Raw genomic sequence first — 57,671 nt, 5'->3', positions numbered from 1 at the left:
GATCGAATTGCTGAGCGAAGCGCTGATTGATAGTCTCGACGGAACGCAGCAGTTCATCAGCCACCGCCTTGAGCTGGTCACTGGCCTGCCCGAAGCGCCGTTCCAGCTCCTGGGCGATGTTCTCGAAGCGCTGCCCGATGCGCGTGGCCAGACGGTCAAAACTGGCGAGCACATCGCCGGCCATCTGGTCGATGCGCAGGGCCACGTCGGCCAGATTCTCGCCCGGCGTGAGGGCCAGGCGTTGACTGTGCAGCACCAGGGCCGCTTCGCTGACCGCATGGGTCAGCCGGCCCTCAAAGAGGATTGCACTCCATTCCCGCCGCCGCTCGCCGCGCCGCTCTAACAGCAGGACAGAGAGAGTCAGCAGAAAGACCAGGAGCAGGAGCGAGGCGTCGATGAAGCCGACGCTGCTCAGGCTCCACAGCGGAGCCAGGCGCCCGTCAAAACCTTGCTGCCAGAGATAGAGAAAGGGCTGACCAGCGTCGGGCGGGCAGAGGCTCCGCTGCTGCAGACAGGGCCGCAGCAGATCATGATAGGCGTTGCTGGCCTGGGCGATGCCGTACCAGGTGACCATGATCGGTACGAAGACGAGGACGTTGCGCAACCCCTCCAGCACCCGCAGCAGGGGCCGATCAGGTCGCTGCTGCTGGCGATAGGCCGCTGCGATCAGGCCAGGAGCGATATAGGAGTGCAGATCGACGCCGCTCCAGGCCGAGGGCGAAGCCTGCCCCGTCAGCGCCGCCTGCACAGCGGCCAGACGATCAGCGCCGGCCTCGTCGAACGTTCTGATTTCATCTTCCAGATCCCTTAACTCGACCTGAATTTTCTGTAGATCAGGCATAAATGACCTCTATAATCAAGAAGAAAACGTCAGCATAGCCAGATGGTTGAGATGATGACTCGCCGCTAAAGGCACCGATCCTCAGACGCGGCCTGCCCGCTTCGTTTCAGGAGCGTCGACGTAGGCCACGTCGCCGGGCAAAGAGACCGGTTCTTTTGAGCAAAGGGAGGCCAAAGGAGCGCCGCTTAGGCAGACCCTCGGGTTTCAGCGGACCAAGAATAGACAGGACAGTTTCATCTTTTACCTTTTTCTCCTTCAGACTCTTCGAAAGTTTCAACGCGCTCAACAGCTCTTTATAAAGCGCGGCATAGGGCGCGGGATCGAGCGTCCGCTTGAGATGACGGAGAGCCTTGTCAAGATTGGGCACTGTCCGACGCTGCTCCAGAGCGGTGGCGACATACAGCCAGCTCCGGGCCAAAGAGATCAGGAGCGGGGGAAGCGCCACCTTGGGAATGGCCAGCGTCTCCAGGAGCCTCTTCGTCTCCGGCTTCCGCAGGTCTGCAGGTTCGAGGTTCAGCAGATAGAGGCTGGCCAGGTTAGCCAGCTGCCAGCACTGGGTATAGTCGGGATGCAAGAGATAGAGATGACCATAGCGCTCCAGCAGCACAGCACTTTCTGGAGGCGTCAGCTCGCTATAGGCCAGCAGCGCTTGCAGATCGAGAGGATCCAGCTGACGTTCCAACCAGGTGGCCAGCAACTGCAGCTTCTCCTCGCGCGTCAGCACCTTACAGACGGCCTGATGATAGAAGAACAGGCCCAGGCGCGTGCGCAAGAAAAAGGGGTCGCCTTTGCTGGCGCAGCTCCGTATCAGATCGGTCACGGCCCTGACCTCCGTCGCCGGCCAGATCAGCAGCAAGCGTTCGCGCAGAGCATTGGAAGCATAAGAGAAAAGCAGTGACAGCAGCTCCTCTCTAGATACCTCGGACGAGAAAGAGAGCAGAAGAAAGAGGCGCAGACAGAGTGCCTCCAGCGATGGCAGGCGCGTCTGTAGATAGAGGGCGGCCTGCAGCAGGAGCTGCTCGGCATAGTAGCGGAGGCGCTCCTGGCGATAGTCACGGGCGGCGCGTCCCAGTTCCAGCTCACTCAACTCTTTTAACAGGGCCGAGTCTCGGAGCAGCTCCTGCATCTCGCTCTCGGTGGGCAGAGGACTGAGCTGGCAGCAGAGAGTCAGCAAGTGAAAAGCTGGCGCCACCTGGTCCCTCAGCAGCACTGCCGCCAGATTGAGCACCTCATCGCGCTCGCCTGCGCTGAGAGCCTGGCTTAAGAGTCGCAGCAGCTGACTCCAGTCGCCTTCGCCAAGCGGCAACGGCTTGCCGCCGCTGGCTGCCACCGGGTCCGTCAGCACACGCCGGAAGAGGCGCAAGCACTGGCCCCGCCAGGCGCCCGGTAAGTCCAGCCACAGCAGGGAGCGGCAAGCGTCCCAGTTGCGGTAACCCGTCAGCAGCTCGCCGACCACCTCGCGATAGCGCTCCGCCTCGCTCCTGGAGAGCAAGCGGGCCGCACAGGCCAGCACTCCGCTACAGCGGCCCGGCCTCTCCCGCAGGGCGCTACGGGCCAGCGGATCATCCAGCACGCTTCTGACCACCTCCCCTAGCAGACCGCGCTCCATTCTCAGGGCCTCGAGCGCCAGCAGCAGGCGCACACGCGCCGCCGCCGAGAGCCTGGTACTTCGCCAGAGATCGTGCGCCTCATTCTCGAAGCGCACCAGGGCCTGATCAAGCCGGGCCTCCTGCCGGCGCCGCTCTGCCAGTGCGCGCAAATCAGCCAGCATCTGATCAAGCAGCGCCTCGCCCTGGTGATCATCGCAGAGGTACTGCAACACCTGGCGGCGCACCATCAGCTGAGACCAGTCCTGGGGGTGATAGCGAGCGATCTCGACGATCCTGTCAGACGTCAGTAAGCTCTGATTGCTTCTCCAACGCCGATACTCCTGTAAGAAACTGTGGACATTGGTGACGCCCCCTTCCAGATCGCGATGGAGCTGCTCAACCGGGCGCAGATCGCCCCCACGGAAGGCGGCGCAGGCCAGCTCGACAAAATCCCGGGCCCCTGGCAGCTCGCGCAGAGCAGGTGAAGCAGGCAGGCCGGTAAAGAGATTGAAGGTCCAGGCTTCGCGATAGAGGCGCTCGCTCAAGCAGGTAGCCGCCTGCTCTGGCCGCCCCGGGCAGGTGGTCACCAGGGCAAACGCCTGCCGGATGACGCGCGAATCGCTCAGGTCGCTGCTCTGCTCATAGGTGCTGAAGGTCAGTCGCTGGCCCAGAGCGGGCGGCAGGAGCTGGATCAAGGCCCATACCAGCCAGGCGGCCTGGTCGGGAGTGGCGATCAGATAGATGGGAGGGACGCCAGCCTCAGCCTGGCCCTCGCCAGCCAGGGCCTCTCTACCGCCGCGCCTGAGCTGGGAGGCAGCTTTCGCCGCCTCGCGCTGGGCCTGGGCGCTATCGCAGCGCTCTTGCTGGTCGAAGAAGGCCAGCAGCAGCCAGGGCAAGAACTCCAGGGCCACGCTGCGCTCACTCTCGCTCAGCAGGATAAAGTCGGGTCCGCGCGGCGCGACGCCGGGTCCGTAAGCCAGTCGCCAGCGCGCCCGCAGACGCTCCTCCAACTCGCTACGCGGGATCGCCGGGAGCGTGATCTCCTGTCTGGGGTCATCGCTGGTTTGCCAGAGCAGGTCATCGTGATAACGCCAGAGGCAAATGGCGCGGTCGGCGCTGAAGGTGGGCTCCAGGCCAGCCAGCAGATGGACAAAATAGTTGCCGGGGCGCCCGGCGCCGTCGCGTCCCGCATAGACTTTGTGGAGCAGCAGGCGCTCATTGCCGCTCTGAATGAGCGCCAGCGCCCGCGGTGCCTCCTCGATCTTGAGGCTGGTCAGGTTCGTATCGGCAGGCAACTGATATCTGAGATAGGGTCGCAGCTGCTCCAGGCGTCCCCCGCTGCTCAACCCGGGCGAGCAGGCCCGCACGCGATAGCCGGCGGCGAGGGCACTCTCCAGGCCCCGATCAGACCAGGTATACCAGAGCTGCTCAATCTGTTGCAAACTCGCTGCTTGCTGGTTCATCGTCCGCTCCTCCGTGCTTGATGGGACGGCGCTGTCTTGTCCGCTTGCCTTGCCCCGCCTTGCCTTGCGGTCCGCCGCGCCGACCACTCCCACTCGCCCGCCCCCCTGCGCTCACGGCCAGTTGAGACGCTGCCCGGGCTGAGCGCCCTGCCAGGGAGTGGCTGGAGTCACGGGGTAAGCCGGGGTCAGGGGAAAGGCTGGAGTCTGGACCGTCGCGCTGCCGTGAAGGGCGGGGCCGAGGCCGCTTGCGCTCCTGGCACGGGCCGGCAGCAGGCCCAGCTCGTGCAGTACCCAGAGGAAAGGATCAAGACAACGCCAGGGACTGACCGTTGGAATGCTTCCTTGCTCGTCCGGGGTATAGCCAAGGGCCGAGACCGCAGTATAGCAGACAGGAGCAAAGAGCTGCCCCTGATAAAACTCGACTGTCGCCAGGAAGCGCCCTAGATCATATTCATAGAGCAATTGCCGCACTTCCTGATCGACGCTGGCCAGATCATTCAGGTCAAGACCGCCGCTGTAGTCCGGTGCACGCTTGAGAAAGCCATATTGCTGGCCAACAGGCCGCAGCTTCTTGAGCAGGTCCGCTTTGGAGAGAGTGATCGCCAGGGGGCGCGGCCTCCGCGCCCGAGCCTGGACCAGCGGCTGAACGATCTTCGAAAAGCTATCGAGTGGATGCCCCAAGGCCAGGTTGTGGCCGTAGCGAAAATGGGGATCGTTCGGCAGACTGGCGCGCATCTGAGGAATAGCCACTGGATCGAGCATAAAGATGATAGCGTCGGCATTGAGCACGTAGGGCGCATACTGGACCTGCCTGGCCTGAATGACATAATCCTCTCCCGAGGTATCATAGATGACCAGATTAAAGCGCACAGGAGGGAGATCCGGCTCCAGGCGCAGGCCAATCTCATAAATGATGGGCTGATGAGTGGTATCGATGGCGCGCGGCGTGCCCCGTGGCACCATCCGGTCGATAAAGAGCGGCTTGCCGTAGTCGCGCTCGTAGCGTTCGCGGGCCTCGGGCGTCAGACAGGGCAGCTTGGCCGGCAGGTCACGGGGGAGAAAGGCCCCCTGCTCCAGCAAACGCAGGAGTACGGCGATGTAGACGCTCTTGCCCGAGCTGACATCGCCAATGATGGCAATGGTCACCTGGCGCGTGCGCTCGATATTGTAGGGCAGGGGATATTGACAGTGGGGACAGATACGTACCGCTTGCTTCCTGGTAAATTGCTCGCTCATCAGCGAGGTGGGAAAGAGAATAGAGAAGAAGCGCCGCAGGCCGCGAGGCGACTCCCGGAGCGGGACGAGGGTGGCCAGCGACTGCGACTGGAGTTCCGCGAGGCTGACAATGGCGCAGGCCCCGGGATAGATGCGCTCGCAGCACGAGGGGCAGAGAACGCTGCGCCCGTGATAGAGCAGCGTGCTCAACTTGCTTCCGAGAAAGCCTGTTGCCTCTCGCAGAATCTGCCTCAAGCTCATATGGCACTGCTCCGTCTCATAAGAATGGGCTTGATGCGCGCTCACGCCACGCTGCAGCCAGGGCCGGCCCAGGACCGGCTCAGGCCAGATCGTCAGTGCCAGCACCTTGCTTTGCGCGCTCGGTCAGCTGAGAGCCACCTCGCTTCCGAGCGCCAGGGAAGCACCGAGGGCGCGCCCCAGCCACCAGGGCCTGTCTGCTGCCTGCCAATCGGATAGGTGCCCATCCTGCTCCACGAACCTGCCGTTGGCGCCCTGCCCCCAGTCTTCGGGAAGAAGAGCACAGACGACCACATGGAGCAGAGTGCAGGAGCCGACTGTCAGGTTGAGCGAGGCTGTACCCTGGCCGGCTGGCTCGGGATGGCTCACGATCCGATAGTGACCTATTTGCTCTAATTGGCCCGGGTAGAGCGGCTGCGGTAGGGGCGGCAGCGCCTGCGTGTGCCAGCAGACCAGGACATGGCGCAGCAAGGGATCGGTGGTCCAGCGCCAGGAGACGATCAGACGATTGCCATCGATGGCCGGACGCAGGGCCAGCAGTACGCCTGGTAGCTGCAGCATCTCCGCCAGGCGCCGGGCCGCGACCCGCAGCTGCAGGCCATAGCGTTCCAGCGCCTGCGGCTGTGGGATAGTCCTGGCGATCAGCAGCATGCGCCGGTAATCGCAAGCGCGCCAGGCCCGCTGCAGCTCCTTCAAGAGCAAGACCCTCTCCAGACGCTGGCGTTGGACACTATTCAGCAGGGAAGGGAACGCCTCCAGCAGCTCCGGCGTATAGACCGCAGCCAACTGCTCATCTGGGGCGTCCTGCTTCAGGAGATAAAGCAGCTCCAGAGCCTGGCGCGCCTGCGTCAGAGACCGTTGGTGAGCCGCTGTCAGGCGCTCAAGGAGAGCCGACGGCAGCTCGTTATAGGCTGCCAGCAGCCGCCGCGGTCCCTCTTCGCCAGGCTCCTCCGGAGTCATTATCAGCGCCTGCTCAAAGAGTCGCCAGCGTTTTTCACGCTCCCAGAGCGCTGTGAGACGCTCCTGCTCCTCGGCGCTAAACAGGAAAAAGGTGCTTTGCCTGGCGGTCTGCAGATGTTCATAGAAGGCGACCAGGCGGCGATCATCCTCGTAGGCAGCCACGAACTCCTGAGCCAGCTCCAACAGCGTCCGTTCGTCGGCGCTGAGCTGCATCTCGGCGAGCAGTGGATGCGCGGCGGCGGCGATCAGCCGCGGCTGGCGCGAATGCAGGGCGGACAGGAAGCGCTGATAGACCCGCCAGCGTTCGCGCGCCAGCTCCAGCCGCTCCCGCTCTTCAGCCGTGAGCAAGAGGCCCGTACTGGTCGCAGCCTCCTCCTCTAGCTGCTCGCCCAGCATGACGAGCGTGGCATCGTCGTCGGCATCGAGGGCTGCGCAGAAGCGGCGCGCCAGCTCCAGCCGCTCCCGCTCTGCGGGCGTCAGGGCCGTGCTCTCTTCCAGCAGTGGATCGTCGGCCTCAGCCACCGCCCGCAGACGGCGACTGCGCAGGGCCATACGCAGGCGGGCCAGGGCGGCCAGGCGCCGCTCGGCCAGCTCCGCCCGCTGTTGCTGCTCGGCGCTCATCCGCAGCTCCGCGGCCAGGGGTGAGAGGGCAATGGCCTCGTAGGCCTCAAGCAGAGCCTCGTCAGCGGCGCCGGGATCGGTCGCCAGCGTCCAGAAACGCGTCGCCAGCGAGCCTAGCCGCTCTTCTTCTGGTGGCAGCGAGAGACCGGCCTGCTGCAGCTGAGTGTAGGCCCGGACGACCGCCGCGATCTCCTTCGACCGGCGTGCCTCCTTCCAGGCTTGCCGTGCCTGCTGACGCTGACGGGCAGCCTGCAGTCGGGCCTGCTCCTCGGAGGAGAGCATTGTCAGCCCATAGTGCTGACTGAGTGCGGCAGCAGCCTCAAGCAGGGTCTCGTCGTCCTGCGCAGCCAGGGCCTGCAGAAAACGCTCTCCCTCTGCGAGCAGGCAGCGCTCGCCAGGCGTGAGGGCGCGGGAGTCATCGAGGACAGTATCATAGCTGGCCAGAATGGCTCTCAGCGAGGCACGGCTGCTGAGCGCTTCGCGAAAGCGCTGCCGCGCGGCCAGACGCCGGCGGGCCAGCTCCACGCGCGGTAGCTCAGGCTGAGCCGGCCTATACTGCTCCAGGAGCGGCAGCCAGGCGCGGGCAATCGCCTCATCGTCGTCGCTCGCGATGGCCTCTTGCAGTCGCTTGAGCGCCTCCCTACGCTCGTAGTCGGGATCGAGCAGGGCCAAGGGGAAGTGCACCTGAGCGACCGGCTGCTCACAGGCCGCCCGCAGCTCCTGGGCAAGCCGGCGCACGAACGGGTCGCGCGCGCTCAGCAGCTCCTGAAAGAGGCGCGAGTTCCGCGGATCGGCGAAGTCCTCAGCGATAAAGAGCAGAGACTCGGGTGGATTGCCGCGCTCATCGAGGCGGGCGTAGCGTCGCCAGAGGGTAGGATCGCAGGCCAGGGCGCTCAGGGCCGTGGTTATTACCAGGGCCGAGAAGGCGTCGGTCTCCTCATTGAAAGGGCGCTGGCGCATCTGAGGATGCTGGTAGTCCTCTTGTCCGGCCAGCACCGGTGGATAGCCAGCGAGCGGCGGAATATAGACACCGTCGTAGTCGACCAGCACCAGGCGCCCATCTTCGCGCACCAGCACATTGCTGCCGGCCAGGTCGCCATGCGCCATACGTGCCTCACGCATGGTCAGAACTAGCTTCTGCCAGCGCTGGCTCAGCTCCCTGAGCGCCCCACGGTTACCCTGGTTACAATAGAGATGGACCGCCTCGCAGAGGGTACGCCCCTCCACCCACTCCATCGCGATTAGCGGGCAGACCTCGCCGCGACCCTGCTCCTTCACCACAATCCCCTCACGATAGTAGGTGAAAGGCACCGTCACGGCCTGCAGTGCCGGCTGCGCGGCGAAATAAGTGGCGATCTGGCGATAGCGCTCTTCGGTATCGGGTTTCATGTCTACATGAAAGCAGCGCAGCGCACGCGCCTGCCCGCTGCGCGTGCGAAACTTGTAGACAACAGCAAAGCCCCCCTCCAGGCCCCAGGGACGTCGGATCAGGCCCCGGCGGGTCTTGATTTCAACCATCTCGACCTGTCCCTCGCGCAGCTCAGGGTCCGGCACCAGCAGGCGGCTGCGCGGAAACTGCATCGCCTCATCGAAGGCCAGACGTCCCGGCATAGGCGCTATTCCGTCCTTTCTCCCCGGACGGGCCTCTCACCCGGCTGAGCCTCTTCACTCTCCCCGATCTCAACCGCGACCCCAGGCACGCCCAGGGCCGCCAGCGTCCGCCGCAGCGAGGCAGCGCACGGCTCGGCAGCCAGGAGCGGGGCATAGCGCTGCCAGAGCAGAGCCGCCTGCTCAGCCGCATCGGCACGATTGAGCAGGGGACGTAGCTGCCAGAGCAGCTCATCGAGCGCCTCGGCTACACAGCGCGCCAGCTCGATCTCGCCAGGGAAGATGACCAGATCCTGCTCCTGGAAAGCAGTTCCGTCACCGTAGAGCACGGCCATCCGGCGACGGTCTCCCGCGCGGCGCGCCTCCTCAAAGGCGCGGCGACGTTCCTGCTGCAGTGCTGCCTGATACGACTGCGTTGTTCCCAGTAGAATAGCGCGCTCGCTCAGCGTACGGCGGCAGGTCAGGACCACCGCAGTGCAATCGTCATCGGCCAGCCCTCGCAACGCACGGCCCTCCTCGACGAAGGCCTCCCACGAAGACGGCACCTGCCGGGCCACCAGCTCAAAGCACTGATTGGGGGTCAGACTGCCATCGCCGCCGGCCAGAATCCAGCGCGCCAGTGCATCAGTGGCCAGCATGACGCAATCGTTCGGCCTGAGCCTCAGCCACTGCTCCTGCAGGCGATGGAAAGAGCGTCGGAAGAGGGCCGCCTGCGAAGGCAGGCAGAGCGGTGGCCTGGCAAACTCAGCCGGAGAACGCAGCGGGAAGGATTCCACCACCTCGCCGCCCGCCGGGCGCCAGAGCAGGCAACTATCGCCGATCGCCAGCAGTTTGACTAGCGCATACTCCGGCTCCGACTCGACGACCCGCAGCGCCGCCAGTGTTGCCTGGCTGCCCTCACGCCGCCATTTCTGGCGCACCGCCGGCGGCAGCCGCTCGGGTGCAGGCAGCCCCTCCGTATAGCGCGCGCGGGCCAGACCAAGCCACCAGTCCAGTTCGAAGGGATCGGCGCTCAGCAACGGGCAGGACACAAAGAGTTCCACCAGCGCCATAGCCCACTGGCGTGCAAAGAGCGTCGTTCCGGCGCCATCGGCCACAGCGAAGAGTCCACGCCCGGCATCGAGAGCGCAGGCATCCTCCAGCGTATTGAGGTCGTGCTCCGACTTCCAGTATTCCAGAATTGAGATCTCGGCAAACATTGGCTGATCGCCTCCTCAGCCCCCCGCCGGCATGGCGCAGAGAGCGCATCCTGGTCAGTTTGCCAGCTCGTCACCCAGAGCCTGGCCCCTCTTCAGCGATTCGGATCAAGGAGCTGGGTCGCCGGAATACTGGCGAAATTGAACATCAGACGCACCGAGACAGCATCGCCGTTGAAGATCAGGCCGCGCGCCCCCGGGCTGAGATCGCGATGCAGCATCGCTGAGAGCTGCGCCAGGCTGGTCTCAGGCACCGGGCTGGTGATGCGAAAGAGCAATTGCGCATAGGGATCGTTGGGCAGCTCGCTCTCCGTGGCCGGATACTCTACCGGCGCACTGTTGAGATTTGTCAGGTGGACCGTAAACAGCAGGGCCTGACCGTCAGCAGTGGCTACACGACATAAATCCTGGGCGATGGCAGTCGGATCTCCATCGGTGGACATGCCATCGGTCACATTGATCACTACCGGCGGATAGCTCTGGGGATTGGCCGCGGCCCAGCGCTGGGCCAGTTCGGCTGCGCGCCGCAGGGCCGCGCACATCGGCGTTCCCTGCCCGGCGACCGGCTTCACCCAGATCGGGAAGGAGACCTCGACCTCGTAGACGGTCCCCGTTTCATCTAGCTCGCGCTTCTTGCGCCGCTCTACCGCCAGGGGCTGATCTTGTAGCTCACCCAGGGTCACAAACTCCTTACGCCCCAGCCCACCTTTGAGGGCCGACGTCACGCTGGTTCCGCTGTACCCAAGGATGGCCACCTCCGCGCGCGGACGCACCTCGGGCATGCCGTTCTTGTCGATGACCGTGTTGGCCGTGATCAGCTCGTTGAGGAAACCGTTGACGACCGTCGCCAACATCTCGCATTTGCGTCGCCCACCGCCGGCCTGTTGCAGACCAAACGGCTCGTCCATCGACCCCGATTGGTCCAGCAGCAGGATAAGGCAGCCTGGCTGACGACTATTCCACGGCTGGCTATAGGGCATAACTCTCCTGCTCCTCTCTCACCGCAGATAGCTGACGCTTGATCTCCTACCGGGAGAACGCCATCTAAGCGATAAATTTGCGTATCTTTACCTAGATCAAGATGCGGAGCAACGCGAGCACTGGCCGAGCGCAGACTGGGCCGTGCTCCTCCATCCCTCACCAGCGCAGGCGTTGCACTCCATAGCGATGGATGCTATAGAGCGCGGCGCCGCAGGCAGCCAGGGCTGGCAGCAGCGCCACCAGGGAGAGGAGCGGCAGCCTGGGCCCGAGTCGCGCAATCAGCCATATACAGAGCTGCCCACAACTCACAGCATAATAGAGAGCCACAGGTAACGCCAGCAATTGCATCGCCAGGGGCTTACGACGACTAATCGACAGGTAAAAGAGAGCGATCATTAGAGGGATCGAGAGCAGAATCAGAGGCCACAGTTGCGGCAGCGTGACCAGGAAAAGCAGTCCGGCCAGGACGATGAGCAGACAATGGGTAAAGCGGAATAGTCTGAAATCAGGTAGAAGAAGAAAAGAACGGTGACCGCTGAAGAAATGCGCAGGCTTGACCGCCGGCGGCACCAGTGAGAAGGCGGGTTCCTTGAGGAAGCCAGGGGAGAACGCGGGGAGCGTGCCCGAGACAGCGCCGGCGCCCGGGAGGGAGAACTGGCTTCTGAGGAAGATCGCTGGCGATGGTGAGACAGGCATTGAGGCCGGTGTTGAGGTCGGCATGGGAGCAGGCGTCGAAAGAGGTGTGGGGGGCGGCGGAGAGAGAGGCGGAGGGGGAGCGACAGGCGTAGGCATAGGCGCGGGGATAGGCGCGGGGATAGGCGCGGGCCTGGCACTGAACTGCGACGGGCGGCTCTGGGCGACAGCCTGCTCCAGGGCCTCGGCGAACGCCTTGACCGATGGATAGCGCAGATCGGGTTCCTTGGCCAGAGCCTTAAAGATCACGGCCTCAACCGCCGGGGGAATATCGCCAAAGCGAGCTGTCAGCGACGGCGGTGGCTGCGTCCGCTGGAGCCGCATCAGTTCCTGCTGGCGAGCCAGCAGGTCCGGGGCACTGCTGCTGAAGGGTGGAGCGCCAGCCAGCCATTCGTAGCAGGTCACAGCCAGCGCATACTGATCGCTGGCGCGGCGGCGCTGACCATCAAATCGCTCGGGCGCCATGTATTCGGGCGAGCCCCACACCTCTTCCTCGGCGAGCAAGGCCTGAGCAGCCGCTTGCGGATCAGCGGCTCGCAGCGTCTTATGTCCGATGATGGCAATACCGAAATCGCTCAGCCAGATCTGGCCGCGCTCCCCGACGAGCATGTTCGCTGGCTTGACGTCAAGGTGCAGAACAGCATTCGCCCGTCCATCAGGCTCGCGGAAGTCGTGAGCATACTGCAGAGCTGCGGCCACCTGCTGGACGTAGGTCACCACCTGCTCCAGCGGGAGGCGCTGGCCACGGGGAATGAGTTGACGCAGGCTGCCACCGGGGGCCAGCGGCATCACCAGGTAGGGGAGGGCTAGCTGTTGGCCGCGCAGCTCCACCTCATAGATGCCATAGTCGAGGAGTCTGATAATGTTGGGATGATTGAGACGCGAAACGATGCGCACCTCGCGCTCGAAGTCCGAGCGGCTCTCTGGCGAATCCAGCGAGCGCCGGCTGATCTTGAGCGCGACCTCCTGGCCTGCTCCCCACTGGCCACGATAGACGCAGGCAAAACCACCACTCCCAAGGACCTCGACCAGCTGGTAGTGGCCGACGCGCTGGCCGAGCAGATCTGAACACTTAATCTCGATGCTCATAGGCCCCCCCTTGCTCAGGAGCGCTTACCAGGCTTGTCCAGGGCCGCTTTTCAGCAACACATAGCAACGGAAACAGAATGAAAGCGCAGTTATATTTAACAAATTGATTCCTGTGGAGAGGATAGCACATCAAAATCTTCCTGGCAAGAGAGGCCGCTTCTCAGGATAGCACCCCGGTGAGCAGCGGCAATCAGTGGGAGGCAAAACGGATCAAGGCCAGGGTCAGGAGGCTGAAGTGAAGTCAGCCTCCCGGGAGCCATCTCCAGGCAGACAATTAACTGGAGCAAGTCAGGTGCAGCGTGCGGCGCCGTGGTCCATCCAGCTCAACCAGCACGACGCGCTGCCAGGTACCCAGCAGCAGGCGGCTCCGGGCGTAGGGCACCACGAGCGATGGCCCGATCAGGGTCGCCAGAATATGGTCGGGCGCATGGGCCGGATCGTGCGGGTGCCGGTAGCGGATCGGCGGCAGCAGGCGGCGCAAGGCATCTAGAAAATCGAGGTCGGTGCCCGGGTCAAGGTCCATCGCCGCCACCGCGCAGGTCGTATGCGGCACAAAGATGGTGCACAGGCCATTCTCTTGCTGCACGTTACGCAGATGTTGCTCAATTGTATCGGTGATATCGATGACTTGATCCTTGTCACGGGTTTCGACGGCCAGAATCTTCATTTCAGCCATAGCTTGATCCTCCAGTGTTCAGCAATAGCGTCTCTCCATCTTGCCAGGCCCGACCAGAGCCGCCCGCGCCGGGGCGGGAGTCTGCTCTATCCGGGGCTGGCAGATCTCAGCGCGCGACCTCTACCGGCAGGCACCCAAGTTGCTAGCTGGGCTTGCGTCCACAGATGGTCAGGGCGTAGCAGAGGCCAACATGGTCTTCGCTCAGCATTTCCAACAGCATCCGTTCATAGAGGGCATCAAACTCGGCTTCGCTCAGAGAGGCGAAGCGTAACAAGAATGGCTTCGTCAGAGCGAAAGCCACCTCTGCATCTTTCACGCTGATAGCATACATCTCGCTGCCATAGGAGCCATCGACAACATACGGCGCCTTGCGGATGGCCACAAAGCCGGCCTCCGACAGCAGCTTGCCGAGCATATAGGGCACGCCGCTGGTATGGCCATCGACCGAAAAGGTACGCTTCAGGCGAGCCAGGGCCGTGTAGAGATGGCCCATCATCTCCTGAAAGGCCGGGCTATTCGTCACCGTCAATTCAGGCTCTGAGAGGCGCAGCAGTCCACCAGGGCGCAGCAGGCGCCAGCACTCAGCAATCAGTGAGCGCCAGCTCTCCTGATCCATAAAGGCGAAGATCCAGCGGGCATTGATCAGATCAAACGAGGCGTCGTGAAAGGCCAGAGGCTGGCGGGCATCCATCACTTCGAAAGAGACGTTCGTCAGGCCGCGCACGCGTGCCTGAGCAAAGGCGTAGCGGATCATCGTCTCGCTGATATCGAAGCCGACGATCTCCATCGAGGGATAGGCAGCCGCCAGCGCCAGCGCCCAGCCACCGGGGCCGCAGCCGATATCAAGAACCCGGCGCACGCTGCTGAGTTCCTCGGCTGTCAACTCGGGCAGCAAGCCCCCCATAGCCTGCGTCAGCAGCTGGTCCTGCATCATCAGGCGTGAGGTTTCGGCAGCATCCTCAGCATCGATCGTATACTGACTCTGGGCAGTAGGCTCAGGAGAGGGGGCAGGATGATCAGAGGTAGCCATTGCGTTTCTGTTCCGTCCTTTCTCTGAACTTCCAGCGAACGGTAGGCCAGGCGCATCCAGGGCGGGCAGGCAAGCCGGGAAGCAGTCGCCAGAGGAGCTACTCAGCGCTGTCGATTGCGCTCACGCTACTGGTCTGTGTCGGCATAGCAGGCAAAGACCTACACATCAGCGATGATCAAGCTCTCGTGGGCACGGCAGACGGCAGTTCTTCCTTCTTGCGTGCGGCCAACCCACAGGGACACGCTCCAGGATAGACCATCAGGGATGGCACGTCAAGCAGGAAGATGCAGCGTAGTAGCCTGGCTCAGTTGAGCAGCGTCCAGGGGTGCCAGCTGCCATCAAACCACAGGTGCTGCAGAGCATTTGTGTCAGTGCGCGCGAATACATCGATATAGGCAGGTCCCCAGGAGATGGCGGTCGGCGACGAGACCAGATGTCCACCAAATGATTCCCAGGAGTGCCAGCTGCCGTCGTAGGCCAGGTGCAGGAGTGAGCCGGCGGGCGAGCAGGCGAAGACATCCAGACGGTGACTCCCCCAGGAGGCCGCGGTAGGATCGTAGATGAAGCTGCCGCCGAGGGACTCCCACGGGCCCCAGCTGTTGTCAAAGGCGCGGTGCCAGAGGGCATTATCGCCGCCGCGGGCGAAGACATCCAGGCGGCCCGGGCCCCAGGAGACGGCTGCCGGGGCCGAGGTGATCACGCCGCCCAGCGACTCCCAGTCATGCCAGAGGCCGTCGTACCACTTGTGCCAGAGGGCGTTATCAACGCCGCGGGCGAAGACATCCAGGCGTCCGGCCCCCCAGGAGGCCACTGCAGGATTCGAGGTGAGCGAGCCGCCCAGGCTCTCCCAGTTGTGCCAGGAGCCATCAAACCAGCAATGCAGCAGGCTATTGTCGACGCCGCGCACAAAGAGATCGAAGCGCTCAGGACCCCAGGCTACCGCCACGGGATCGAAGGCCAGCGAGCCGTTGAGTCGCTCCCAGCTCTGCCAGTGCCCGTCGAAATGGCGATGCCAGAGCGTATTGTCGACAGCGCGGATAAAGAGATCGAGCTGGCGCACGCCCCAGGAGGCCAGGGCAGGACGGCTGTTAATGCCCATGATGAGGGCCTGAGCGGTCGCCTGGGCCTGTGGCGTTGGGCTGGCCGGACGCTCCGCAGGCGAGGGTGAGGGCCTGGCCCGGGCGGTGGCCGTGGGACGCGGGTGAGAGGCTGGGGCCGGAGGCTGACCCAGGCCACGCAGCGAAGCCAGCTGCTCCTCCAGAGTGGTTACGGCGAGATCGCAGGTAGCGGCGCTGAGCAGGGCCAGGGCCCCGATTCTGACCAGGGCCTGGCGGCGTGAGAGCGGCTGCGCGGGGGTGAGTGGTCTCCCCAGGGGCAGGGCCTCCAGGGCCGGACGCAGCCAGCGGAGCCAGCGTCGTGGTAGCTGAGAGGGGGGCGCGGGGGTCACCGGCATCGCCGGGAGCGCGAGCGGCGCTGAGCGCGGCCTGCTGGCGTTGGCTCCGGCGGTGTCAGCTTCGGTGCCAGCATAGGACGGCGCTGCTGGGGCCGCTTCCGCAGAGTCGACAGAGAGCGCTTCGGCGGATGACTCTGCGCTCTCCGGGCGTTCGGCGCGCGCCACCAGAGCGGCGGGCTGAGCTGGCTGGCGTCCTGTTTCAGTCGCTGGGGCCAGGCGCGCGGGTAAGAGGAGCGGCCTGCCTGGACGCCAGGCCTCCGCCTCTGGTGCGGCGGGAGCGGCAACCGCCAGCCGGGCCGCGGGGACCTCAACGGTCGGCTCATCGGCGGCCTGAGCGAAGGCAGCTTCCAGGGCACGGGCAAAGTCGGCGACGCTGGCAAAGCGCTCGCGCGGGTCTTTGGCCAGGGCCTTAAGGACCACCATCTCGATGGCTGGCGAGATGGTGGGCTGTTTCTCACGCAACGACGGCGGGGAGGCCTGCAGATGCTGCAGGGCGACCAGCATCTCCCCGCCAACAAAGGGTGGACTGCCGCAGAGCCACTCGTAGACGACCACGCCCAGGGCATACTGATCGCTAGCCGGCGTCGGTGCTCCGTCGATCTGCTCCGGCGCCATATAGGTTGTCGTGCCGGCGGCGTTGGGCGGCGCGTAGGGCGTACGCGTCACGCCAGCCCCCGGGGCGCGCATGGCAATGCCAAAGTCGCTCAGCAGCAGAACGAAATTATCGCCGAGCAGCATATTCTCAGGCTTGACATCGCGATGGATAATCTGGCGCTCGTGCGCATACTGCAGAGCCGCTGCCATCTGGCGCACATAGGAGAGCACTCGCCCCGGTGTCAGAACACTGCCGGCAGGATGACGCTGGCGCAGTGAGCCGTAGGGGGCGTAGTTCATCACCAGATAGGGTGTCTCGTCCTGAATGCCAAATTCCAATACGCGGATGATGTTCGGATGCGAGAGACGCGCAATCGTGCGCGCCTCAGCCAGAAATTGATTGAGGGCATCCTGCGTCAGGCGCGTCTGTAGCACCTTGATCGCTGCTGGCGTTTTGAGATAGATGTGCTCGCCCAGGTAGACGCGGGCAAAGCCGCCGCTGCCAAGCACCTTGAGCAGACGGTAGTTACCGAGTCGTTGCCCTGCATAGTCTATCATCGGCCCGTCTCGACCCTGTCCTATGGTTGCATTGCATGCTTTGTGTGCTATGCTGTGCTTCGCTGTGTCTCACCGTGGTGCGCTTCGCTGGCGCAACCGCCTTCCCGCCCTCCTCGGGCTTATTATAGCGTACGCTCCCTTTTTTCGGGACAAAAGTCCCATTGAACGGGAGAAAATAGTACTGATGGCGTTGCTTTCTTCGCTTGTCTGACTGTCAGCTTGATTGCCTGTTGCCGGCACCTGCAGCCACCCGGTATACTGAAGCGTGCCAGCCAGTTGGCTACTGATCCGAGGCCCTGGCCAGGGATCGGCGGCCACTCGACTGGTAGCCTGCAGCTAGCTTGTGAGGTAAGAAGGGAGCAACGAGCACGGCCCTATGTTGAATGACCCCGTTTTGCTCAACGATTGGCATGTGGTAGCCTACGCGCCGGCTTTACCTGAGCGCCAGCCGGTGGCGGCGCGCTTACTCGATGAGGACCTGGTGCTGTGGAAGGTTGACGGGCGTGTCCACGTCTGGCGCGATCTCTGTGTGCATCGCGGCGCGCGCCTCTCGCTGGGGCGTGTCGAAGACGGCTGCTTGATTTGTCCGTATCACGGCTGGACCTACGATGAGGAGGGGCATTGCGTGCGCTTCCCGGCCCATCCTGAGCAGAAGCCGCCAGCGACGGCCCATGCGCGCGTCTACCGGAGTTGCCTGCGCTACGATTGGGTCTGGGTGACGCTGGGCGAGCCTCAGCATGAGGTGCCAGCTTTTCCCGAGTGGGATGATGCCAGTTTCCGCAAGGTGCATACCGGCCCATACTCTGTTGAGACCAGTGGACCGCGCGCGATCGAGAATTTTCTCGATGTGGCGCATTTTCCTTACGTTCATGCGGGCCTCCTGGGCGATCCGTCCCATGCGGCCATCAATGATTATACAGTGGAGACGGGCGAGGATGGTATTACGGCCCGCGATATTACGGTCTGGCAGCCGAATCCCGATGGCAGCGGCCAGGGCGCTGAGGTGACCTATACGTACCGCGTGCTGCGCCCGCTGACGGCGTATTTTGTGAAGACGTCGCAGGGGCCGCGCTTCGCGATGTTCTTTACGGTGACGCCGGTGAGCGAGCGCCGCTGTATCGCCTGGCAGTATGTGGCCCTAAACTACGGGGAGCAGAGCGAGGAGGAGATCCGCCGCTTCGAGGATATGGTAATGCAGCAGGATATCCGGGTGATTGAGTCGCAGCGCCCCGAGCTGCTGCCGCTGGATCTGCAGGCGGAGCTGCACCTGCGCTCGGATCGCACGGCCATCGCTTACCGCCGCTGGCTGCGCCGCCTGGGCGTGACCTTCGGGACAGCCTAGGCCGGTGTCTCTCGTCCTTTTTACTTGTGTAACAGGAAGAAGCCGGTAGATACTGTTACTACCAGTCTTGTTATTCGTTCCCTACAATAAGAAGAAGGCACACAAAGAAGGGCAACCCATGAGCACGGCCTCTCACCCGCCCGAGATCACGCACCTGGCTTCGTATCGCCGCTGCGTGGAGCGCATTCGCAGCGCCTGGCCGGCTTTTCTGGAGCGCCAGCGCCAGCGCCTGGCCGAGCAGGAGCGCTATGGCAAGGCATCGGAGAAGGTGGCCGAGAATATCTTAGAGGATCTCTTTACGCTGGTGCTCGATTGGGAGCTGACCGATCTCAATCATCAGGTACAATATGCGGATCTGGTGCTGACGCGCCACGGCATTAAGTATCTGCTGGTGGAGGTGAAGCGTCCGGGAGCGCTGGCCTGGAACCGCTATGCGGTCGAGCGGGCCCTGGAGCAGGCGCAACGCTACGCGGAGGAGCAACACGTGAAGTGCATCGCTATCAGCGATGGGGTGATGCTCTATGCGGCGCATCCGCGTCATGGCGGATTGGAGGATCGGGCCTTTGTCTCGCTGACGGCTGTGGAGCCGCCGCTTGACCTGTGGTGGCTGAGTATCCACGGGATCTATCGCCCGCGTCCGGCGGCCCTCTCTCCAGCGGGCACGACGGAGCCGCTACGGCTGTTGCCGGAGACGGCGCCGGCCCTGACACTGGAGGCCGAAGCGACGGAGCTGCTCCATCCGAAATATCGGCTGCCGGCAGCCTGCTTTGCCTATGTGGGGAGTCCGAGCCGCCCTGAGACCTGGAAGCTGCCCTATCGTCTGGCCGACGGTTCTGTTGACGAGCGCCGTTTACCGAAGGCCATCCAGGCGATTCTGAGCAATTACCGCGGGACGAAGGTGAGCGGGATTCCCGAGAGCGATATTCCGGCGGTGCTCTTGCGCCTGGCGGAGGCGGCCACCAGTCTGGGACGCATGCCTCATCAGCGCGGCGATGCGGCGGAGATCTATCGCCAGCTTGCTGATGCGCTGGAGCAGTTGGGCTATGTTCCTGGCGAGCAGGGACAGAGCCAGGGGTTGTTGATGGCTGAGCGGTCTTCTCCGTTGCCGGCTCGCCAGTCCTCTCGGGAGCGGCGGGCGGGTCGCCGTCTTCTTTCAAAGGATCAGGAGCGTTCTTCCTGAGCGAGGGCGCGCCCTGGCTGAGCGCGCTCTTGCTCTCCTCAGCTACTTTCTACTCGCAGCTCGTCCTTTTGCAATGCGAGGGGAGAAGGGCCAGAGCGGTGCCGGGCGTGGCCTTATGGCCGGGCCGACAGCCATCCGCTCTGGCCGCTTTTTTTTCGTCGTCGGCCCCGGCCTTACTCTTCCCCTCCTCTCTTCTTCAGACCTGCCTTGCTTGCTCAATAGCCGCCGGGCAGCTAGTCTAGTCTCGCTGCCACCAGTGTACTCGTTAACGCTTGCAGGAAAGCGGCCTCTACCGGTACAATGATAGAAAACATGGCCTGTGAGGCTGCACAGCGCCGACGGTCTCCATGAACAGCAGAATGAACAGAACAGAGCTGGACTTATGACCAATCCCAAGCCATCGTTAGATCACAACAACGACAGGGCCGTCCGCGCGACCAGAGCAGCTCAGCCACAGGCGCCCGTTTGTTGTGCTGGCCGGGCCTGATCTGGGCCCGCACTGGCCAGCCCAGCCATCACGGCGACGCAACGCAATGCAGCAGCAGGAGAGAGGAGGTCCGCGAACCTGTGAGCAGTCCTCTCATCAGTGAAGTCCGCAGCCATGCCCGTCGCAGACGCGCTCGGGGCAGCCGCTTCAGACAGGGCCGATCGACCCGCTATGTGCGCTATGTCCGCTATCTCGGCTCGCTGGGCCGCGCCAGCCGGCGAGCCGTCCAGGTGACACGCCAACGCGCCCCCGCCTGGCGGCACTCCGCTTTCTCACGCTATGTCCTCGCCTGGCTTGCCGCCTATCTCTATGGCTCGCTGCCGCTTGTCTACTGGCTCGGACGGCGCAGCGGCGTCAACCTGCGCAAAAGCGGCTCGGGCAATGTCGGCGTCTCCAATCTGCTCAGCAGCGGCAAGCGGGGACGGCGCTGGGCAGTGCCCGCAGCGCTCTTCGACGCCTCCAAAGGGTACCTGCCGATTAGCATCTGCCGCCGCCTGGGCTATCCACGCGAGGTAGCTGAACTGGCCGGCGTCTGCGGCGTCATGGGCCAGTGCTGGCCGCTCTTCTTGCGCTTCAACGGCGGACGCGGCCTGAGCGCCTTTTTCGGGGCCGCGCTGCAGATCAACCGCCGCGCCGGCGTCCTGGCCCTCTCAACTCTGGCCAGCGGTGTCCTCTGGCGCCTCGGCTCGCTGCTCTCCCACCATCGTGCCCCCATGCAGGCCGCCCGCTGGTCCTGGGCCGGCTCTGGCTACGCCACGGCCCGCAGCAAGGTGGTACCTCTTAGCGGCCTGGCCGCTATCCTGCTCTTCACGCTCGTCTGCCTGCGCGAGCATGAGCGCACACAGCGCCAGCAACTCATTCCTCCCCTGCTGGCCGCTCTGCTCCTGCTGCGCCGCCTGACCGCTCCCTTGCCCGACGATGCCGAGCACGGCCCGACACGCCAGCCCTCGGCCCTGCTCTACCGCCTGCTCTACGACCGCAATACGCCCGATTAAATTAAAGGTCGAACAGAGAGCGCCAGCAGACAGGCCCAGTCAGCCTGGAGCAGGCCAGGCACGCCGGCCAGATCGGAGAAGATGAGCGATCGGATCAGCAGGCCGCCACAAAGCCTGAAGGAGCTGAGAAGAGGCGAGCAGAAACAATGATAGGGGTCATCACCGATAGCACGGTGGGACTGCCTGCGGGTTTGGCCGCGTCCCTCGGCATCACCATCGTGCCGCTGGTCATTCTCTTCGACCAGGAAGCTGTTCTAGACGGTATCGATCTCGACAGCGCCGCCCTCTTCCGCCGTCTAGAAGCGGCGCCGGTCTTTCCTCATACCTCTCAGCCCTCGCCCGCCGCTTTTGCCCAGGCCTACAGCCGCCTGGTCGCCGCGGGGGCCGAGGGCATTCTGGTCATTGTGCTCTCCGCGCGTCTCAGCGGCACCTACCAGAGCGCCCAGCTGGCCCGCGAGCTGCTACCCAGCGAGCTACGCCGGGTGCCAATCGAGATCATCGACTCGCAGAGCGCCGCCATCGGCATGCTGCCTGCCGTGCTGCAGGCCGCTGAGGAGGCCCGCCAGGGGCGTACGCTGGCCGAGATCCGCGCCCATGCTCAGGAAGTCCTCGCTCGCACTCACTTCCTGGGTGTACTGGAGACGCTGGAGTTCGTACGCCGCAATGGACGCCTTAATGGTGTCCTGGCCACCCTGGGCGATCTGCTTGACCTGAAGCCGATCCTGGTCCTGGAGCGAGGCAACATCGTCGCCGCGGGCCTGGCTCGCAGCCGGCGACGCGCCTGCCGTCAGATCGCCCAGCTGATCAGAACGATGCGTCCCATCGAGCGCATCATCCTGGGCGAGTCCAGTCCCGGGGCCGCCGACGACCTGCGCCACGAGCTGCAGACCATCTATCCAGGCGAGCTGCCCATTTACTCACTGGGGGCCGCTCTGGCCCTCAATACCGGCCCGGGGACCGCCGCCGTGGCCGTCGTCAGCCGCTCGCCGCTAACGCTGGGCTGGAGCGCAGAGGATGAGCCGCCAGCCTGACGCCGATGGCAGCTCATCCTCTGCCTCAGCAGCGTTCTTTGATCAGGCAGCCCCATACCTGTTCGATCTGGGTATGGCCTGCCTGGTCCAGATGAAGCAAGAGCACCGGCTTGTTGAGGACGTTGCCGTCGCTGCCAAAGGCAATGACCCCCGTGATGCCCTGCCAGGCCTGCTGGCCCTTCATCTGCAGCAGAGCCTGCTGGAGGTGCGCCCCTGTCAAAGGCTGACGCTGCTGGAAGAGGCGATAGCAGGCTTCCGCCAGGACGGAGACAGCATCATAGGCCAGCATGCTATCGGCATCAGGCCGGGTGTAGCCGTATGGACTGCGGCCTGCTGGCGTCGGTCCGAAGCTGGCTGCGTAGGTCTCCAGGAATGTCTCCATTTGCGGTAGGGGCTGCCCCTGCCATTCATCAGGGAAGGCGAAGGCTGTAAAGTAGAGACGTCCGCTGTGAAAGGAGGGCCGCGCCTCCTGGGCGTAGTTCCCATAAATGTAGAGGGCATCGCCTCCCAGTACCAGCGGACACATCGTTGTCGCCAGTGCGGTCACAGGCTGGCAGGGCGGCAAAGCAGCCAGCAGCACGCTGACATCGGCAGAATAGCCTGCGAAGTAGATCAGGTCCGGCTGAGTACGCAGCGCGTCCTGCAGGAGCTGGGGCAGGTTGTCAGGCTGGCCAACGTGATATTCTTCGGTAACCGTGATGTGATGGCTGGCATCTTCGAAGGCCAGACGAAAGGAGGAGGCCAGGCTCTGACTGTACTTGTCGCGCGGGTCTTCGAAGAGAGCAACTCGCCGGGCCTCCAGTGTCTGTCGAGCGTAGAGAGCGGCATCCTCACCCTGAAGGGCATCCGGTGGAGCGATGCGCGCGAAGTAGGGCAGGTTGCGCAGATCATTGCCGGAGGCGGTCGGCGAGAGCATCGGCAGGTGGGCCTGATCAACCAGGGTCACACTCTCGCTGACATCCTGGCTTAGCTCCCAGCCAACGATCCCCACAATGGGCGCACTGGCAGAGGAGACCGCTGCAGCCTGAATGATCTGACAGGTGACCTGAACTACTCCGCCACTGCCGGCATTGGCCAGCAGCAGGCGCAGGCGCAGCGTGTGGCTATCGTTAAAAACGCGCTGAGCTACATAGGCTCCTTGCAGGATATCGCGCGCCCCACCAAGATAGTGCGGCGTGAAGCGCGTTGCCACCACCAGGGTGATGCTGGGCAGGCCACTCTGCTCAACGGCGACGTTTTCCGCATAGATGTGCGCTTCGGCATCGTTAGTTACCTGCTCGACAGCGTTTTGCCAGAGCGACTGCGCCTCAGACAAGTTGCCAGCACTATATTGCTGCGCCGCCTCCTGCTTGCGCGCCAGGTCGGGCTGGCTGGTATCCAAGACCACGGAGCCATCGCTGATGCCGACCAGTTCTCCAGTGGGAGTCTTCATCACACCCAGATAGGCCGAGGAGGCGAGGTTGTTGCGCGGCAGACTGCAGCTCGTCGCCGCGGGGACATGCGGCCAGACGCGCGGTACGATATTCCAGCCGAGAAAGACCAGCAAGAGCACGCACGTGAGCATCACCCAGAAGCGCGTCTTCGCCACCAGCGTGGCCAGATCCTCCCCAAGGGCCTTCAGCAGGCGAATGAAACCCATGCGCGCCTCATGAAACTGCAGGACAACTCCTACGACGCCGATCAAAAGCCCGATGAAAGCAGTCAGCTGAGCGGAGCCGCTCGCTTTGTAGCAGAGCCAACAGAGGATAATAATGCACAGGAGCAGAAAGCCCAATTGGGCCAGACGTCTGCTCATGCTGGTCCCCTCCTTCCTTTCCTGGAAGGAACGTTCAGGACTAATAAACCTCTCCTGATGTAGATAGACGCAGCGGAAGACGGCGGCTTGCTGCTCATTATAGCCTATCGAGCAGTGTCTGCCTATTGTGCCTTTCTCTCCCGGCGAGACCGCACCGAGTCAGCTTGGCACAGAGGAACGGCCTGTACTATGATAAAAGCATAGCGGCCCGGGCCTGAAGGTGAAAGCAGCGCCGCGAGGAGGATCATCTCATCCCCCAGCGCGGCAGCGCCACCATGCTCTCACCCCGCTCGTTCCGTTCGCTCGCCAGCAGGCAAGGAGGCCAGAGAGGGTCAGGCCACCGTCGCCGGAAGGAACGCTGGCGACTGAGTCCGGCAGAGCGGAAGGAAGGGAAAGATCATCGAGGAGCAACAAGGAAGCAATGCAGCACAGTGTGTCACTGACAGGCGGGCAGGCAGTGGTAGCCAGCCTGCGCGCCCACCATATTGAGGTCGTTTTTGGCATTCCGGGGGTACATAATCTGCCTATCTACGATGCCCTCTACGATGAGCCGGGGATACGTCATGTCCTGGCACGCCACGAGCAGGGCGCGGGCTACATGGCCAACGGCTACGCGCGCATCGCCGGGCGTCCTGGCGTGGCCCTGGTGATTACGGGACCGGGCGTGACCAATATTGCTACGCCGCTGGCCGATGCCTATGCCGATTCGCTGCCGCTGCTGGTCATCGCCACCAGCCTGCCGGGCGAGACTGGCGGGCGCTCCTGGGGCCGTCTGCACGAGCTTAAGGACCAGCTCGGTCTGGCGCAGGCTCTGGTTGGCTGGAGCCACGAAGTGCAGCGCGTGGCGGAGATTCCTGAAGCCATTGCTGAGGCTCTGCGCCAGATGCGCACAGGTCGGCCCCGCGGCGCCTTTCTGCAGATTCCACTGGACGTGCTTGAAGCGCAAGAGACGATAGCCCTGCCCGCGCTGGAAGAGGAAGAAGCGCCAGCGGTGGCGCCCAATGAGGAGGCAGTTCAGGCGGCCCTGGAGCTGCTGCGAGCCGCGCGCCGACCTGTGATTATCGCCGGGGCCGGGGTGAGCGCCGCCGGCGCGAATCATGAGCTGCTGCGCCTGGCCGAGCTGCTGCAGGCCCCAGTCTTGCTTGGCGGCAAAAGTCACGACGTCTTACCCAACGATCACCCGCTGGTCATCACAACCCGGGGCGCCCCGTCGCGTACGCTTGGCCCACTGCTGAGCCGCTCCGATCTGGCGCTGGTCGTTGGCAGCAAGCTAGGGATGCAACGCACGACGCTGCCCGCCCTGGAGCGTAACCGCAGCGGCCAGGCCCAGGCAGAGACGGGCCGTCTCCCTTTGCCAGAGAAGCTGATCCACGTCGATCTCGATGCCGGCGAGATTGGCCAGCGCTATCCGGCCAGCGTTGCCCTGGTTGGTGATGCTCGCCTGGCCCTGAGCGCCCTCCTGGCAGGACTGGAGGAAAGGGCAGGGCAGTATGAGGATCGCCGCGAGGAGGTGGCCGCTGTGCGCGCTGCTTTGCGCGAGCGAGCGCAGCAGATTTATGGCGAGGTGATGCCCTGGCTGGAGGCCCTGCGGACAGCCCTGCCGCGCGAGGGGATCGTGGTGGCCGATATGACGATGGCTGGCTATGCCGCCGCCCAGGCGTTTCCAGTCTATGAGCCACACAGCTTTATCCATGCCTCCGAGCTCTGTTCCATTGGAACGGGCCTGCCGCTGGCGCTGGGGGCACAGCTGGCTGCACCACAGCGTCCAGTGGTAGCGCTCTGCGGCGATGGAGGCTTTTTGCAGAATGTGGGTGAGCTGGCCACGGCAGCGCAGGAGCGTATTCCGGTCGTCACCATTGTCTTCAATGATGCCAGCTATACGGCAGTGAAAAACGATCAGCTGCAACGCTTTCCCGGACGCAGCATCGCAACAACGCTGGAGCCGCCTGACTTCGTGAGCCTGGCCCACGCTTTCCACATCGAGGGCCAGCGCGTTGAGGCCCCCGCTGAGCTGGCCAGGCTGCTGCGTGCGCGGCTGGCCTTGCCGCTGGAGGAGGCGCGCCCGCTGCTGATCGAAGTGCCGCTGACACAGCGTTGAGGCAAGCCAGCAGAGCCAGCGTCACTGAGGTCTGTCAGAGACTGGCGCTGCGGGCACATCCTTCTTGCCTTAGTTAGACCAGTAACCAATAAACCTGCAAGGCAACGGTTGCATCTATGGCCAGAGCGAGCTGAGAGCCTGCTCTTCACCCGCGTCTACGATACGAGTCGGACCTGCACGACCTCTCTTTCACGCTGGCCGCTTCTTGCGCGGGCCGGGGAACTCATAGCTCCAGTCGCGCTGGCCTGCACCAGTTTGTCGGGCCACTCAAGGCCAGCCTCGCCCGGCGCTGAGCTGCTGGTAGCGCACTGCCGCCGCCCCCCAGTCGGCGGGCCAGCAGGCGAGAGCAAGGCGTCAGCTAGGCTACCGCGAGGCCAGGTCCCAACCCAACCGGGCAGCTCAGGGCCAGATCCGACGCCTTCCCAATCTTGACTAGTCTGCTCATCAGCACCTACGCTCCTCCTGGTTTCCGACAGCCATCAATCAAGCCAGAGCCAGGTGGCGGCGAGCACCGGATCTTATCAACAAGCGCTGGCCACAGTCCGGCCAACGTCCATCTGTACGGCAGGCCGCTCCTTCTTCTGGCCTGTCCCTGCTTAGAGATCAGCCGCCCGCCCTGTCTCTAGCACGAGATAGGCGCGAGCAGAGCCGGTTCACCTGAGCCTGACAGAGAGTCAGGCGCTAACAGATTTCTAACGTTCCTCCCACACTCTTCTAACACAGCCTATGGCATCATATGTACCGTGGAGAGGTGTACCACCGCAGAGCGGAACAGGCCACAGTAGACGACTCGCTACGACTACGACCGACACGACGTATCTCGCTTCCCAGGGGATTTGCGTAGCTAACATGGAGGTGTGCCATGCCAGTTGAAACCCATAAAGAAAAGCTGGGCTTTCAGGCAGAAGTCAAGCAATTGCTTGACATCATGATCCATTCACTCTATAGCAATAAAGAGATCTTTCTACGCGAGCTTATCTCTAACGCATCAGATGCCATCGATCGCCTGCGCTTTGACGCCCTCTCGAATCCCGACCTCTACGAGCGCGATGCCGACTTCAAGATTCGCGTCTCTTACGACCGCGATGCGCGCACCATCACTGTCAGCGACAACGGCATCGGCATGTCGCGCGAGGAGGTCATTCAGAACATTGGGACCATCGCCAAGTCGGGCACGCGCGAATTCTTCCAGTCGTTGACCGGCGACCAGCGCAAAGATGCCATGCTCATCGGTCAGTTCGGCGTCGGCTTCTACTCTTCGTTCGTGGTAGCCGATCGTGTCACCCTGCTGACGCGCCGCGCCGGCCTGCCCGCCGATCAGGGAGTGCGCTGGGAGTCCGATGGCCAGGGCGAGTATACCATCGAGACCATCGAGAAGCCAACTCGCGGCACCGACGTCATTCTGCATCTGCGCGAGGGCGAGGACGAGCTGCTCAACGGCTACCGTCTGCGCTCGATCATCCGCAAGTACTCGGATCACATTCAGCTGCCCATTGTCATGAAAGTTGAGGGGAAGGACGAGGAGGAGGTCGTTAACAAGGCTTCGGCCCTCTGGGCCCGCCCCAAGAGCGAGATCAGCGAGCAGGAATACAAGGACTTCTATAAGTATATCTCGCACGACTTCGCCGATCCGCTGGCCTGGGTCCACAGCCACATGGAGGGCACCCACGAGTACACGCTCTTGCTCTTCATTCCTTCTCAGGCACCCTTCGATCTGTGGCTGCGCGAGCGCCATCACGGCGTCAAGCTGTATGTGCGCCGCGTCTATATCATGGACGATATCGAGAATAAGCTGCTGCCGCGTTATCTGCGCTTCGTGCGTGGCGTCATCGACTCCGATGACCTGCCCCTCAACGTCTCGCGCGAGATGCTGCAGCAGAACCGCCTCATCGATACGATGCGCGCCACGGCGACCAAGAAGATCCTGGGCCTGCTTAGCGATATGGCTGAGAAGGAGCCGGGCAAGTACGCTATCTTCTGGCGCGAGTTCGGGCGTGTGCTCAAAGAGGGCCTGGTCGAGGATAAGGCCAACCGTGACCTGATCGCCCGCCTCCTGCGCTTCGCGTCGACGCTCAGTGGCCCCGAGCAGAATGTCTCTCTGGAGACCTACGTCTCGCGCAAGAAGGAGGGCCAGGATAAGATCTACTATCTGCTGGCCGAAAGCTACGAGGCCGCCAAGGATAGCCCGCTGCTGGAGATCTTTAAGCAGAAGGGCATCGAGGTCTTGATCTGGACCGATCCCATCGACCACTTCGTACAGCACGAGTTGCAAGAGTATGGCGGTCTGGCCTTCCAGTCGATTGCGCGCGGCGAGGTCGACCTGAGCAAGCTAGAGGATAAGCAGGAGCAGGAAGAGCGCCAAAAGAGCGCTGACGAGGTACGCGACCTGCTGGAGCGCTTCAAGAAGGTCCTCAGCGAGAAGGTCAAGGATGTGCGCACGACGAGCCGCTTGACAACCTCGCCGGCCTGCCTGGTGGTCGACGAGGGCGGCATCGATCCCAACCTGAAGCGCCTGCTGCAGGCCGCCGGCCAGGCCGTGCCCGCCGACAAGCCGATCATGGAGATTAATCCGCAGCACCCGATCATCCAGCGCTTGCGTCAGGAACAGGACGAGGCACGCTTCAACGACTGGGCCTGGGTGCTCTTCGACCAGGCTGTGCTCAGCAGCGGCGACCAGCTGGAGAACCCGATCAGCTTCGTCAACCGTCTGAACAATCTGCTGACACGTCTGGGAACAGAGTGAAGTCGCAGCTCACTTCTGTCTCGCCCGCAACCGTTGTCCCAAGCCAGGAGGGCGCTACCCTGGCCGGTGCTCCGTCGAGAGGACAGCGGGGCGGGCGAGCTGGTTTCTCCTGACCCCCTGATGCCGCTCTCCCCCAGGCTACGCCCGCTCGCTCTCTTGCCTTTGCTGGAGAAGCTGCTCTATCTGGAGCAAGGTCTTCCAGCTACGTCCTGTGACAGGACAGCCAAGGGCACGCTCAAGGGCCAGAGTCGTCAGCTTTGAGCGTCCGATGCCTCCAGCATACCAGACATACAGCTCCTGACCACGCGCCGAGAGCTGCAGCTGCTCGGGTCCCGCAGTCGCCAGTCCCTGCAAAGCTGTGTTTGCCTCTGGCAACGGGGTTGCAACCAGGAATAGCACGACGAGACGCTCAGGCGCCTGCTCGGCCTCTCGCAGGAAGGGATTCGCCCGCATGGTCTCCTCCAGATCAGCGGCACTGCGCAGGGCGACCCGGCTGGCAAAGCCAAATTCCTGGAGGAAGCGCTCCTCAATCTGACGAGCCAGACTCAGGGCGTCACCTTCGTCGCTGGTGAAGAGCACGTTGCCCGTCTGGATATACGTACTGACTGCCTGCAGTCCCAGGGCCTCATGCATCCTCCTCAGAGCTGGCATGGAGACCACCCCGTGCCCGCCCACATTGAGCGCGCGAAAAAAGGCCACATAGCTTGTCATCTCTCTGAAGCTCCCTTCATTTCTGCTCGCTGGCTGGCCGCTCAGCCAGTACAGCAGCACGCTTGAGCTAACTAGAGGATCAGCCCGCTCCGCCTGGCTCTGCCACGCTGGCGCTAGAGAGTAGCCAGCTTTTTTATATGTTCTGCTTCTGCTCCCAGAGATAGGAAGAGAGATGATTACCTGGATATACTTAGGCAAAAAGAGTGATAGAGATTGTCTATCTAGCAATTACCGAGTATATTTGCTGGCAGCAACGACAGAAGAAAAGGTCAAGCGAGGGGATGGCCCGCATGCTGTCAGCAGGAAGCGAGATCGCTCCGGCGCCACAGCAGACCTGGAGCAGATCGCCAGGCCAGCAGACCCTGACCCGGCTTCAGGAAAAGGGCCGGAGCCTGGCAAGGAACTGGCCACTCTGGCTTTGTCTGGCGCTGGCCCTGGCTGTGCGCCTCTTTCTGGCTATTCGTCATAACCCGGTCATTGAAGGAGACGAGGCCCTCACCGGCATTCAGGCGGAGAACATTCTGCGCGGCGAATGGCCGATCTATTACTATGGCCAGGCCTATATGGGAAGCCTGGAGGCCTACATCCTTGCCCTTTTCTTCGCCGTCGCCGGGCCATCGGTGCTGGTCCTGCGCATCGCGATGAGCTGTACTTCGCTGCTCCTCGTCTGGCTCACCTGGCGCTGCGGCGAAGCCCTCGCCTGCGAGGCGGGCCTCCGCGCAGGCCCGCGCCGGCTCTTCCTAATAGTGGCGACAGCCATCGCTGCTCTGCCCCCTCTTTACGATGCCGTGCTGGAACTACGCTCCTACGGCGGCTATACCGAGGCCATGATCGTGATGCTCTGGCTGCTCTGGGCCACCCTGCGCCTGACACAGCGCTGGCACCAGGGCGCCAGCCGGCGTGAGCTGGCCTGGCGCTGGGCAGGCATCGGCCTGCTGGTCGGCCTGGGCCTCTGGATCGATCCCTTGATCGCCTACGCTCTGGCCACAATGGCCCTCTGGCTCGCCGGCTTCCTCTGGCAGGAGTGGCCGCGGCAGCACAAGCAGAGCGGCGAGGGAGGCCAGAGCAAGAGCAGTCAATGGACCCGACTAAAGGCGGGCTTCTTTGCTGCGCCAGCGGCCCTACCGTCACTGCTGCTGGGATTGGGGCCGGCGCTCATCTACGGCGCACAGCATAGTTGGGAGAATTTCCTTTATATGCTGCACGGCGGGCATCCTATCGCGGCCCCGGGCAGCCGTCTCCATATCCTGCGCGAAGTTGTGACTTTCTATGCACGTTGTATAGCTCCGCGCGTCATCGGCGGCACCTTACCAACTGAGCCATATGTGACACAAAACCATCCTGCGATTCTGACGCCAGGGCTGGTCATCAATGGCCTGGCAATGATGCTGGCCGCTGGTGCCCTGCTCCTCTCATGGATCTGGCCCCGGCCAATATTGCTCTGCCTGCGCCGCCTGACAGTCTTGCCTCTCCTCTTCGCGCTCTGCCTGACGCTGATCTACTGCCTCGATCCGCTGGCAGTGGCCAGCGTTTACTCCGGCTGTGGGCCCTGGGATCTGACCGGGCGCTATGTGGTGCCGCTGGTCATCGTGCTGCCTTTCTTCCTGGCGGCAGCCGTGACCCTCTGCTGGTATGGCTCTGCCGCCACCGATGGCGAGACCTCGGCTGTCTGGTCAGCTCCGTCTCCCGCGGGACAAGGAACCACATGGCCTCGGCCCAAGCCGAGCAAGCAGCCCGTCGTCTGGCGGTCGCTGCTGCGTCCCACGCTCCTGGTGCTGCTGCTTCTCTGTTACTTCAGCACGCAGTTCTCGGCCTACGCGATGGCCAACACCCATAATACCTTCGAGACCTCCGGTTGCGTTCAGGCGCCCGGTGACTATACGCCCATCATCACCTATCTGCGCCAGCAGCACATCAGCTACGCCCTGGCGACCGCCTGGGTCGGCAACCCCATCACCTTTGTCACCAATCAGCAGATCCTGGTGACCGAGCCGCGTGCGCGTGTACCGGCCTATAGCCAGAAGGTGCTCCATGCAGCTCACTATGCCCTGCTACTACTCGTCCATCAGGATCAGAGCACGCCAGCCATCGTGCAGGCACTGCAGCACAAGCACTGGCGTTATACGCTGAAACGCTTCCCAACGATGCCCGGCTGGGAACTGATGGTCGTGATCACTCCGGACCACAATATCTCACCGGCTGATCCCGCCTTTCGCCCGGCACTCACCCAGATCTACAATCGCTGCGATGCCTGAGAGCTTGCCTTTAGGTCGCCCGCCGACCCGGGACAGCCCGGGCGGTCAGCATAGTCCTGTTTGCCAGGCTCACCCCCTTCCAGCAACACCTGCCGCTCGCAGGCAGGAGTACTGCCCTGCCACCTCACAGGTCCGTCACCAAATTGCCGCAGCGGTGGCCGGTCCAGCTATTTCCGTCCCGGGACAGGAATGCCGCCCGGTTGTATTTACGGGCAAGTGATGTTAAACTGAACACTGAACAGACAGGGAAACCGCTGAGCTGAGCAGGTCAGTCAGAAGGAAGACGTCGCTTGCTGCGCAAAGATCGCGTCTTTGAAATCTTGCGCGCCATGTGTGCGGAGGCCGCCGCTGCCCCCGAAGGCACGGCGCTCAGGCGCAAGCGAGGGTTCAGCGCCGAAGAAGTCGCGGAACGCGCCGCTATCGATCGCACCAATGCCAGCCGTGACCTTAATCAGTTAGCACAGGAGGGGAAGGTCGAGCGTATTCCTGGTCGTCCTGTCCTGTTTGCCGTCAGGAGCCTCTCCCCCCAACCGCCACTGTCGCCGGTCGGGTCACAGCCACTGCCGGTCAGGGAGTCGCAGCAGAAGCAGATCCAGCAGACCCAGGCCCCGGCGGCTACCCGCCCGCCTGATCTGCCGAAGCTGGTCAGACCCGAGGCTCCCAACAAGCTGCCAGTGGTGGTGGCCTCCATGCAGAGTGGAGCCATAGTTACCAGCTTTGAAACGCTGGTCGGGAGCGACGAAGGACTGAAGGTCGCTATTCAGCAGGCGAAGGCGGCCATGCTCTACCCCCCGCACGGGCTGCACACGCTCATCTGCGGCCCCAGTGGTGTGGGCAAGACCACCTTTGCGCGCCTGATGCATGCCTTTGCCATCGAATTCGGGGCTTTACCTCCCAACGCCCCCTTCGTCTCCTTCAACTGCGCCGACTACGCCGGCAATCCACAGCTGCTCATGGCCCACCTCTTTGGCGTCGTTCGCGGGGCCTACACCGGCGCCGAGCGCGACCGCCCGGGCCTCGTCGAGCAGGCCAGCGGCGGTATCCTCTTCCTCGACGAAGTGCACCGCCTCCCTCCCGAGGGACAGGAGATGCTCTTCTATCTGATGGACCGCGAGCGCTTCCGTCGCCTGGGCGACGTCGAGGAGCGGCAGGCCAGCATCTTACTCATTGCCGCCACCACCGAGGACCCCAACATCACCTTGCTGCCAACCTTCCGCCGGCGCATTCCTATGCTCATCACGCTGCCTGGTCTGGCCGAGCGCTCGATGCAGGAGCGCTACGCCCTCATCCGCGCCTTCTTCACCACCGAATGCAGCAGCATCGGCGCCAACATCCACGTTGAACCGCAGGTCATTCAGGCCCTCCTGCTCTACGAGTGTCCCGGCAACATCGGGCAACTGCGCACCGACATCCAGCTGCTGTGCGCCCGGGCCTATCTGGATTACCGCACGCGCAATCTCAGCGAGCTGCACGTTGACGTCAGCAACCTGCCCGACCACGTGCGCCGTGGCCTCCTGCGCACCGCCGAGCTGCAGCGCTCGCTGGAGCCGCTGCTCGACGTCCTCAAGGTCAGCCACATCTTCACTCCGACCGGCCTCAGCCTCGATGTCCTGCCCCACTCGGCCCGCGACCTCTACGAGACCATCAGCCAGGAGGTGCGCACGCTGCGGCGCAGCGGCCTCACCGACAGCGAAGTCAATCGGTTATTGCAGCTAGAGATCCAACACTACTTCCAGCGCTTCGCCGACGAGGTCACGCGCGCCCGCCAGGAAGCGGTTCCGCATCTGGTCGACGAGCAGGTTGCCGCCGCCTGCAGCTCCGTAGTCGACTTCGCCGCCCAGCGCCTGGAGCGCGACCTGCCCGAGAAGCTGGCCCTCGTCCTGGCCATGCACGTCACCAGTACACTGGAGCACCTGGCCCGCGGCCATCAAGTTCCCACTTCCGTTATCGAATCCGTGGCCGAAACTTATCCGCGCGAATATGAGGTAGCGCGCGCCGCTCTGGCTCAGCTCCGTAACGCCCTGCAGGCCCCGCTCCCCGAGAGCGAGGTTGATGTACTGGCCGTGCTCCTGGCTCATGCCGATAGCCTGCTTAGCAGCGAGCAGCCCGGCGTCGGTATTGTAGTCGCCGCCCACGGGCGCGGCATCGCCGCTGGCCTGGCCGAGCTGGCCAATACCCTGGTCGGCGTCAAGACCGTGCGCTGGGTCGAGCTGTCACTGGAGCAGTCGCCCGACGAGCTGGTGGCCCAGGTCGCCAGTTGGGTACGCGTGGCCGACCAGGGGGCCGGCGTCCTGCTCCTCGTTGACTTCGTCTCCCTGCTCTCCCTGAACGAGCTGGTCGAACAACAGACCGGCGTCCGTGTGCGCACGGTCTCCGACGTTAGCGCACCCCTGGTGATCGAGGCAGTGCGCCGCGCCCAGCGCTCGCGTGACCTGAGCCTCGACCAACTGGCCGAGAGCCTGACCCTGACGCGCTCGATCAGTAACCGCAGCGGCGGTCGTGAGCGCCACACAGAGCCATTGCCCACCCCAGGCTTTGGAGACCCCGGCCCCAGTCGCGAGGCCGGGCGCGTCATTCTCTCAGTGTGCCTGACGGGCCTTGGCAGCGCCGCGAAGATCGCCGAGCTGATCAACGAGGCCCTGCCCGGTCTGCACGAGCAGGGGATCAAGATCTTATGCATGGATATTACTCTCTCTTACAAGACACGCGAGGACATCCAGCAGCTCGTCGGTAACCGCCAGGTGATCGCCGTCGTGGGCACCATTAACCCCCACCTGGACGACTATCCTTTTATTCCCTTGACGGATTTGCTCTTCGGCGATGGTCTGGCCCGCCTGCGCACGCTGCTCGGCGAGACGCTCATCGATCCAGCTCTGCTGCAGGCCGGGCGCGAGCAGGGACCAGGGGCGGCGCCCCCCCTGACGCTGCCTCTGGCCAGCACGGTGGCCACGGGTCACTTCCCCCCAGGGGAAGCGCTTAGCGATGGCAATGGGGTCCAGCGGGAGCAGGTACAGCTGTTCTCCCGCCGCGCCGATCTGGTGCGCCAGCTCACGGAGACGCTCAGCCAGCGCATGATTTTTCTCAATCCGGCGCGCGTCATGCCCCTGCTCGATCGCGTAATCGAACTGATCGAGGTCGAGGTCGGCGAGAGCTTTCCAATGGAAGTGCTGGCCGGCTTGATGCTGCATCTGGCCTGCATTTTGGAACGGGGCGTTCCCTACAAAGGGATGCTGGTGAGTGAGGCAGTACGCCGCCTGGTCGAGCAGCAGTTTGCCCGCGACCTCTCCATCTGTCGCCATGCTCTGCAGCTACTAGGAGAACAGGTCGGACGCTTCCTACCTGACGAAGAGGCCTACAATATCGTTTGCATTCTGCGCCAGCTCGATATCTTCGCCGCCCGCTCTTGACGCCGTCTGGCGCCTTTTCTCCTCCACTTTCGACATGGCAGAGTAGGGCTGCGTCATCTCCCGCCCGGCTACGTATAATAAAGGCAAAAGGAAGTCCAGAGCACCCTTAGTCAAGCGAGCGACATTTCTCAAAGGAGCCGGGGGCGCGCCTGGCTTGTGGCCATTTCTGCCAGCGATGCAGTCGTCCAGAGCCATCCAACCTGGTCTGGCCCAGTCGGACAGACCCAAGCCCATCCCCTGCCATCCAAGCAGCAGAGTAGCGACGAGCGCGTCCCTTCAGTGTGCTATCTGTGCTACACACATTTCTGGCATAGTTCTTGCTAGAAGAGAAGAGTGACCCCGCAGCGCGGTGGTAGCCTTGACCTTCTCCTCGCCCCGGTGGCTGGTCTGGTCGGAGCCGGGATAGAGGAGGGCCAGACCGGGAACAGGCAGGCGAGGGAAGCGGAGGCGAGCCAGCGTGCGGCGGGAAGGAGCGAGCATGATCCGAGTCCTGATTGTCTGCAGCTGGGGCATGTCCACCAGCCTGCTGGTGGAAAGCATGCTCGAAGCGGCAGCGGCACGCAACTACACACTCAGCGTTGAGGCTTTGAGCGCCGGTGAATACATGGACCGGCTGGACGAGTGCGATGTAGTGCTCATTGCTCCGCAGATTCGCCATCTGCGCAAGAGCATCGAGAAGCTGGCGCAGGAAGCCGGCAAGCCCGTGGCCTTGATTGAGCCATTTCACTATGCGACGATGAACGGCGAGGCCGTGCTGGAGCAAGTGCTCTTGCTCCTGCAAGAGACGCAGGAAGGTCAGGCACAGCCATGAATGCGATGATCGAAAAGAGTAGCGCCTGGTTTGAGCGCTATCTGGTACCGCCGCTGAGCGCGATCGCCAGCAACATCTACCTGCAGGCGATTCGCGACGCCTTCATCATCTTCACGCTCCCGCTGATCATCGCGGGTAGCATCTTTCTGATCATCGCCAATCCGCCAATTCCAGCCCTGGCTCAATTTCTCCAGGCCCATCCTGGCATTCAGAACGCCATTTTGGTGCCTTTCAACCTGTCCTTTGGGCTAATGGCGCTCTTCCTGGCCTTCGGCGTGGCCTACAGCGTCGCCCAGTACCGGCGCACAGAGCCGGTACAGCCGGGCGTCCTGGCGATGGTCCTCTTCCTCGTCGCCAGCATGCCGGTCACCAACCTTAACAGCCTGACGCTGGGCACCATCCTGCCCTACCTCGGCGGTCAGGGCCTGCTCATCGCAATCCTGATCGGCATCCTCACCAGTGAGGTTATGCGCTGGTTCCGCAGCTCCCGTTTCACCATTCGCCTGCCGAAGAGCGTGCCCGCCAATGTCAAGCGCGCCTTCGAGGCGCTGGTGCCTGCCGTGCTGCTCATCACGGCGATCTGGCTGCTGGAGTGGTTCGTCAGCTCGCATACGGTGACGACGACCGACAGCAGCGGCCATCGTGTGACGTTGCAATTGACGCTGCCGATCCTGCTGATGAAGGTCTTTGAGCCGCTGGTGGTGGTGCAGGACAGCTATCCAGCAGCCCTGCTGGAGATCATCCTGATGATGCTGCTCTGGTCGGTGGGCATCCACGGGATGAATATCGTCACGGCGATCGCGGCCCCATTCTGGTTCAGCACGCTGGCCGCCAACGCCGCCGCCGGCCCGGCTCATGCCCACGGCATCGTCACTGAGCCGTTTTTCCATATTTTCGCTCACCTGGGCGGCTCAGGTGCGACCTGGCCACTGGTGATTTATATGCTACGCTCGCGCTCGGCCCAGTTGCGTACCGTTGGCAAGGTCGCCCTGGGGCCGGCGATTTTCAATATCAATGAACCGGTCACGTTCGGGGTCCCTATGGCGCTCAACCCGCTGATGATGATCCCCTTCGTGCTGGTTCCCGTCACCATCGTCACCATCAATTACCTGGCCTTCTCCTTCGGCCTGGTCCACGTGCCGATGGTGATGCAGCCCTTTACCGTTCCCGTCGGAATCAGCGGCTTCGTGGCTACGGGGGGCGACATTCGTGGCAGCCTCCTGCAGTTCTTCGATCTCGCTGTTTCCGCTGTGCTCTATTATCCCTTCTTCAAAGCCTGGGAACGCATCTTGATCGCTCGCGAAGAGGCGGCGGCCCGCGGCGAAAGCGAGCGCGCTACGGCCACCAAAGCCGTGGCGTCGGTCAGCAGCGGCGCCGGTCGGGGGGCACTGAGCCGCTAACCAAACCAGGGCCAATGGCTCCCAGAGCGGCTGGAGCCTGGCCGCTCCGTTTCCGAGCGCAGGCAAGGTGACAGAAAGGAGGTAGATAGCTCTCCCGGCGGGAGAGGGTAGCTGGAGTTCCCTTCCCTCCCTGACCGACTCCGTCAATGGCAAGCACTGGGCCTCACGCGGCTGAAGACAGACATACGAGCGAACAAACGGACAAACGCATGAGCGCTGTGCTCTTGCTCATGCACCTGGCAGAGCGCCCGCCACTGACCGGCCTCGGACAATCGAGCAGGAGCGCTGCAGCCAGAGCCGATGTCGGCCCGCTTCGCTTACCCCTTCGGGGGGAGCGAGGAGTCATCTTCAGTGAGACAGGCAGCACTCGTAGCGTAACTTTCACCCGCGGCCTGTCTTGCGACCAGGCAATGCCTGCTGTCTAGCTCATTGCACAGAGTTCTCTACGAAAGGATAGGGTGCGAACAATGACGTTATTTATCCGACAGCGCAGATTTGCTGCCATAGCGATCACGCTGCTCTTATCTCTCCTTCTAGCCGCCTGTGGCAGCAGTGGTAGCACAGGTGGGACCTCGTCGTCTGGAGCAGCGAATGGCAAAGGATGCATGAAGATTGGCATCCTCCTGCCGGAGACGGCCACCTCGGAGCGCTGGGATGCCAAGGACAGGCCGGCGCTGATTAACGGCATCAAGGCGGCCCTGCCCGGGGCGACTGTCGACTATAACAACGCTGAGGGCAACAAGGACGAGCAGCTCAACCAGGCCGAGGCCGACCTGACACGCGGCGACTGCATCCTGGTGGTGGGTGCTGTCGATAGCGATGCCGCTGCCGCCATCGTTCTCAAGGCCAAGCAGCAAGGCGTTCCCGTTATCGCTTACGACCGCCTGATCCAGTCCAAGGACCTGGCCTACTACGTCTCCTTCGATAACGTGCGCGTCGGTTACCTGCAGGGCGAGTACATTGTGCAGCATCATCACAAGGGCGACCGTGTGGTGATGATCAACGGCTCTCAGACCGATAACAACGCCATCCTCTTCCGCCAGGGCGCGCACCAGGCGCTTGATCCGCTCTTCCAGAGTGGCGAGCTGAAGCTGGTCTACGAGACCTATACGCCTGGCTGGGATAACGACACGGCGCGCACCGAGATGGATCAGGCCCTGACGGCCAACCAGAACAATATCCAGATCGCCTATGTGGCCAACGATGGGATGGCCAACTCGGTGATCGCTGCCCTCAAGGCTCAGCACCTGGATAAGAAGGTGCTGGTCACCGGTCAGGATGCCACCGTCGCCGGTATCCAGAATATTCTGACGGGCGAGCAGGCGATGACGGTCTACAAGGCCATCACCAAGGAGGCTAACGCGACCGCCCAGCTGGTGGCAGCCATCAGCAAAGGGGAAGACACCTCGAAGCTGATCAACGGCCAGACCAAGACCAAGGACGGCGGCAACATTCCATCGGTCCTGGAGACACCGGTGGCTGTCGATAAGTCGAATATCGCTTCGACGGTCCTGGCCGACGGCTTCGTGACCAAAGAGCAGATCTGTCAGGGCCTCCCGCCAGGGACCGGAGGCATCTGCTAAGCTAAGCCCCTTCTCCCTGGCCACCTGCCGCTGTGTGGTTCCGCCTCGGGCTGCTCTCGATCTCGCCACTGCTATATAATAGCAGTACAGATCGCGACAGCAGCTGTGAATCACCGGCAGGCGAAACGGGCATGATTACCAGCTCATCGGCGAGCAGGGCGCCCGCCCGGTCAGTCGGCCATCTGGCCTGTCTGCCTCTCCCATTGCTCGCCGATGAGCCATGTGTGTCATTAGTTCGCTCATTGTGGAGGCCACATGGCAGACAGTTCTATCAGTACACCCACCGCTCCTTCTCGGCCCGGCCAGACGGGCGTGGCTGAGCCACGTCTGCGCCTGACCGGTATCAGTAAGGCGTTTGGGGCCGTGCAGGCCCTCTCGAATGTCGACTTTGAGGTCTACGCCGGCGAAGTTGTCGGCCTCGTGGGCGACAATGGCGCCGGCAAATCGACGCTGGTCAAGATAATCTCCGGCGTCGAGCAGGCCGACAGCGGCGAGATCTTCCTGGAGGGCACCCCGGTGAAGATCACTGGTCCCAGCGTGGCGACACGCCTGGGGATCGAGACCGTCTATCAGGACCTGGCGCTCTGCGATAATCTCGATGTGGTCGCTAATCTCTTCCTCGGCCACGAGGAACTTGATATCTGGCCCGTGCTCTCTGAGGTGTCTATGGAGCGCGAGGCCCTGCGCGTGCTCAGCGTGCTCGATGTCAAGATCCCTTCGGTGCGCGTGCCGGTCTCGCTGCTCTCGGGTGGCCAACGCCAGTCCATCGCGGTCGCCAAGACCATTCTGCGTCAGGCCCGTGTGGTGCTCCTGGACGAGCCGACGGCGGCCCTGGGCGTGGCGCAGACGCGCCAGGTACTCAATCTGATCAAGCGCCTGCGCGAGCAAGGCCTGGCGGTTGTGGTGATCTCGCATAATCTGGCCGATGTTTTTGAGGTCGTGGACCGCGTGATTGTGCTACGCCTGGGGCGACGCGTGGCTACTTTCGATGTGAAGTCGGCGACGCCTGAGCGCGTGGTAGCGGCCATCACTGGCGCGGAGTTCGGCGCTGAGGTGGACGCGAATGGCGCGAATGGAGGAGGTCTGCAGTCATGAGTGAAGCTGTGAAGCAGAAGCAACCAGCTCCGACAACCAGCGTTGAGGTGCCCTCCAGGCTGCCGCGTCCCACGGTGGGCCAGCTCCTGCGCACCGATCTGGGCTTTGTGCCCGTGTTACTGACGTTGCTGGTCATTGCCGCCTACTTTGCTTTGACAACCGGCGGCCTCTTTTTGACACCGCGTAACCTTTCGAATCTGGTGCTTCAGATTACGCAGATCGGCGTGTTGGCCCTGGGCAGTACACTGGTGCTGCTGCTGGGCGAGATCGATCTGTCGGTGGCGGCAGTAAGTACGCTCTGTTCCGTGGTGATGGGTGTGCTGACCGAGCGCCACGGAGTGTCTGCCGGTTGGGCGATTCTGGCCGCCCTTGTGACGGGTGCCCTCACCGGACTCATTAACGGCTTGCTGGTCGCCTTCATTCGCATTCCTTCCTTCATTGTGACGTTGGCGGCCTCTATCGGCTACTCTGGCCTCTTACTGTACCTGCTCGCCGGACAGAGTACGCTGATTATCCACGATACCTTCATCGTCTCGCTGGCGAATAATTACTTGCCGGATGCGCTGGGCATCGGCTTGCCAACACTGGCGCTCTTGCTCTATATTGGGTTTGTGGTCTTCAACTATATGCGTCGCAAGCGCACCGGCCTGCGTACACAACCGCTGCCGCGCTTGCTGCTGCAGATCGTGATCGTGACGGTGATTGTCGAGGGCGCAGTAGCTCTCTTCGAGTCCTACCTGGGCGTGCCTCAGTCGGTGATTTTCCTGACCGGGCTGATCCTGCTCTGCTGGCTCCTGCTGACGAAGACGCCCTTTGGCCGCTATGTCTACGCCGTGGGTGGGAACGCCGAGGCGGCGCGCCGCGCGGGCATCAATGTGCCGCTGATTCGCGTGGCGGTCTTTACGATGTGCTCGACGCTGGCGGCCATCGGCGGCGTGCTGGCGGCTTCGCGCGGTCTGGCGGTGGCCAGTCAGATTGACCCGACGCTGCTGCTCGATTCGATCGCAGCGGCAGTGATCGGCGGCGTGAGCCTCTTCGGCGGCAAAGGCTCGGTCTGGACCCTGATCCTTGGCGCGCTGATCATTGGCAGCCTGGAGAACGGCCTCGACCTGAAGAGCCAGGGTACCGATGTGAAGGAGATGGTGGAGGGCGTGGTTCTGGTGATCGCCGTGGCTGCCGATGCCCTGATTCGCCGCGCTCAGGCTCGTCGGGGCCGCTAGGTTGTCCGTCCGCTTGCCGCCCTGGCCCTGGCTGCTCAGCGCAGCGCAGCGGTAGTTGCCTCGCTGCGCTGGTCGACCAGCGGTCGATCTCAATCCTGGCCCAGCCCAGCGGTGAGGCCTACGCCTCGCTTGTCCGCCCGCTCCGACTCCAAGGCGAGGCACTGGCCTGGGGCGGGATCATGGGCGGGCTGGAAGGATTGGTCGGATCGGCGTCTCGTACGTCGCTCGCCATGCTGATCGCTAGAGAAGGAGGAAGAGCCAGGCGTGCTGCAAGGCCTCTCACAGCCGTTCTCAGAATCTGGTATGGAGTCCCCGGCCCCGGCTATGTCCCTGCTGGCTCCCCTTCTGGCCGAGGATGCAGAGCGCGCAACGGCTGAGGAGACGCTGTTGCGTGCGGCGACAGAGTGGCGCCTCTGGCTCAGCGAGGGCCTGGTACGCTGTAATGCAATCCTGACACCCGACGATCTGAACCGCGCCGTGCAGCTGCTGCTGGCGCGCCTGCTCTTTCTACGTTTTTGTGAGGAGCGCGGCCTGGAGCCACCAGGCAGCCTGCTCCGGCTGAGCGAGCAGCGGATGATCTATGCGCGTTTGCTGCGGCGCTTTCAGGCGGCAGGACGGCGTTACACCGCCGATCTCTTCTGCGCCAGGACCCCGGTCACAGGGAGCAGCACGCTGGCTGGCCTGCCCGGCGCTCCCCATCCCCACACGATGACAGAGGGGCTGCTCTCAAGGCTAAGACTGGACGATGAGACCTTGCGCAGGCTGCTGCAGGCTCTCTATCCTCCCCTGGCTCCCTGCGATTTTGCCTGTCTTTCACCTTCGGTGCTCGGTCGCCTCTATGAGCATTTTCTAGAGAAGAGCCTGACGACGGATGCCACAGGCCGCCTGGTCCTGAGCGAGGAACGAGCTGCGAAGAAGGCCGACGGCATCTATTATACGCCTCCCGCGGTTGTCGATTATATCCTCACCCATAGCGTGGTAGCCTTGCTTGAGAGGGAGAGGGAGGTGACGCGCGCCGCCCGGCTGCGCGTGCTCGACCCCTGCTGTGGTGCTGGCTCCTTCTTGATACGCCTCTACCGCCTGCTCCTGCACTGGTTCCGCGAGCGGTATGTGGCCGAGGGAGCGGAACGCTTTCCCCAGGCACTGCGACATGATGGTCAGGGCCACTGGCGCCTGACTCTGGCCGAGGGCCGGCGCATTCTCCTGGAGCAGATCTATGGGGTTGACCTCGATCGCTGCGCTGTGGAGGTAACACGCCTGTCGCTCTTCTTGCTCCTCCTGGAGGAGTGCACGAGTAGCGCTCGCGAGCGGGCCCAGGCCGCCAGGGTGCTGCCACGCCTGGAGATGACGATCCGCTGTGGCAACGCTCTGGGCAGCCCTCTGGGTCCAGAGGTCGCCCCATTCCACTGGCAGATGGCCTTTCCGCAGGTTTTCAAGAGGCAGACCCAGGGCGGGACGGGGGGCTTTGATGCGGTGATTGGCAATCCACCCTACCTGTTCGGCGAGCAGCGCCCGCAGACGGCGCGTCCCTATCTGGAGGCGGCCTTCACCCTGGCGCGTCGCCAGTACGATGCCTGCTGGCTCTTTATCGAGCAGGGCCTCAAGTTGACCCGCCGCGGTGGGCGCTTTGCTTTCGTGGTGCCCGACGCCCTGCTGGCACGCGACGAGGCTCGCCAGGCCCGCGCTACTTTGCTACGCGAGGGGCTGCTCCGCGTTTACCATTGCGGCCCTGTCTTCCGCGCCTGCGTCTCCGCCGCCGTGCTGGTCGTCGAGCGCGGCGCTCAGCCATCGACGATCGCCTGCGATGTACCAGCGCCAGCGGCAGCCTCCCCCGCCAGCCAGGGCCTGCCAACGCTGCCGGTGTATACACGTGCCCTCTGCAGCCGGCAGCGCTTTCTGGACGACGCCGGCCACCGCCTGCTGGTGCACGTGAGCGATGAGGAGGCAGCCCTGCTGGCTCGCCTGGAGCGCGAGGGCGAGCCGCTCGGCCAGCGGGTACACATCTCGCGCGGCGAGGAGATCGGCAAGCGGCACGTCGGAGAGGCTGGCCCGCTGCCGATCCTGGCCGGCGATAATGTGACCCGCTACTATATCGCCCCCCCAACGCGCTTTGTCTATACTCTGACCAAGCCCGCCAGCTTCTACCAGGCGCCCAAAATCGTGGTGGTTAAAACGGGCCGGTGCTGCGTGGCCGCGCTGGAGACCGCCGGCCTGGCGACGATGCAGTCGCTCTATAACCTGCATCTGCTCGATGAGCGCCTCGCCTATGAGGCTTTGCTCGCGATTCTCAACAGCCGTCTGATCGATTATTACCTCTACAAGACATTTACAGCCTACAAGCGCTTATTTCCTCAGCTCAATCAGACAACGCTGGCCGCCATTCCTCTGCCGCGACATCTGGCGGCGCATCAGGAGCCGCTGATCGCCGCCGCGCGCGCCATGATGGCCCTTCAGGAGCGCCTGGCCTCCAGCACCAGGCCGGAGGAGCGCCAGACCCTCTACCAGCAACGTCAGGCGCTGGAGGCCCAGGTCAACGCCCTGGTCTTTCGCCTCTACGGCCTCAGCGAGGCTGAAACGCGTCTGCTTGAAAGCGCGGTATAAAATAAGAGGGTAACGTCGGCGAGAGCGGGGAGAGGAGCGGACAGGGGGCCTGTCTATCCACCTCGCCAGGGGACTGACCCCGTTCCAGCTCAGGGCTTGCCGTCTGGGTGATGCTTGCGCCTGGGAGGTATCTCGCCCAGGCAGAGACGAGAGCCAGCCAGCTCGGCAGAAGGGGGGCAGCCCGAAGGCGTTGAACCGTCATGGTACAGCTTGCAGCAACTTGACAGAAGAGCAGATTTTCACGTACAACGTTAGGAGTCAGGGCTTTTTTTGCGCCTGCCAGTCAGGACGCAGGGCGGTCGGATCGGTCAGTGCAACGAGCCGAAACAGCGCGTCATCATGGACACGAAGGAGGAGCCATGTTAGAAGAGCAGATCACAGAGATCCCTCCCGAGAATGAGGGAGGCAAGATCGATCCCAGGAAATGCTACGTGTGTGGGGCCAAGGCGACAGCTCTATGTGCGCGCTGCCAGATGCCCGTGTGCCCTGAGCATCAGCAGTCTACTCGCGACTACATCACCAAGATAGCGACGATCCTCTGCGACGACTGTGCAGACTACTATGAGGCCCTGATCAAGCCTTGAGCGCGCAGCGCAAGCCACGCGTATCTAGGTAGTCTCGCCTGGTCTGAGAGAGCGCGCTCATCAAGAGAGACGCAAGCCAGTACGGCAATCTCGCGCCTGAATCGTGATCGGACTTGACTGACTGCGACCGGTCCGCGTCCAGCAGCGACGATCGCTGTGTGGCAGCTAAGCATGGCAACTCTGGAGCCACGAGGGCCAGCCTGGCTAGCCTCTTATCCTTTGCCAGCAGCCTGGGGACTGCTGGCAGAGAGCACACGACAGAATGGCGTCTGTCTGGCCCGCTTCTGCTTCGCTGAAGCTCTGACCTTCCGTCAAGCCACCCACTCATTGCAGAGCGAACAGGGAACGGAACGAACGAAGGTAGGAAGCACCCCTGTCGGCATGACCGGCTACGCCCGCCATGCCTGCCAGGTGTAGACAGCTCCCATCAGTCGGCTGATCACAAGGCTTGATCGTCTGGCACACCTGTCTGGCGGTCTGAGCTGATCAGCCGGCAGGAGATCGACCCAGACTAATCGTGCCTGCCTTGCTCCGGGCCATCACCGTCGAGCGGCCAACCCAGCCAATTGCTCGCGCTGCGCTGCGCTGCAGCCTGGTGGTGGGCAACGGCCTTCTTTGGGCCTCGCCCAGGCGCTGCGAGCGGAAAGGGCAGCAGAGCAGACAGGCGATCTGGACGACTTGAACAAGATGGTCCAGCGCCCAGGGAGGAAGCACGAGCAACTGCCCACTCAGCATTTCCTCGTCGCCTCCCTCCCCTGGGCGCTGGACCTTTCTCTACCTGGACTGCAGTGAGCTGGTCCGAGTCGCCTGAGCCTTCACCGACTCAGCTACAGCCTGACCGGTTCACAACAGCCTGGCTGGCTCACAGCGGAGGATTCTGGCAGCTCGGATTGAGCACTGCCTGCACCTTGGGATCGTTCAGATTGGCCTTGGTGAGGATCGTCACCCCCGTATCTTCGCTCTGGACGGTGGCATGCTGACGCAGGATACGCACCATTGCGTTGACGCTGTCATAGCCCATCCTAAAGGGGTTCTGCACCACCAGGGCCGAAATCGTTCCCTGCTGCACTCCCTTGACCTCGTCGGGGGCGGCATCCCAGCCGATGATTGTGATCTTGCCTGCTTTGCCAATGCGGCGCACCGCCTCCGCCGCTCCGAGCACGCTTGGCTCATTGGCGGCAAAGATCCCGTTCAGGTCGGGGTGAGCCGTCAGGATATCCTCGGCCACACTCAGCGCCTGGTTGTAGTCGCTGTGGCTGGACTGGTCAGCGACGAGCTGAATGCCAGGATACCTGGCCAGCTCTTGCTTGAAACCCTGGACACGCTGATCATTGGTGGCGCTGCCCGGCTGGAACTCAATCAGGGCGACCTTACCATGACCGTTGAGCTGCTGGGCCAGCAGATCGGCAGCCTTGCGCGCTGAGGCGATGTTATCAGTGGCAAAGAGCGGCACGTTGGACGGCTGCGGATAGGTACCCGAGTCGATATTGACCACGGGGATGTTGGCCTTGAGGGCCTGCTGCGTCACCTGGTAGAGGGCGCGCGCATCGGTAGCAGCGTAGATCAGGCCATTGACACGCTGCGTAATATAGTTGGTCAGCAGGTCGATCTGCCCGGTCACGTCGGTCTCAGCGGTAACGCCGTTCCAGATCACCGAGACCTGCTGCTGCTTCGAAGCGGCGCACTCCGCCCCTTTGTGCACCTGCTCCCAGAAGTCGAAGCCGATGGCTTTGGGAATGACCGCAATCCTGAGCGGTCCAGAGGCAGTAGTGTTGTTATTACTGCCTGATGACTGTACAGTGACGCTGCCACAGGCACTTACCAGGCCGGCCACCAGCAGTAGCCAGAGAGGAAAGAAGATATCCCGCACCAGTCTGCGCAGAAGTTGTCGCATCAGAACAGCCTCCTTTGCCTTTGACCGCGGTGCACCGCGGTCGTCTGTTTCCTCACTGAAGCGGCGGGCCTCGCCAACCCAGGCCGCGCCGATCGCTCATCATCCTTGATGCCATATCTTCTCTGTCTGCGCCTCATGCGGCAGTTGCCAATCGCAGATCATAACCGCCAGCTCAACCTGTCCACTAGTGAGCGAGCGGGCAGGCTCGCCAGAAGAGCTGGCAGCCTGTCAGAGATGTCTCAGAGATGTGAGAGAGCATGTGCGAGAAGAGAGCCACCCCCTTTCTCTGGTCGACAATGTCGTGTACGTGTAGAGCGTCCTGAGCCAGCACAGCCGCTGGCTGGCGAGCGCGCGGCGCGACGCGGGTTGGATCGCGCTTAGCGGGTGCTTTCCGCAAAGCGGCGGCGGCGGAACTGGTCCCAAATCACCGCCAGCCAGATAATGACGCCGATGATGACGCTCTGCGTAAAGGTATCGATATTGAGCAGGACTGCGCCGTTGCGGATCACCGCCATCAAGAAGGCGCCGATCAGGGTGCCCAGAATGGTGCCCTGGCCGCCGAAGAGGCTGCAGCCTCCGATGACAGCGGCGGCGATCACATCCAGCTCCAGGCCATCGCCAAAGTTGGGCTGGCCCGAGGCCACACGCGACATGGCCACCATGCCACCAAAGCCGGCCAGCAGGCCCTGGAGCACATAGACGGCCACCAGATAGGCACCAACGCGAATGCCTGCCAGACGGGCCGCCTCCTCATTGGAGCCGATGGCATAGGTGTAGCGTCCCAGGCGTGTGCGACTCAAGAGCAGGTGGGCCGCCACAGCCAGCACTATCAGCGTAATCAAGGGGATGGGCACGCCGTCGATCATGCCCTGGCCGAGCAGACGGAAGGAATCGGGGACGCCGAAGACGGCTGTTGCTCCGGTGATAATGTTCACCAGGCCGCGGGCCACGCTCATCATGCCCAGGGTGGCGATGAAGGGCGCCAGGCGCGCCCGGGTAATCAGCAGGCCATTGGCCAGGCCGGCCAGGCCGCCGACCAGGGTGCCGCCGAGGACCGCTAGCGGCCAGCTCAGACCCAGATCGACCATCATTTTGACGCCCAACACGCCAGCCAGAGCCGCTACCGAGCCGACCGAGAGGTCGATGCCGGCGGTGATGATGACGAAGGTCATGCCCAGGGCGATAATGGCCGTGACGGCGGTCTGCGAGACAATATTGAAGAGGTTGTAGAGGGTGAGAAAGACCGGCGATGCGATGGAGAGCGCGATACAGATGATGATCAGCGCACCCGCCGCAGCGAATTGCGAAATAAGGTCGGAGATCTGGGTCGGCAACAGCCGGCGCCAGGAGAGGCCGGCCTCCGCGCCCGGCTCGTCCGTGATGTTCCTGCTCAGAGATTCCTTCATGGGATGGTCACCTCACTGGCCCCAGTCGCCAGGGCAATGATGCGCTCTTCGCTGAACTGTCCTCGCGAGAGCGTGCCGACGATGCGCCCCTCGCGCATCACTGCAATACGATCGCACATGTTGAGCAGCTCGGGAAGATAGGAGGAGATGAGCACGATGGCCCGCCCCTCGCTCGCCAGCCTGCCGATGAGAGCGAACATCTCAGCTTTGGCACCAACATCGATGCCGCGCGCTGGCTCGTCGAAAAAGATGACTCTGGCCTGCGTCTCCAGCCAGCGCGCGACGACAACCTTCTGCTGGTTGCCGCCCGAGAGGAGGCGCACCTTGCGACGTACCGAAGGGGTGCGGATGTTGAGGCGCTGGCAGGCGTGCAGCGCTACGCTGCGTTCGCGACGCAAGAGCAGCAACCCCAGGCGGACAGGCAGACTGGCCAGGGTAATGTTCTGATCAACGCCCAGATCAAGGGCCAACCCCTCACGCTTGCGATCTTCGGTGACGTAGGCCAGTCCAGCACGAATGGCGTCGGCGGGACGGCGAATGTGCAGTTCCTGGCCGTCGAGGAGGATGCGCCCGCTATCGATTGGGTCAGCCCCACAGACGGCGCGCGCCAGCTCGCTCCGTCCCGCGCCAATCAGCCCGGCCAGGCCCAGGATTTCGCCAGCATGCACCTCGAATGAGCAGTCGTGCAGCAGGCCGCGCCGGCTCAGTCCTTCGACGCGCAGCAGGACAGGACCCGGATGGGTCTCGGGCCGCGGGTAGAGGTTGGTGATGGCGCGCCCGACCATGAGCTGGACCAGCTTCTGCTCGCTGAGTTCGGCCCGCGGGAGGGTGGCAACAACGCGCCCATCGCGCATGACAGTAACGCGGTCAGCGATCTGGAAGATTTCATCGAGGCGATGGGAAATATACAGGACGGCCACGCCCTGAGCCGTGAGCTGGCGAATGACCTCGAAGAGGCGGGCAATCTCTTGCTCAGTGAGGGTGGCGGTCGGCTCGTCAAGGATGAGGACGCGCGCATTGAAGCTGATGGCCCGAGCGATCTCAACAAGCTGCTGCTCGGCCACGGAGAGCGAGGCCACCAGGCGACGCGGGTCCAGGTTGAGACCAACCTGCTCCAGCAGGTGGCGCGCCTCGGCCAGCTCGCGACGCCGGCGGATGAAGCCGAAGCGCAGCGGCTCGCGCCCGAGAAAGAGGTTTTCGGCGACGGAGAGGTGTGGTGCAAGGGCAAATTCCTGGTGCACCATAGCGATGCCGAGCGCGCGGGCATAGTGCGGCCCGTGAAAACTAAGAGGCTCGCCGTTGAGATAGATCTGACCGGCGTCGGGACGCTCCACTTGATAGAGTATTTTCATGAGCGTCGATTTACCCGCCCCGTTTTCGCCAGCCACGACGTGAACTTCCCCGGGATAGATGTCGAGGTCAACCTCGGCGACGGCGGTGACGCCCGGAAAGCGCCTGGTGATCTTGCGCAGGCGAATGATCGGTGACTGCTCCGTCTCCATCGAAGTCGAAGGCATGACGACCTCCCTGCGAGTGTGGCAGCGGCTTCATAGCCCCGCCCGCTCTCCTTGTGCCCTGCTTCTACCCTGCCTCCCCGATCTTCCTTCATCCAGCCTCTCGCCCTACCTCTCCCTCCCTGTTTCTGGCTCTGCCGATTGCCAGGCAGCGCACTCACTGCCCGGTTTCGGAAGAGCTTTACCAGCCATCCAGCATTGGCCTGGGCCGGCTGCTCCATCTGGCCGCTGGCCGGACGCTGCGCAGGCACTGCACAGGCACTGTGCAGGCACTGCGACGCGACACGACGCGGCCCCTGTCCCCCTCTGACTGGCTAGAAGGGGGCTTGACTCTCTTCGGCAAAGATATCGGCAAGCACTCCCTCTTTGGAGTGGCGGATGTGGGCCGCTAACAGGTTGGCAGCCTCGTCGGGCTTGCCGGCGAGTAAGGCCCGCAGGATCTGCTCATGGTCGTTGAGCGCGATCTCGATGCGGCGCGGGTAGAAACTATCACGCATCTGGAACATGCAGAGCTGACTGCGCAGCTCCGAGAGACAGTGAATGAGGCGCCCGTTGCGCGAGGCCCGCGTGATCAGGAGATGAAAGAGTAGATCAACCTTGAGAAAGCGCAGGAAGGGATTGCTCGCTAGCTCTGCGCGAATGGCCTCCAGCTCATCAAGCTGAGCCTGCAGCTCTTCGCGCTTCAGGTGCGGAGCCGCTAAGCGCAGCGCGAGCACCTCCAGCGCCTCGCGCAGGTCGTAGATCTCGTGGATGTCCTGGGCGGTGAAGGTGCGCGTCCAGTAGCCCCGCCGCGGATCGGAGCGCACCAGCCCCTCCTGGACGAGCCGCTCCAGGGCCTGGCGCACAGGCGTGCGGCTGACGCCCAGTTGCTCGGCAAGAGCCACGTCAGAAAGGCGCTGCTCTTCGCTACCACCAAGCAGGATGACTCGCTTCCAGAGCTGTTCGTAGGCGTAGTCGGCGACGGTAGGGGTGGCGGTGCGCTCTTGCCCCCAGAGCAGGTCAAAGAGTTCGCTGACAAAACGCTCGTCAACAACGTCGGCAACCGCTGCCGTTGTCCCCTGCCGATGATCGGTTTCCGCTTCAGATTGCCTCATACCTGCTCGCTCCTGTCTTGCTTGCTGGTCTCACCAGATCCTCCTCTCGCTTCGCTCCCGGCTCTCTTCCATCGGCCAGGGCCGAGATTCGGACCCGCTACGCCCCGCGGCTCCAGCGGCCCACCTGTGCCTCACCTCCGTGGCTTGCTCCGAACGGTCTGGCTCCGAGCCTGCCCGCGGTGCGCTCCTCTATTTTGACGCGCCCGCCCGACTTTGTAAAGAGTGTGCTGTATTCAGAATACAGAATATAGTATACCCAGAAGGACCGCCAAGGTCAAGGCAGCCGCCGCCCGTTCCAGCCCCTTCAACGTGCAACCTGGAGATGCCTGTGACGCGCCGGTGAGCATGGTGGCCCTGCGTGCTCATGAGGCAACTCAGCCCAGGGCAAAATGCGGGTAAGAGATGCTCTGTATGATAGAGCAGGAAAATAGCCCATTGGGTTGCGAGACATTATTATCTGTATGCCCAGGTTACACAACTTTCGCTTGTCTTGAACGTATACCTTAGCAAGGTAGAGCGCCAGGTGGCTGCAAACAGCGTAGTAGGAGGATGACGCAGTAAAAAGTCGCCGGGTCGCCAGCTCGGCGCCGCGCCGGGCGATCGTGGCCCGGGGCGTTGGCTTTGCGCGGCCAGCCGGTGAGAGAAGCTCTTTGCTCTCCTGTCAGTTAGTCAAGAGAAAGGGAGGCTTGGCCCATGCAAGTAGTGTTCACTCCGCTCCCCCTGATTGTGCTCCTCATCGTTGCTGGAGCAGTATTCGCTATCTGGAAGATCGCTCATCGCCTCTAGCACGCCAGGTCTAGCAGAGAGGCCAGTCGTCATGCCCCTCGCCGACCGCTTTGGCTCTGTCCTGATTGGTCTGAGGCATGCTAAAGGAAAGGCTGCCATGCGATGCAGCGGGTCTCTCCAATCCGCTGCATCTCTTTAGTGCCTCGCCCTTCGCTGCTTTCACTGCTCTGGCCTGCTTGACTTTGCCGCAGGCTGTACTGTATTCTGAATACAGAATATAGTATACCTTCAGGTGGCGCAGCGTCAAGCAGGCGCTCGCACCTCCGCCACCGGCGAGCCATGAAGCGGGAGAGGCCCAGGCTCTCCCCGACAGGTCAGGCAAGTGCTGGGGTCGTGGGAGAGGCTGGGGACCTCGGGATCTTCAGCCAAGGAGAGAGGGGGAGCAGCCGGGTTCAGGACAAGGCGGCCAGTTCGCCTGTCTGCTCTGGCGGAGGGGCAGCGCGTTGCCAGCCAGGTAAAAAGGAGTGGTGTATTGACAGTAACCATCGTTGATGTCCGGGCCTACGACATTCGTTTCCCCACCTCACGCACGCTGGCCGGCTCTGACGCCATGAATGCCGATCCCGACTACTCGGCGGCTTACGTGATCCTGCGGACCGATCATCCCAACGGGCTAGAGGGGCATGGCTTTACCTTCACCATCGGGCGCGGCAACGAGGTCTGTGTAGCTGCTATTCGGGCCCTGGCGCCGCTGGTGCGTGGGCACACGCTGGAGGAGTTTACCGCCGACATGCGCGCTTTCTGGCGCCACATGACGGGCGACAGTCAGCTACGCTGGATCGGGCCGGAGAAGGGGGTCATTCACATGGCCACGGCGGCTCTGGTCAATGCAGTCTGGGATCTGTGGGCCAAGGTCGAGGGGAAGCCGCTCTGGAAGCTGCTGGTGGACATGTCGCCCGAGCAGCTGGTGGCCTGTATCGATTTCCGCTATCTGAGCGACGTGCTCTCGCCCGCCGAGGCTCTGGAGCTGCTACAGCGTCTGGCGCCGACGCGCGCTGAGCGAGAGGCGGAGCTGCTGCGTCTTGGCTATCCTGCCTATACGACCGGGGCCGGCTGGTCGGGCTACAGCGACGAGCAGTTGCGGCTCCTCTGCCGTCAGGCCCTGGCCGAGGGCTGGCGCCATTTCAAGCTCAAGGTCGGCCTCGGCCTGGAGCGGGATCGCCAGCGCGCCCGCATCATGCGCGAGGAGATCGGCCCCGGCTGCACGCTGATGATGGACGCCAACCAGGTGTGGGAGGTGGGAGAGGCCATTGCCGTTATGCAGGAGCTGGCGGAGTTTCAGCCGCTCTGGATTGAGGAGCCAACCAGCCCCGATGATATTCTCGGCCATGCCGCCATCGCCCGCGCCATTGCTCCTGTGCGGGTGGCGACGGGTGAGCATGTGCAGAACCGCATCATCTTCAAGCAACTCTTTCAGGCTCAGGCCATCGGCTTCTGTCAGATCGACGCCTGTCGCCTGGGTGGCGTCAACGAGGTGCTGGCCGTGCTCTTGCTGGCCGCTAAATATGGGATACCGGTCTGCCCCCATGCTGGCGGTGTGGGCCTCTCTGAGTATGTGCAGCACCTGGCGATCTTCGATTACATCGCTGTCAGCGGCTCATTGGAGGGGCGCATGATCGAGTATACGCCGCACCTGCACGAGCATTTTGTTCACCCGGTGGTGATGCGCAACGGGCGCTACCTGCCGCCGTTGGCCCCAGGCTACAGCGCGACAATGCACGCCGACTCGATCGCGGCCTACTCTTTTCCCGATGGGCCGGTCTGGGCGGAGATGCAGCGCAGCGAGGCCGAGGAGCTGAGCGAGTGAGGCTTGATCGGCGACCAAGTGCGGCGCCGCGGCGTGGAGCCTTGACCGAACAGGGATAGGCTTTCCATCTGCCTGCCGCGCGCGCTACAATAACAGGAGGATTGCCAGCCATGCGCAGAGTTGGACAGATCATTGGCCTCAAGCCAGACGCTATTGAGACCTATGAGCGCTTGCACGCCGCTGTCTGGCCGGAGGTGCTGGCGACCATTCACGCCTGCAATATCCGCAACTATACGATTTTCCGTCACGGAACGCTGCTCTTCGCCTATTTCGAGTACGTCGGCGAGGACTACGAGGCCGACATGGCGAAGATGGCCGCCGACCCGAAAACACAGGAGTGGTGGAAGCTGACCGATCCCCTGCAGGAGCCTGTGGAGTCGCGCGCGCCCGGCGAGTGGTGGGCGATGATGCGCGAGGTCTTCCACACGGACTAGCACCTATCCAGCGAGCGTCGAGGATGGCGGCTTGCCTCCCTCCGCTGCGGCGGGAAGGGAGCCTCACCAATAGACAGGACCGGAACGGAAAGGAGGAGCAAGCGTGGTCTTTCGTCTGGATGGGAAGGTGGCATTGATCACCGGCGCCGGCTCGGGGATCGGAGAGCAGATTGCGCTGCTCTTCGCGCGCCAGGGGGCGCGGGTGGTGGTGGCCGATGTGCGCCCGGAGGCGGCGCAGCGCGTGACGGAGGCGATTGTGACCGCTGGCGGCCAGGCCCGCGCCCAGACGCTGGATGTGGCTGAGGAGGATCAGGTGCGGGCGGCAGTGGCAGAGGTGGCCTCTCGCGAGGGCCGGTTAGACATTCTGGTCAATAATGCTGGCGTCAGCCACGTGGGCACTGTTTTGGAGGCGTCGCTGGAGGATTGGGAGCGTGTGATGCGCGTCAATGCCCGCGGCGTCTTTCTCTGTGCTCGCGAGGGGGTGCGCCAGATGCTGGCCCAACAGCCGCCTGGCGGGGTGATCATCAATATGGCCTCGGTGGCAGCGATGATCGGTGTGGAGCGCCGCCTGGTCTATAGCGCGAGCAAAGGGGCGGTGCTGGCGCTGACGCGCACTATTGCCGCCGATTATGTGAAACAGGGTATTCGCTGCAACGCTATCTGCCCGGGCACGGTGCACACGCCGTTTGTGGAGGGCTACCTGGCGCGCGATTTCGCCGGTCGCGAGGATGAGGTACGCCAGCAGCTCCATGCGCGCCAGCCACTGGGACGCATGGGGCGACCCGAGGAGATCGCGGCGGCAGCCCTCTATCTGGCCTCAGATGAGGCGGCCTTTGTGACCGGCTCTGCGCTGGTGATCGACGGTGGCTGGACGGCCATCTGATGGCGCTCAGGCTGCGCTGTGTGGAGCAGCGGACGCGCGACAGTCAACTGTCCCGAGAGTGGCCTGAGTGGCCAGGTCAGCCGCTGGCTGAGCCGAGCCGTCCAGGCGCTGCCACCCCTGTTCCTGAAGGAGCGAACGCAGAGGAGGTATGTTGTAGCCATGACGTCTGAAATGGGGACTGCGGCCCCGCTGCCGCGGCGAGCGCTGGGCCAGACTGGTCTGCAGGTGACGCCGATCTGCATCGGCTGTGCCCCACTGGGTAATATGCCGGAGACCTTTGCTTACGAGGTGCCCGAGGAGCGGGCTTTAGCCACGATCCGCGCCGTCTTTGCCAGTCCGATCAATTTCCTTGATACGGCGGCGGCCTATGGCGACGGCGAGAGCGAGCGCCGCATTGGCAGCGTGCTGCGCGAGCTGGGCGGCCTGCCGCCTGGCTTCGTCCTGGCGACTAAGGCCGACCGCAATCTGCAGACGGGCGAGTTCAGCGGTCCGCAAATGCGCCGCAGCGTGGAGCGCAGCCTGCGCTTGCTGGGTCTGGAGCGGCTGCAGCTGGTCTACCTGCACGATCCTGAGTATATTCCTGATCCGACACAGGACCCGTTCGAGGTGATGATGGCCCCGGGCGGCCCGGTCGAGGTCCTGCTCCAGTTGAAGGAGGAGGGCCTGATCGAGCATCTGGGCATCGCCGGCGGCCCGATCGAGATGATGACGCGCTTTGTGGAGACGGGTCTCTTCGAGGCGGCCATCTCTCACAACCGCTATACGCTGCTCAATCGCGAGGCCGACCGCTTCTGGGACCTGTGCCGGAGCCGCGGGGTGGCTGCAGTGAATGCTGCTCCTTACGGCAGCGGGCTGCTGGCCAAGGGACCGGACGCCTATCCGCGCTACATGTACGGCGAGGCCAGCGCGGAGCTGTTGGAGAAGGCCCGGCGTATGCAGGCCGCCTGCGCGCGTTATGGGGTGCCGCTGGCGGCGGCGGCTCTGCAGTTCTCGCTGCGCGATGAGCGCATTGCCTCGACCATTGTTGGCGTGACGCGGCCCGAGCGGGTCGCTGAGACACTGGCCCTGGCTCAGCAGCCGATTCCGGCGGAGCTGTGGGATGAGCTGGAGGCCATCTATCAGGCTTCGTAATGCGAGGCGAGTGAGGCGGCGCCAGGCCAGTCGGCCAGCTCTGGCTGCCGGGGAGAGAGGGCCGGCATTGCAGGCCAGGCGCATCGGCACCAAGCCAGGGGAGTCCTTCCCTGCGCAGAGAGGCACAGAAAGGAGCGAGGGCCGCCATGCGCGATGTTTCTCTCTCTTCCTCCGTGGGAGCAGACGAGCTGCTCCCAGTCATTGATGCCCATGTCCACTTTTGGGACCCGCAGCGCTTTCGCATGCCCTGGCTGGAGGCGCATCCGCAGCTCAAGCGTGCCTTTGGACCGGAGGACTACCGGCGGGAGACGCAGGGTCTGCCGATCGAGGCACTGGTCTACGTCGAGGTGGTGGTGGCACCCGAGGAGGCGCTGCGGGAAGCAGCCTGGATCGTTGAGGTAGCGCGGGAGGAGCCGCGGCTGAAGGCCATTGTCGCCGCGGCCCCCCTGGAGCAGGGCCTGGCGGTGCGCGCGCATCTGGAGGCGCTGCGAGCACTCTCGCCTTTGATTAAGGGGGTACGGCGCAACATCGAGAACGAGGCGGAAGACGATTTCTGCCTGCGCCCGGCCTTCATCGACGGCGTGCGTTTGCTCGCCGACTATGGTCTGTCCTGCGATGTGTGCGTACGCCACCAGCAGCTGGCCAGCGTGGTCGAGCTGGTGCGGCGCTGCCCCGACACAAATTTCATCCTGGATCACCTGGGTAAGCCGCCGATTCGTAGAGGAGAGCGCGAGCCGTGGCGGGAGCACATTCACGCTCTGGGCGAGCTGCCAAACGTGGTCTGCAAAGTCAGCGGCATGGTGACGGAGGCCGACCACGAGCGATGGAGCGCCTACGACCTGGTCCCCTATCTGGGGACAGTGATGGCGGCCTTTGGTCCCGAGCGCCTGCTGTTCGGCGGCGATTGGCCTGTGGTTTTGCTGGCTTCCAGCTACCGACGCTGGTATGAGGCGCTGCGGGCCATGCTGAGCGCCTACCCGCTCTACGAGCAGCGCCTCCTGTGGTCGGAGACCGCGCGCCGCGTCTATCGCCTTGAGGACGGCACGCCGGGTCATTCGCCAGCCTGATCTGGCCAGGAGGATCAGCATCGGCAGCACTTCACCGGCCATCTCGACAACGATGGCGTTGGCATCTCCATAGGGGAGCAGGCCCGCCAGGGAGCCGCGTCCGGCCATGCGGTAGCGGCCCGAGTTGTAGATGATGATCAGGTCAACGCCGCCGGCCTCAGCGCACTTGGCCGACAGGCCGGTCCCTGCGCCTGCGCCGATCATCACTCCTCCTTGCTTGACGGTTTCTCGCAATCGCGCAAGTGCCTCTGCTCGATTCATGAGACTGCTCCTCCTTCGCTGGGCGCTTGAGTTTGTTGAGTCTGCGCCTGCCCACTGTCTGTCTGCTCGCTGGCGGGAGGCCGCTGCTGCTGGATCAGCTCATCGAGGCGACGAGCCATTGCCTGGGCGAAGCGCGGATCGTTGATGTCCATGTCCAGCTCATGGACCTCGATATGGGGCCGCAGATCGGCTTTGAGCGCACTGATGAGGGCCTGGTCGGCAGCGGGATCGTAGAACGGTTGTCCCTCGGTATCGATGAGCGAGACGCCACGCAGCGGGATGAAGAGAGCAACCGGGCCACGCGCCTGGTTGAGCTTGCGGGCGATGATGTGGCCGAGGGCGGCGCATTCTTCGGGCGTGGTGCGCATCAAGGTGACGGTTGGATTGTGCTTGTAGAGGCGACGCGAACGGAATTTCTCGGGGACCGTCTCTATGGGGCCAAAGTTGACCATATCGAGGGCGCCGCCCACCAGCTCGTCGGCCAGCTCGGTCGTGGTGATGTCGAGAACACCGGCCAGGAAACCGCCCCGGACCAGGGCTTCAAGCGACTGGCCGCCGGTGCCGGTGGCTTGGAAGACCAGCACCTCGTAGCCGCGCCCTTCAAGGTAGCGTCGGGCCTCCGTCACACAGGGCGTGGTGACGCCAAACATGGTGGCGCCGATGAGGAGACGGCTGCTTGGCGTCGGCTGGAAAGAGGCATAGGTGCGGGCCATGCCGGCGATGGCGGCGGCGGCGTTGCTCAGGATGCGCTCCGAGAGGCGGTTGATACCGGCGATATCAACGCGTCGTTGAGTGAAGTGATGGCGAAGGTGCGCGGGACAAGCTGGCGATGTTCTTTTTATATTTTCTTTTGCCAGAAATACCGTTCGAATGAAGAATATATTTCTGGTGCCTGTCGCTTCGAGGATCTCGGCTCCCGACTTTCCACGCAGCGATCCTCGAATGGCTTTTGAAGCGGTCCGAGGGCCAACGTGGCTGGCAACATAGCCGCACGAATGCGGTCACTGATGACCGATTTTTTGGGATCATCGAAAAGCCTTGACAGAGGCCGCTCCAGATGCTATCTTAGAAGGGGTACCGTCCGAACACCGCTTAAGCCCGTTTAGGGATTGGAACTTCTCTAATATGATATAATTGGAATATGAGAAAACCATGTCCGAACACCGCTTAAGCCCGTTTAGGGATTGGAACCTTGCCCTACCCTCGATCTATCCCTTGTCGGCATGGCCTG

39 protein-coding genes and 1 pseudogene (1 of these 40 running past the window's edge) are annotated in these 57,671 nt (G+C 63.3%); 21 read left to right on the top strand and 19 right to left on the bottom strand.

Annotation, left to right across the window (positions count from 1 at the left end):
• The 10 genes from A4R35_RS19275 to A4R35_RS19230 form a co-directional block, all read right to left on the bottom strand.
• On the bottom strand, positions 1-841 hold the 5' portion of the coding sequence (locus A4R35_RS19275; RefSeq protein WP_112432223.1) for a coiled-coil domain-containing protein. It extends 710 nt beyond the left edge of the window; 841 of the gene's 1,551 nt are visible here — the first part of the coding sequence; the start codon lies at positions 839-841; its stop codon lies beyond the left edge, outside the window.
• Between the two features lie 106 nt (positions 842-947).
• Positions 948-3,893, bottom strand: coding sequence for a GAP1-N2 domain-containing protein (locus A4R35_RS19270; protein WP_112432221.1), 2,946 nt, complete (start codon positions 3,891-3,893; stop codon positions 948-950).
• Positions 3,894-4,004: 111 nt separating this feature from the next.
• Positions 4,005-5,369 (bottom strand): TRAFAC clade GTPase domain-containing protein, encoded by a 1,365-nt coding sequence (locus tag A4R35_RS19265; protein WP_146747268.1) that lies wholly within the window; start codon positions 5,367-5,369, stop codon positions 4,005-4,007.
• 123 nt (positions 5,370-5,492) lie between these two features.
• A complete protein-coding gene (locus A4R35_RS19260; RefSeq protein ID WP_112432217.1) occupies positions 5,493-8,558 on the bottom strand; it encodes a protein kinase family protein in 3,066 nt (1,021 codons plus the stop codon).
• A 5-nt stretch (positions 8,559-8,563) separates the two neighbouring features.
• Entirely contained in the window at positions 8,564-9,754 is a 1,191-nt protein-coding gene (locus A4R35_RS19255) for a protein phosphatase 2C domain-containing protein (RefSeq protein ID WP_112432215.1), read from the bottom strand.
• 92 nt (positions 9,755-9,846) lie between these two features.
• A complete protein-coding gene (locus A4R35_RS19250) occupies positions 9,847-10,731 on the bottom strand; it encodes a VWA domain-containing protein (RefSeq protein WP_112432213.1) in 885 nt (294 codons plus the stop codon).
• A 157-nt stretch (positions 10,732-10,888) separates the two neighbouring features.
• A complete protein-coding gene (locus A4R35_RS19245; protein WP_112432211.1) occupies positions 10,889-12,514 on the bottom strand; it encodes a serine/threonine protein kinase in 1,626 nt (541 codons plus the stop codon).
• 274 nt (positions 12,515-12,788) lie between these two features.
• On the bottom strand, positions 12,789-13,190 hold the full coding sequence (locus A4R35_RS19240; protein ID WP_223258410.1) for a secondary thiamine-phosphate synthase enzyme YjbQ: 402 nt from the start codon (positions 13,188-13,190) through the stop codon (positions 12,789-12,791).
• 142 nt (positions 13,191-13,332) lie between these two features.
• On the bottom strand, positions 13,333-14,220 hold the full coding sequence (locus A4R35_RS19235; RefSeq protein WP_112432209.1) for a class I SAM-dependent methyltransferase: 888 nt from the start codon (positions 14,218-14,220) through the stop codon (positions 13,333-13,335).
• A 304-nt stretch (positions 14,221-14,524) separates the two neighbouring features.
• Complete coding sequence (locus A4R35_RS19230; RefSeq protein ID WP_112432207.1) at positions 14,525-16,825, bottom strand: protein kinase domain-containing protein; 2,301 nt, start codon at positions 16,823-16,825, stop codon at positions 14,525-14,527.
• 376 nt (positions 16,826-17,201) lie between these two features.
• On the opposite strand from A4R35_RS19230, the gene A4R35_RS19225 reads away from it, so the two are divergent.
• The 4 genes from A4R35_RS19225 to A4R35_RS19210 all read left to right on the top strand — a co-directional run bounded on the left by A4R35_RS19225 (position 17,202) and on the right by A4R35_RS19210 (position 21,860).
• Positions 17,202-18,167 carry an aromatic ring-hydroxylating dioxygenase subunit alpha gene (locus A4R35_RS19225; RefSeq protein WP_112432205.1) on the top strand — a complete coding sequence of 322 codons (966 nt, stop codon included), beginning with the start codon at positions 17,202-17,204 and terminating at the stop codon, positions 18,165-18,167.
• Positions 18,168-18,285: 118 nt separating this feature from the next.
• Positions 18,286-19,347 carry a hypothetical protein gene (locus A4R35_RS19220; RefSeq protein WP_112432203.1) on the top strand — a complete coding sequence of 354 codons (1,062 nt, stop codon included), beginning with the start codon at positions 18,286-18,288 and terminating at the stop codon, positions 19,345-19,347.
• Between the two features lie 567 nt (positions 19,348-19,914).
• Positions 19,915-20,829 carry a glycerol-3-phosphate acyltransferase gene (locus tag A4R35_RS19215; RefSeq protein ID WP_189362045.1) on the top strand — a complete coding sequence of 305 codons (915 nt, stop codon included), beginning with the start codon at positions 19,915-19,917 and terminating at the stop codon, positions 20,827-20,829.
• A 146-nt stretch (positions 20,830-20,975) separates the two neighbouring features.
• A complete protein-coding gene (locus tag A4R35_RS19210) occupies positions 20,976-21,860 on the top strand; it encodes a DegV family protein (RefSeq protein WP_112432198.1) in 885 nt (294 codons plus the stop codon).
• A 25-nt stretch (positions 21,861-21,885) separates the two neighbouring features.
• On the opposite strand, the gene A4R35_RS19205 is transcribed toward A4R35_RS19210, so the two are convergent.
• A complete protein-coding gene (locus A4R35_RS19205; protein WP_112432196.1) occupies positions 21,886-23,655 on the bottom strand; it encodes an ABC transporter substrate-binding protein in 1,770 nt (589 codons plus the stop codon).
• A 421-nt stretch (positions 23,656-24,076) separates the two neighbouring features.
• Here A4R35_RS19205 and A4R35_RS19200 point away from each other — a divergent pair, with 421 nt between their 5' ends.
• Positions 24,077-25,753 (top strand): thiamine pyrophosphate-binding protein, encoded by a 1,677-nt coding sequence (locus tag A4R35_RS19200; protein WP_112432194.1) that lies wholly within the window; start codon positions 24,077-24,079, stop codon positions 25,751-25,753.
• An 862-nt stretch (positions 25,754-26,615) separates the two neighbouring features.
• Positions 26,616-28,496 (top strand): molecular chaperone HtpG, encoded by a 1,881-nt coding sequence (htpG, locus tag A4R35_RS19195; RefSeq protein ID WP_112432192.1) that lies wholly within the window; start codon positions 26,616-26,618, stop codon positions 28,494-28,496.
• Between the two features lie 138 nt (positions 28,497-28,634).
• On the opposite strand, the gene A4R35_RS19190 is transcribed toward htpG, so the two are convergent.
• Positions 28,635-29,207, bottom strand: coding sequence for a DUF1697 domain-containing protein (locus tag A4R35_RS19190; RefSeq protein WP_112432190.1), 573 nt, complete (start codon positions 29,205-29,207; stop codon positions 28,635-28,637).
• A gap of 290 nt (positions 29,208-29,497) precedes the next feature.
• Here A4R35_RS19190 and A4R35_RS19185 point away from each other — a divergent pair, with 290 nt between their 5' ends.
• The 10 genes from A4R35_RS19185 (at position 29,498) to A4R35_RS19140 (ending at position 44,580) form a co-directional block, all read left to right on the top strand.
• Positions 29,498-31,462 carry a hypothetical protein gene (locus tag A4R35_RS19185; RefSeq protein WP_146747267.1) on the top strand — a complete coding sequence of 655 codons (1,965 nt, stop codon included), beginning with the start codon at positions 29,498-29,500 and terminating at the stop codon, positions 31,460-31,462.
• 290 nt (positions 31,463-31,752) lie between these two features.
• A complete protein-coding gene (locus A4R35_RS19180) occupies positions 31,753-34,869 on the top strand; it encodes a sigma-54-dependent transcriptional regulator (RefSeq protein ID WP_112432185.1) in 3,117 nt (1,038 codons plus the stop codon).
• 478 nt (positions 34,870-35,347) lie between these two features.
• On the top strand, positions 35,348-35,680 hold the full coding sequence (locus tag A4R35_RS19175) for a PTS sugar transporter subunit IIB (RefSeq protein ID WP_112432183.1): 333 nt from the start codon (positions 35,348-35,350) through the stop codon (positions 35,678-35,680).
• Positions 35,677-37,080, top strand: coding sequence for a PTS sugar transporter subunit IIC (locus A4R35_RS19170; RefSeq protein ID WP_112432181.1), 1,404 nt, complete (start codon positions 35,677-35,679; stop codon positions 37,078-37,080). The genes A4R35_RS19175 and A4R35_RS19170 overlap by 4 nt, the downstream gene beginning before the upstream one ends.
• A gap of 605 nt (positions 37,081-37,685) precedes the next feature.
• Positions 37,686-38,663 (top strand): sugar ABC transporter substrate-binding protein, encoded by a 978-nt coding sequence (locus A4R35_RS19165; protein WP_223258409.1) that lies wholly within the window; start codon positions 37,686-37,688, stop codon positions 38,661-38,663.
• A gap of 255 nt (positions 38,664-38,918) precedes the next feature.
• Positions 38,919-39,758 carry an ATP-binding cassette domain-containing protein gene (locus A4R35_RS19160; RefSeq protein WP_189362043.1) on the top strand — a complete coding sequence of 280 codons (840 nt, stop codon included), beginning with the start codon at positions 38,919-38,921 and terminating at the stop codon, positions 39,756-39,758.
• Positions 39,755-40,978 (top strand): sugar ABC transporter permease, encoded by a 1,224-nt coding sequence (locus A4R35_RS19155; protein ID WP_112432177.1) that lies wholly within the window; start codon positions 39,755-39,757, stop codon positions 40,976-40,978. Before A4R35_RS19160 ends, A4R35_RS19155 begins: the two co-directional genes overlap by 4 nt.
• Positions 40,979-41,242: 264 nt before the next feature.
• Complete coding sequence (locus A4R35_RS19150) at positions 41,243-43,579, top strand: Eco57I restriction-modification methylase domain-containing protein (protein ID WP_112432175.1); 2,337 nt, start codon at positions 41,243-41,245, stop codon at positions 43,577-43,579.
• A 359-nt stretch (positions 43,580-43,938) separates the two neighbouring features.
• A complete protein-coding gene (locus tag A4R35_RS19145) occupies positions 43,939-44,163 on the top strand; it encodes a hypothetical protein (RefSeq protein ID WP_112432173.1) in 225 nt (74 codons plus the stop codon).
• 171 nt (positions 44,164-44,334) lie between these two features.
• On the top strand, positions 44,335-44,580 hold the full coding sequence (locus A4R35_RS19140; RefSeq protein WP_112432171.1) for a hypothetical protein: 246 nt from the start codon (positions 44,335-44,337) through the stop codon (positions 44,578-44,580).
• A gap of 69 nt (positions 44,581-44,649) precedes the next feature.
• Here A4R35_RS19140 and A4R35_RS19135 read toward each other — a convergent pair whose 3' ends face one another.
• The 5 genes from A4R35_RS19135 to A4R35_RS19115 all read right to left on the bottom strand — a co-directional run bounded on the left by A4R35_RS19135 (position 44,650) and on the right by A4R35_RS19115 (position 50,071).
• Entirely contained in the window at positions 44,650-44,898 is a 249-nt protein-coding gene (locus tag A4R35_RS19135) for a hypothetical protein (RefSeq protein ID WP_112432168.1), read from the bottom strand.
• 127 nt (positions 44,899-45,025) lie between these two features.
• Positions 45,026-46,057 (bottom strand): ABC transporter substrate-binding protein, encoded by a 1,032-nt coding sequence (locus A4R35_RS19130; RefSeq protein ID WP_112432166.1) that lies wholly within the window; start codon positions 46,055-46,057, stop codon positions 45,026-45,028.
• Positions 46,058-46,434: 377 nt separating this feature from the next.
• Complete coding sequence (locus A4R35_RS19125) at positions 46,435-47,463, bottom strand: ABC transporter permease (protein WP_112432164.1); 1,029 nt, start codon at positions 47,461-47,463, stop codon at positions 46,435-46,437.
• Positions 47,460-48,980: a sugar ABC transporter ATP-binding protein gene (locus A4R35_RS19120; RefSeq protein WP_223258408.1), complete on the bottom strand. Its 1,521-nt coding sequence runs from the start codon at positions 48,978-48,980 to the stop codon at positions 47,460-47,462. The genes A4R35_RS19125 and A4R35_RS19120 overlap by 4 nt, the downstream gene beginning before the upstream one ends.
• Before the next feature lie 311 nt (positions 48,981-49,291).
• Positions 49,292-50,071: a GntR family transcriptional regulator gene (locus A4R35_RS19115; RefSeq protein WP_112432162.1), complete on the bottom strand. Its 780-nt coding sequence runs from the start codon at positions 50,069-50,071 to the stop codon at positions 49,292-49,294.
• A 1,258-nt stretch (positions 50,072-51,329) separates the two neighbouring features.
• Between A4R35_RS19115 and A4R35_RS19110 the strand changes: the two genes are divergently transcribed.
• From A4R35_RS19110 to A4R35_RS19090, 5 genes are all read left to right on the top strand, one after another.
• On the top strand, positions 51,330-52,664 hold the full coding sequence (locus A4R35_RS19110; protein WP_223258407.1) for an L-fuconate dehydratase: 1,335 nt from the start codon (positions 51,330-51,332) through the stop codon (positions 52,662-52,664).
• Positions 52,665-52,774: 110 nt separating this feature from the next.
• The gene (locus A4R35_RS19105) at positions 52,775-53,098 is read left to right on the top strand and encodes an L-rhamnose mutarotase (protein ID WP_112432160.1); all 324 of its coding nucleotides are present in this window, start codon (positions 52,775-52,777) and stop codon (positions 53,096-53,098) included.
• 103 nt (positions 53,099-53,201) lie between these two features.
• Positions 53,202-53,981 (top strand): SDR family NAD(P)-dependent oxidoreductase, encoded by a 780-nt coding sequence (locus A4R35_RS19100; RefSeq protein WP_112432158.1) that lies wholly within the window; start codon positions 53,202-53,204, stop codon positions 53,979-53,981.
• Positions 53,982-54,140: 159 nt separating this feature from the next.
• Positions 54,141-55,112 (top strand): aldo/keto reductase, encoded by a 972-nt coding sequence (locus tag A4R35_RS19095; protein WP_223258406.1) that lies wholly within the window; start codon positions 54,141-54,143, stop codon positions 55,110-55,112.
• A gap of 146 nt (positions 55,113-55,258) precedes the next feature.
• Entirely contained in the window at positions 55,259-56,179 is a 921-nt protein-coding gene (locus A4R35_RS19090; protein WP_112432154.1) for an amidohydrolase family protein, read from the top strand.
• A 15-nt stretch (positions 56,180-56,194) separates the two neighbouring features.
• Here the strand turns inward: A4R35_RS19090 and A4R35_RS25390 are convergent.
• Positions 56,195-56,440, bottom strand: a pseudogene (locus A4R35_RS25390) (phosphoenolpyruvate hydrolase family protein); the annotation flags it as partial.
• Entirely contained in the window at positions 56,437-57,216 is a 780-nt protein-coding gene (locus A4R35_RS19080) for a Tm-1-like ATP-binding domain-containing protein (protein WP_262982358.1), read from the bottom strand. The gene A4R35_RS19080 and the pseudogene A4R35_RS25390, both read right to left, overlap by 4 nt.
• Between the last annotated feature and the right edge of the window lie 455 nt (positions 57,217-57,671).

The organism is Thermogemmatispora tikiterensis (assembly GCF_003268475.1).
Taxonomy (GTDB): Bacteria; Chloroflexota; Ktedonobacteria; order Ktedonobacterales; family Ktedonobacteraceae; genus Thermogemmatispora; species Thermogemmatispora tikiterensis.
This window is presented reverse-complemented; position numbering and strand designations above follow the sequence as displayed.

Coding starts and splice junctions, on each gene's coding strand:
- A4R35_RS19270 (WP_112432221.1), bottom strand. CDS start 3,893: ATGAACCAGCAAGCAGCGAGTTTGCAACAGATTGAGCAGCTCTGGTAT.
- A4R35_RS19265 (WP_146747268.1), bottom strand. CDS start 5,369: ATGAGCTTGAGGCAGATTCTGCGAGAGGCAACAGGCTTTCTCGGAAGC.
- A4R35_RS19260 (WP_112432217.1), bottom strand. CDS start 8,558: ATGCCGGGACGTCTGGCCTTCGATGAGGCGATGCAGTTTCCGCGCAGC.
- A4R35_RS19255 (WP_112432215.1), bottom strand. CDS start 9,754: ATGTTTGCCGAGATCTCAATTCTGGAATACTGGAAGTCGGAGCACGAC.
- A4R35_RS19250 (WP_112432213.1), bottom strand. CDS start 10,731: ATGCCCTATAGCCAGCCGTGGAATAGTCGTCAGCCAGGCTGCCTTATC.
- A4R35_RS19245 (WP_112432211.1), bottom strand. CDS start 12,514: ATGAGCATCGAGATTAAGTGTTCAGATCTGCTCGGCCAGCGCGTCGGC.
- A4R35_RS19240 (WP_223258410.1), bottom strand. CDS start 13,190: ATGGCTGAAATGAAGATTCTGGCCGTCGAAACCCGTGACAAGGATCAA.
- A4R35_RS19235 (WP_112432209.1), bottom strand. CDS start 14,220: ATGGCTACCTCTGATCATCCTGCCCCCTCTCCTGAGCCTACTGCCCAG.
- A4R35_RS19230 (WP_112432207.1), bottom strand. CDS start 16,825: ATGATAGACTATGCAGGGCAACGACTCGGTAACTACCGTCTGCTCAAG.
- A4R35_RS19225 (WP_112432205.1), top strand. CDS start 17,202: ATGTTGAATGACCCCGTTTTGCTCAACGATTGGCATGTGGTAGCCTAC.
- A4R35_RS19220 (WP_112432203.1), top strand. CDS start 18,286: ATGAGCACGGCCTCTCACCCGCCCGAGATCACGCACCTGGCTTCGTAT.
- A4R35_RS19210 (WP_112432198.1), top strand. CDS start 20,976: ATGATAGGGGTCATCACCGATAGCACGGTGGGACTGCCTGCGGGTTTG.
- A4R35_RS19205 (WP_112432196.1), bottom strand. CDS start 23,655: ATGAGCAGACGTCTGGCCCAATTGGGCTTTCTGCTCCTGTGCATTATT.
- A4R35_RS19200 (WP_112432194.1), top strand. CDS start 24,077: ATGCAGCACAGTGTGTCACTGACAGGCGGGCAGGCAGTGGTAGCCAGC.
- htpG (WP_112432192.1), top strand. CDS start 26,616: ATGCCAGTTGAAACCCATAAAGAAAAGCTGGGCTTTCAGGCAGAAGTC.
- A4R35_RS19190 (WP_112432190.1), bottom strand. CDS start 29,207: ATGACAAGCTATGTGGCCTTTTTTCGCGCGCTCAATGTGGGCGGGCAC.
- A4R35_RS19185 (WP_146747267.1), top strand. CDS start 29,498: ATGCTGTCAGCAGGAAGCGAGATCGCTCCGGCGCCACAGCAGACCTGG.
- A4R35_RS19175 (WP_112432183.1), top strand. CDS start 35,348: ATGATCCGAGTCCTGATTGTCTGCAGCTGGGGCATGTCCACCAGCCTG.
- A4R35_RS19170 (WP_112432181.1), top strand. CDS start 35,677: ATGAATGCGATGATCGAAAAGAGTAGCGCCTGGTTTGAGCGCTATCTG.
- A4R35_RS19165 (WP_223258409.1), top strand. CDS start 37,686: ATGAAGATTGGCATCCTCCTGCCGGAGACGGCCACCTCGGAGCGCTGG.
- A4R35_RS19160 (WP_189362043.1), top strand. CDS start 38,919: ATGGCAGACAGTTCTATCAGTACACCCACCGCTCCTTCTCGGCCCGGC.
- A4R35_RS19155 (WP_112432177.1), top strand. CDS start 39,755: ATGAGTGAAGCTGTGAAGCAGAAGCAACCAGCTCCGACAACCAGCGTT.
- A4R35_RS19145 (WP_112432173.1), top strand. CDS start 43,939: ATGTTAGAAGAGCAGATCACAGAGATCCCTCCCGAGAATGAGGGAGGC.
- A4R35_RS19140 (WP_112432171.1), top strand. CDS start 44,335: ATGGCAACTCTGGAGCCACGAGGGCCAGCCTGGCTAGCCTCTTATCCT.
- A4R35_RS19135 (WP_112432168.1), bottom strand. CDS start 44,898: ATGCTGAGTGGGCAGTTGCTCGTGCTTCCTCCCTGGGCGCTGGACCAT.
- A4R35_RS19130 (WP_112432166.1), bottom strand. CDS start 46,057: ATGCGACAACTTCTGCGCAGACTGGTGCGGGATATCTTCTTTCCTCTC.
- A4R35_RS19125 (WP_112432164.1), bottom strand. CDS start 47,463: ATGAAGGAATCTCTGAGCAGGAACATCACGGACGAGCCGGGCGCGGAG.
- A4R35_RS19120 (WP_223258408.1), bottom strand. CDS start 48,980: ATGCCTTCGACTTCGATGGAGACGGAGCAGTCACCGATCATTCGCCTG.
- A4R35_RS19115 (WP_112432162.1), bottom strand. CDS start 50,071: ATGAGGCAATCTGAAGCGGAAACCGATCATCGGCAGGGGACAACGGCA.
- A4R35_RS19105 (WP_112432160.1), top strand. CDS start 52,775: ATGCGCAGAGTTGGACAGATCATTGGCCTCAAGCCAGACGCTATTGAG.
- A4R35_RS19095 (WP_223258406.1), top strand. CDS start 54,141: ATGACGTCTGAAATGGGGACTGCGGCCCCGCTGCCGCGGCGAGCGCTG.
- A4R35_RS19090 (WP_112432154.1), top strand. CDS start 55,259: ATGCGCGATGTTTCTCTCTCTTCCTCCGTGGGAGCAGACGAGCTGCTC.